This window comes from Blastomonas sp. AAP25 (assembly GCF_001295965.1).
In the GTDB taxonomy this organism is placed as follows: Bacteria; Pseudomonadota; Alphaproteobacteria; order Sphingomonadales; family Sphingomonadaceae; genus Blastomonas; species Blastomonas fulva.
The window spans coordinates 1-52,370 of the sequence record NZ_LJHP01000005.1 but is presented as its reverse complement, the minus strand read 5'-3'; the positions used below and the strand labels follow the sequence as shown (position 1 = coordinate 52,370).

The 52,370-nt window shown below is 62.7% G+C and carries 72 protein-coding genes (1 of these 72 running past the window's edge); 36 read left to right on the top strand and 36 right to left on the bottom strand.

The annotated features are described in order from the left end of the window. From IP68_RS04965 to IP68_RS04955, 3 genes are all read right to left on the bottom strand, one after another. Positions 1 to 553 carry the 5' portion of a TonB-dependent receptor domain-containing protein gene (locus tag IP68_RS04965; protein ID WP_054133877.1) on the bottom strand. It extends 1,583 nt beyond the left edge of the window, so only the first 553 of its 2,136 coding nucleotides appear in the window; the start codon lies at positions 551 to 553; its stop codon lies beyond the left edge, outside the window. 101 nt (positions 554 to 654) lie between these two features. After that, positions 655 to 1,083 (bottom strand): hypothetical protein, encoded by a 429-nt coding sequence (locus IP68_RS04960; protein ID WP_054133876.1) that lies wholly within the window; start codon positions 1,081 to 1,083, stop codon positions 655 to 657. Between the two features lie 55 nt (positions 1,084 to 1,138). Then, positions 1,139 to 1,474 carry a hypothetical protein gene (locus IP68_RS04955; protein ID WP_054133875.1) on the bottom strand — a complete coding sequence of 112 codons (336 nt, stop codon included), beginning with the start codon at positions 1,472 to 1,474 and terminating at the stop codon, positions 1,139 to 1,141. 191 nt (positions 1,475 to 1,665) lie between these two features. On the opposite strand from IP68_RS04955, the gene IP68_RS04950 reads away from it, so the two are divergent. Then, positions 1,666 to 2,160, top strand: a complete 495-nt coding sequence (locus IP68_RS04950; RefSeq protein ID WP_054133874.1) for a Dps family protein — start codon at positions 1,666 to 1,668, stop codon at positions 2,158 to 2,160. Positions 2,161 to 2,314: 154 nt separating this feature from the next. Here IP68_RS04950 and IP68_RS20135 read toward each other — a convergent pair whose 3' ends face one another. Beyond that, positions 2,315 to 2,476 carry a NepR family anti-sigma factor gene (locus IP68_RS20135; protein ID WP_156317951.1) on the bottom strand — a complete coding sequence of 54 codons (162 nt, stop codon included), beginning with the start codon at positions 2,474 to 2,476 and terminating at the stop codon, positions 2,315 to 2,317. Between the two features lie 169 nt (positions 2,477 to 2,645). After that, positions 2,646 to 3,308, bottom strand: coding sequence for a sigma-70 family RNA polymerase sigma factor (locus IP68_RS04945; RefSeq protein WP_069050828.1), 663 nt, complete (start codon positions 3,306 to 3,308; stop codon positions 2,646 to 2,648). 259 nt (positions 3,309 to 3,567) lie between these two features. Between IP68_RS04945 and IP68_RS04940 the strand changes: the two genes are divergently transcribed. Continuing rightward, entirely contained in the window at positions 3,568 to 3,681 is a 114-nt protein-coding gene (locus tag IP68_RS04940) for an entericidin A/B family lipoprotein (RefSeq protein ID WP_054134317.1), read from the top strand. 79 nt (positions 3,682 to 3,760) lie between these two features. On the opposite strand, the gene IP68_RS19690 is transcribed toward IP68_RS04940, so the two are convergent. The 3 genes from IP68_RS19690 to IP68_RS04930 all read right to left on the bottom strand — a co-directional run bounded on the left by IP68_RS19690 (position 3,761) and on the right by IP68_RS04930 (position 5,165). Then, complete coding sequence (locus IP68_RS19690) at positions 3,761 to 3,928, bottom strand: DUF1328 domain-containing protein (RefSeq protein WP_069050829.1); 168 nt, start codon at positions 3,926 to 3,928, stop codon at positions 3,761 to 3,763. A 92-nt stretch (positions 3,929 to 4,020) separates the two neighbouring features. Then, positions 4,021 to 4,848: an NUDIX domain-containing protein gene (locus tag IP68_RS04935; protein WP_156317950.1), complete on the bottom strand. Its 828-nt coding sequence runs from the start codon at positions 4,846 to 4,848 to the stop codon at positions 4,021 to 4,023. A 71-nt stretch (positions 4,849 to 4,919) separates the two neighbouring features. Next, positions 4,920 to 5,165, bottom strand: a complete 246-nt coding sequence (locus IP68_RS04930) for a hypothetical protein (RefSeq protein WP_054133873.1) — start codon at positions 5,163 to 5,165, stop codon at positions 4,920 to 4,922. 193 nt (positions 5,166 to 5,358) lie between these two features. On the opposite strand from IP68_RS04930, the gene IP68_RS20130 reads away from it, so the two are divergent. Next, entirely contained in the window at positions 5,359 to 5,595 is a 237-nt protein-coding gene (locus IP68_RS20130) for a hypothetical protein (protein WP_156317949.1), read from the top strand. On the opposite strand, the gene IP68_RS04925 is transcribed toward IP68_RS20130, so the two are convergent. The 18 genes from IP68_RS04925 to IP68_RS04840 form a co-directional block, all read right to left on the bottom strand. After that, on the bottom strand, positions 5,555 to 6,313 hold the full coding sequence (locus IP68_RS04925; protein WP_054133872.1) for an N-acetylmuramidase family protein: 759 nt from the start codon (positions 6,311 to 6,313) through the stop codon (positions 5,555 to 5,557). The genes IP68_RS20130 and IP68_RS04925 overlap by 41 nt on opposite strands. Further along, positions 6,310 to 6,642, bottom strand: coding sequence for a hypothetical protein (locus IP68_RS04920; RefSeq protein ID WP_054133871.1), 333 nt, complete (start codon positions 6,640 to 6,642; stop codon positions 6,310 to 6,312). Before IP68_RS04920 ends, IP68_RS04925 begins: the two co-directional genes overlap by 4 nt. After that, positions 6,642 to 7,400 (bottom strand): hypothetical protein, encoded by a 759-nt coding sequence (locus IP68_RS04915; protein WP_054133870.1) that lies wholly within the window; start codon positions 7,398 to 7,400, stop codon positions 6,642 to 6,644. The genes IP68_RS04920 and IP68_RS04915 overlap by 1 nt, the downstream gene beginning before the upstream one ends. After that, positions 7,397 to 7,768: a hypothetical protein gene (locus IP68_RS04910; RefSeq protein ID WP_054133869.1), complete on the bottom strand. Its 372-nt coding sequence runs from the start codon at positions 7,766 to 7,768 to the stop codon at positions 7,397 to 7,399. Before IP68_RS04910 ends, IP68_RS04915 begins: the two co-directional genes overlap by 4 nt. Then, the gene (locus IP68_RS04905) at positions 7,765 to 8,886 is read right to left on the bottom strand and encodes a tail fiber domain-containing protein (RefSeq protein ID WP_054133868.1); all 1,122 of its coding nucleotides are present in this window, start codon (positions 8,884 to 8,886) and stop codon (positions 7,765 to 7,767) included. The genes IP68_RS04910 and IP68_RS04905 overlap by 4 nt, the downstream gene beginning before the upstream one ends. A 12-nt stretch (positions 8,887 to 8,898) precedes the next feature. Further along, on the bottom strand, positions 8,899 to 13,122 hold the full coding sequence (locus IP68_RS04900) for a hypothetical protein (protein WP_054133867.1): 4,224 nt from the start codon (positions 13,120 to 13,122) through the stop codon (positions 8,899 to 8,901). Continuing rightward, entirely contained in the window at positions 13,119 to 16,496 is a 3,378-nt protein-coding gene (locus tag IP68_RS04895; protein WP_054133866.1) for a phage tail length tape measure family protein, read from the bottom strand. The genes IP68_RS04900 and IP68_RS04895 overlap by 4 nt, the downstream gene beginning before the upstream one ends. Beyond that, on the bottom strand, positions 16,493 to 16,744 hold the full coding sequence (locus IP68_RS04890; RefSeq protein WP_054133865.1) for a DUF1799 domain-containing protein: 252 nt from the start codon (positions 16,742 to 16,744) through the stop codon (positions 16,493 to 16,495). The genes IP68_RS04895 and IP68_RS04890 overlap by 4 nt, the downstream gene beginning before the upstream one ends. Positions 16,745 to 16,833: 89 nt before the next feature. Further along, positions 16,834 to 17,232: a hypothetical protein gene (locus tag IP68_RS04885; protein WP_156317948.1), complete on the bottom strand. Its 399-nt coding sequence runs from the start codon at positions 17,230 to 17,232 to the stop codon at positions 16,834 to 16,836. 82 nt (positions 17,233 to 17,314) lie between these two features. Then, complete coding sequence (locus IP68_RS04880) at positions 17,315 to 18,253, bottom strand: phage tail tube protein (RefSeq protein ID WP_054133863.1); 939 nt, start codon at positions 18,251 to 18,253, stop codon at positions 17,315 to 17,317. Continuing rightward, entirely contained in the window at positions 18,246 to 18,587 is a 342-nt protein-coding gene (locus IP68_RS04875; protein ID WP_054133862.1) for a hypothetical protein, read from the bottom strand. Before IP68_RS04875 ends, IP68_RS04880 begins: the two co-directional genes overlap by 8 nt. Further along, complete coding sequence (locus IP68_RS04870) at positions 18,587 to 19,003, bottom strand: hypothetical protein (RefSeq protein WP_054133861.1); 417 nt, start codon at positions 19,001 to 19,003, stop codon at positions 18,587 to 18,589. Before IP68_RS04870 ends, IP68_RS04875 begins: the two co-directional genes overlap by 1 nt. After that, entirely contained in the window at positions 19,000 to 19,503 is a 504-nt protein-coding gene (locus IP68_RS04865) for a phage virion morphogenesis protein (protein ID WP_054133860.1), read from the bottom strand. Before IP68_RS04865 ends, IP68_RS04870 begins: the two co-directional genes overlap by 4 nt. Further along, positions 19,500 to 20,204 carry a DUF1320 domain-containing protein gene (locus IP68_RS04860; RefSeq protein ID WP_054133859.1) on the bottom strand — a complete coding sequence of 235 codons (705 nt, stop codon included), beginning with the start codon at positions 20,202 to 20,204 and terminating at the stop codon, positions 19,500 to 19,502. Before IP68_RS04860 ends, IP68_RS04865 begins: the two co-directional genes overlap by 4 nt. Continuing rightward, positions 20,204 to 20,560: a hypothetical protein gene (locus IP68_RS04855; protein WP_054133858.1), complete on the bottom strand. Its 357-nt coding sequence runs from the start codon at positions 20,558 to 20,560 to the stop codon at positions 20,204 to 20,206. Before IP68_RS04855 ends, IP68_RS04860 begins: the two co-directional genes overlap by 1 nt. Before the next feature lie 88 nt (positions 20,561 to 20,648). After that, the gene (locus IP68_RS04850) at positions 20,649 to 21,590 is read right to left on the bottom strand and encodes a major capsid protein (protein WP_156317947.1); all 942 of its coding nucleotides are present in this window, start codon (positions 21,588 to 21,590) and stop codon (positions 20,649 to 20,651) included. An 88-nt stretch (positions 21,591 to 21,678) separates the two neighbouring features. Then, on the bottom strand, positions 21,679 to 22,011 hold the full coding sequence (locus tag IP68_RS04845) for a DUF2190 family protein (RefSeq protein WP_054133856.1): 333 nt from the start codon (positions 22,009 to 22,011) through the stop codon (positions 21,679 to 21,681). 66 nt (positions 22,012 to 22,077) lie between these two features. Beyond that, positions 22,078 to 23,106, bottom strand: coding sequence for a hypothetical protein (locus IP68_RS04840; RefSeq protein WP_054133855.1), 1,029 nt, complete (start codon positions 23,104 to 23,106; stop codon positions 22,078 to 22,080). Positions 23,107 to 23,265: 159 nt separating this feature from the next. Here IP68_RS04840 and IP68_RS04835 point away from each other — a divergent pair, with 159 nt between their 5' ends. Further along, complete coding sequence (locus IP68_RS04835) at positions 23,266 to 23,700, top strand: hypothetical protein (RefSeq protein ID WP_054133854.1); 435 nt, start codon at positions 23,266 to 23,268, stop codon at positions 23,698 to 23,700. Positions 23,701 to 24,208: 508 nt separating this feature from the next. Here the strand turns inward: IP68_RS04835 and IP68_RS04830 are convergent. From IP68_RS04830 to IP68_RS04815, 4 genes are all read right to left on the bottom strand, one after another. Then, complete coding sequence (locus IP68_RS04830) at positions 24,209 to 24,781, bottom strand: ImmA/IrrE family metallo-endopeptidase (RefSeq protein WP_054133853.1); 573 nt, start codon at positions 24,779 to 24,781, stop codon at positions 24,209 to 24,211. Further along, positions 24,782 to 25,135 (bottom strand): helix-turn-helix domain-containing protein, encoded by a 354-nt coding sequence (locus IP68_RS19685; RefSeq protein WP_197275735.1) that lies wholly within the window; start codon positions 25,133 to 25,135, stop codon positions 24,782 to 24,784. Positions 25,136 to 25,630: 495 nt separating this feature from the next. Next, a complete protein-coding gene (locus tag IP68_RS04820; RefSeq protein ID WP_054133851.1) occupies positions 25,631 to 26,401 on the bottom strand; it encodes a hypothetical protein in 771 nt (256 codons plus the stop codon). After that, a complete protein-coding gene (locus IP68_RS04815) occupies positions 26,398 to 27,078 on the bottom strand; it encodes a LexA family transcriptional regulator (RefSeq protein WP_197275734.1) in 681 nt (226 codons plus the stop codon). Before IP68_RS04815 ends, IP68_RS04820 begins: the two co-directional genes overlap by 4 nt. A gap of 45 nt (positions 27,079 to 27,123) precedes the next feature. Between IP68_RS04815 and IP68_RS20820 the strand changes: the two genes are divergently transcribed. The 28 genes from IP68_RS20820 (at position 27,124) to IP68_RS04690 (ending at position 43,538) form a co-directional block, all read left to right on the top strand. After that, positions 27,124 to 27,402 (top strand): helix-turn-helix domain-containing protein, encoded by a 279-nt coding sequence (locus tag IP68_RS20820; protein ID WP_082382136.1) that lies wholly within the window; start codon positions 27,124 to 27,126, stop codon positions 27,400 to 27,402. An 85-nt stretch (positions 27,403 to 27,487) separates the two neighbouring features. After that, complete coding sequence (locus IP68_RS04810) at positions 27,488 to 29,332, top strand: DDE-type integrase/transposase/recombinase (protein ID WP_156317946.1); 1,845 nt, start codon at positions 27,488 to 27,490, stop codon at positions 29,330 to 29,332. Positions 29,333 to 29,354: 22 nt separating this feature from the next. Continuing rightward, on the top strand, positions 29,355 to 30,155 hold the full coding sequence (locus tag IP68_RS04805; RefSeq protein WP_231683748.1) for an AAA family ATPase: 801 nt from the start codon (positions 29,355 to 29,357) through the stop codon (positions 30,153 to 30,155). 5 nt (positions 30,156 to 30,160) lie between these two features. Beyond that, positions 30,161 to 30,796 carry a MarR family transcriptional regulator gene (locus IP68_RS04800; protein WP_054133848.1) on the top strand — a complete coding sequence of 212 codons (636 nt, stop codon included), beginning with the start codon at positions 30,161 to 30,163 and terminating at the stop codon, positions 30,794 to 30,796. Positions 30,797 to 30,798: 2 nt separating this feature from the next. Continuing rightward, positions 30,799 to 31,215, top strand: a complete 417-nt coding sequence (locus tag IP68_RS04795; protein ID WP_082382135.1) for a helix-turn-helix transcriptional regulator — start codon at positions 30,799 to 30,801, stop codon at positions 31,213 to 31,215. Beyond that, complete coding sequence (locus tag IP68_RS20125) at positions 31,203 to 31,343, top strand: hypothetical protein (RefSeq protein ID WP_156317945.1); 141 nt, start codon at positions 31,203 to 31,205, stop codon at positions 31,341 to 31,343. The genes IP68_RS04795 and IP68_RS20125 overlap by 13 nt, the downstream gene beginning before the upstream one ends. After that, positions 31,340 to 31,552 carry a hypothetical protein gene (locus IP68_RS04790; protein WP_054133846.1) on the top strand — a complete coding sequence of 71 codons (213 nt, stop codon included), beginning with the start codon at positions 31,340 to 31,342 and terminating at the stop codon, positions 31,550 to 31,552. The genes IP68_RS20125 and IP68_RS04790 overlap by 4 nt, the downstream gene beginning before the upstream one ends. 2 nt (positions 31,553 to 31,554) lie before the next feature. Further along, entirely contained in the window at positions 31,555 to 32,142 is a 588-nt protein-coding gene (locus IP68_RS04785) for a host-nuclease inhibitor Gam family protein (RefSeq protein WP_054133845.1), read from the top strand. Next, positions 32,139 to 32,429, top strand: a complete 291-nt coding sequence (locus tag IP68_RS04780; RefSeq protein WP_054133844.1) for a hypothetical protein — start codon at positions 32,139 to 32,141, stop codon at positions 32,427 to 32,429. The genes IP68_RS04785 and IP68_RS04780 overlap by 4 nt, the downstream gene beginning before the upstream one ends. Continuing rightward, positions 32,429 to 32,668: a hypothetical protein gene (locus IP68_RS04775; protein WP_054133843.1), complete on the top strand. Its 240-nt coding sequence runs from the start codon at positions 32,429 to 32,431 to the stop codon at positions 32,666 to 32,668. The genes IP68_RS04780 and IP68_RS04775 overlap by 1 nt, the downstream gene beginning before the upstream one ends. Further along, a complete protein-coding gene (locus tag IP68_RS04770; protein WP_082382134.1) occupies positions 32,665 to 32,976 on the top strand; it encodes a hypothetical protein in 312 nt (103 codons plus the stop codon). The genes IP68_RS04775 and IP68_RS04770 overlap by 4 nt, the downstream gene beginning before the upstream one ends. Continuing rightward, positions 32,973 to 33,686 (top strand): regulatory protein GemA, encoded by a 714-nt coding sequence (locus IP68_RS04765; RefSeq protein WP_054133841.1) that lies wholly within the window; start codon positions 32,973 to 32,975, stop codon positions 33,684 to 33,686. The genes IP68_RS04770 and IP68_RS04765 overlap by 4 nt, the downstream gene beginning before the upstream one ends. 4 nt (positions 33,687 to 33,690) lie before the next feature. Next, complete coding sequence (locus IP68_RS04760) at positions 33,691 to 34,191, top strand: hypothetical protein (protein WP_156317944.1); 501 nt, start codon at positions 33,691 to 33,693, stop codon at positions 34,189 to 34,191. A 124-nt stretch (positions 34,192 to 34,315) separates the two neighbouring features. Continuing rightward, complete coding sequence (locus IP68_RS04755; protein ID WP_054133839.1) at positions 34,316 to 34,696, top strand: hypothetical protein; 381 nt, start codon at positions 34,316 to 34,318, stop codon at positions 34,694 to 34,696. Continuing rightward, positions 34,693 to 34,983: a hypothetical protein gene (locus IP68_RS04750; protein ID WP_054133838.1), complete on the top strand. Its 291-nt coding sequence runs from the start codon at positions 34,693 to 34,695 to the stop codon at positions 34,981 to 34,983. The genes IP68_RS04755 and IP68_RS04750 overlap by 4 nt, the downstream gene beginning before the upstream one ends. 1 nt (position 34,984) lies before the next feature. Continuing rightward, positions 34,985 to 35,518, top strand: coding sequence for a phage protein Gp27 family protein (locus tag IP68_RS04745; protein ID WP_054133837.1), 534 nt, complete (start codon positions 34,985 to 34,987; stop codon positions 35,516 to 35,518). 17 nt (positions 35,519 to 35,535) lie between these two features. Continuing rightward, positions 35,536 to 35,778 carry a DUF2312 domain-containing protein gene (locus IP68_RS04740; protein WP_054133836.1) on the top strand — a complete coding sequence of 81 codons (243 nt, stop codon included), beginning with the start codon at positions 35,536 to 35,538 and terminating at the stop codon, positions 35,776 to 35,778. Continuing rightward, positions 35,775 to 36,116, top strand: coding sequence for a DUF6527 family protein (locus tag IP68_RS04735; protein ID WP_054133835.1), 342 nt, complete (start codon positions 35,775 to 35,777; stop codon positions 36,114 to 36,116). The genes IP68_RS04740 and IP68_RS04735 overlap by 4 nt, the downstream gene beginning before the upstream one ends. Then, positions 36,113 to 36,532: a hypothetical protein gene (locus IP68_RS04730; RefSeq protein ID WP_054133834.1), complete on the top strand. Its 420-nt coding sequence runs from the start codon at positions 36,113 to 36,115 to the stop codon at positions 36,530 to 36,532. The genes IP68_RS04735 and IP68_RS04730 overlap by 4 nt, the downstream gene beginning before the upstream one ends. Beyond that, complete coding sequence (locus IP68_RS04725) at positions 36,463 to 38,088, top strand: terminase large subunit domain-containing protein (protein ID WP_082382133.1); 1,626 nt, start codon at positions 36,463 to 36,465, stop codon at positions 38,086 to 38,088. Before IP68_RS04730 ends, IP68_RS04725 begins: the two co-directional genes overlap by 70 nt. Positions 38,089 to 38,092: 4 nt before the next feature. Then, the gene (locus IP68_RS04720; protein WP_054133832.1) at positions 38,093 to 40,162 is read left to right on the top strand and encodes a DUF935 family protein; all 2,070 of its coding nucleotides are present in this window, start codon (positions 38,093 to 38,095) and stop codon (positions 40,160 to 40,162) included. After that, positions 40,159 to 40,320 (top strand): hypothetical protein, encoded by a 162-nt coding sequence (locus IP68_RS20120; protein WP_156317943.1) that lies wholly within the window; start codon positions 40,159 to 40,161, stop codon positions 40,318 to 40,320. The genes IP68_RS04720 and IP68_RS20120 overlap by 4 nt, the downstream gene beginning before the upstream one ends. Further along, positions 40,317 to 40,550: a hypothetical protein gene (locus IP68_RS04715; RefSeq protein WP_054133831.1), complete on the top strand. Its 234-nt coding sequence runs from the start codon at positions 40,317 to 40,319 to the stop codon at positions 40,548 to 40,550. The genes IP68_RS20120 and IP68_RS04715 overlap by 4 nt, the downstream gene beginning before the upstream one ends. Further along, complete coding sequence (locus IP68_RS04710; RefSeq protein ID WP_054133830.1) at positions 40,547 to 40,813, top strand: hypothetical protein; 267 nt, start codon at positions 40,547 to 40,549, stop codon at positions 40,811 to 40,813. Before IP68_RS04715 ends, IP68_RS04710 begins: the two co-directional genes overlap by 4 nt. Then, complete coding sequence (locus IP68_RS04705; RefSeq protein WP_054133829.1) at positions 40,810 to 41,487, top strand: DUF2786 domain-containing protein; 678 nt, start codon at positions 40,810 to 40,812, stop codon at positions 41,485 to 41,487. Before IP68_RS04710 ends, IP68_RS04705 begins: the two co-directional genes overlap by 4 nt. Next, positions 41,484 to 42,056: an MT-A70 family methyltransferase gene (locus IP68_RS04700; protein ID WP_197275733.1), complete on the top strand. Its 573-nt coding sequence runs from the start codon at positions 41,484 to 41,486 to the stop codon at positions 42,054 to 42,056. Before IP68_RS04705 ends, IP68_RS04700 begins: the two co-directional genes overlap by 4 nt. Then, positions 42,053 to 42,331 carry a hypothetical protein gene (locus IP68_RS04695; RefSeq protein ID WP_054133828.1) on the top strand — a complete coding sequence of 93 codons (279 nt, stop codon included), beginning with the start codon at positions 42,053 to 42,055 and terminating at the stop codon, positions 42,329 to 42,331. The genes IP68_RS04700 and IP68_RS04695 overlap by 4 nt, the downstream gene beginning before the upstream one ends. Further along, positions 42,324 to 43,538 (top strand): phage minor head protein, encoded by a 1,215-nt coding sequence (locus IP68_RS04690; protein WP_197275732.1) that lies wholly within the window; start codon positions 42,324 to 42,326, stop codon positions 43,536 to 43,538. The genes IP68_RS04695 and IP68_RS04690 overlap by 8 nt, the downstream gene beginning before the upstream one ends. Positions 43,539 to 43,758: 220 nt before the next feature. On the opposite strand, the gene IP68_RS04685 is transcribed toward IP68_RS04690, so the two are convergent. Further along, positions 43,759 to 44,073, bottom strand: coding sequence for a hypothetical protein (locus tag IP68_RS04685; RefSeq protein ID WP_054133826.1), 315 nt, complete (start codon positions 44,071 to 44,073; stop codon positions 43,759 to 43,761). A gap of 229 nt (positions 44,074 to 44,302) precedes the next feature. Between IP68_RS04685 and IP68_RS04680 the strand changes: the two genes are divergently transcribed. Beyond that, the gene (locus IP68_RS04680) at positions 44,303 to 45,148 is read left to right on the top strand and encodes a DNA adenine methylase (protein ID WP_054133825.1); all 846 of its coding nucleotides are present in this window, start codon (positions 44,303 to 44,305) and stop codon (positions 45,146 to 45,148) included. Between the two features lie 521 nt (positions 45,149 to 45,669). Here the strand turns inward: IP68_RS04680 and IP68_RS04675 are convergent. The 5 genes from IP68_RS04675 to IP68_RS19675 all read right to left on the bottom strand — a co-directional run bounded on the left by IP68_RS04675 (position 45,670) and on the right by IP68_RS19675 (position 49,049). Next, a complete protein-coding gene (locus IP68_RS04675) occupies positions 45,670 to 46,467 on the bottom strand; it encodes a helix-turn-helix domain-containing protein (RefSeq protein ID WP_054133824.1) in 798 nt (265 codons plus the stop codon). A 56-nt stretch (positions 46,468 to 46,523) separates the two neighbouring features. Beyond that, the gene (gene ubiA, locus IP68_RS04670) at positions 46,524 to 47,432 is read right to left on the bottom strand and encodes a 4-hydroxybenzoate octaprenyltransferase (protein WP_054133823.1); all 909 of its coding nucleotides are present in this window, start codon (positions 47,430 to 47,432) and stop codon (positions 46,524 to 46,526) included. A gap of 173 nt (positions 47,433 to 47,605) precedes the next feature. Further along, positions 47,606 to 48,406, bottom strand: coding sequence for a tryptophan 2,3-dioxygenase (locus IP68_RS04665; RefSeq protein WP_054133822.1), 801 nt, complete (start codon positions 48,404 to 48,406; stop codon positions 47,606 to 47,608). 40 nt (positions 48,407 to 48,446) lie between these two features. Continuing rightward, positions 48,447 to 48,671 (bottom strand): hypothetical protein, encoded by a 225-nt coding sequence (locus tag IP68_RS04660; RefSeq protein ID WP_054133821.1) that lies wholly within the window; start codon positions 48,669 to 48,671, stop codon positions 48,447 to 48,449. Between the two features lie 3 nt (positions 48,672 to 48,674). Further along, positions 48,675 to 49,049 (bottom strand): hypothetical protein, encoded by a 375-nt coding sequence (locus IP68_RS19675; RefSeq protein ID WP_197275731.1) that lies wholly within the window; start codon positions 49,047 to 49,049, stop codon positions 48,675 to 48,677. 217 nt (positions 49,050 to 49,266) lie between these two features. Here IP68_RS19675 and IP68_RS04650 point away from each other — a divergent pair, with 217 nt between their 5' ends. From IP68_RS04650 to IP68_RS04640, 3 genes are read left to right on the top strand one after another with little or no spacing between them, the layout of a single operon-like run. Next, positions 49,267 to 50,274, top strand: a complete 1,008-nt coding sequence (locus IP68_RS04650; protein WP_054133819.1) for a metalloregulator ArsR/SmtB family transcription factor — start codon at positions 49,267 to 49,269, stop codon at positions 50,272 to 50,274. Continuing rightward, positions 50,271 to 51,230, top strand: coding sequence for a methylenetetrahydrofolate reductase (gene metF, locus IP68_RS04645; protein WP_054133818.1), 960 nt, complete (start codon positions 50,271 to 50,273; stop codon positions 51,228 to 51,230). The genes IP68_RS04650 and metF overlap by 4 nt, the downstream gene beginning before the upstream one ends. Further along, complete coding sequence (locus IP68_RS04640) at positions 51,227 to 52,273, top strand: homocysteine S-methyltransferase family protein (protein WP_054133817.1); 1,047 nt, start codon at positions 51,227 to 51,229, stop codon at positions 52,271 to 52,273. The genes metF and IP68_RS04640 overlap by 4 nt, the downstream gene beginning before the upstream one ends. Positions 52,274 to 52,370 lie beyond the last annotated feature (97 nt).

Here is a 52,370-nt window from a genome sequence, read left to right as displayed (position 1 = left end):
GCCCTGCAAAGTTCGATCGTGCGGTGCGCCCGGTGGGCGAGACGATGTTGACCGCGCCGCCCAGCGAGGCCGCGCCGAACTGCAGGCCGTTGGCGCCCTTGAACACCTCGAGATAGCGGATGGTGAGCGGATCGATCTCCTGGAACTCCGTCGCGCCGCTCGCGCGGCTGATCGGCACGCCATCGCGCAGCACGGTAAGCCCGCGCCGCTCGAAGCCCGAGTTGAGCCCCGATCCGCGGATCGAGATGCGCGATTCGCGCTGCGCGCTGGTATCGGCGAACACGCCGGGGGTGAAGATCAGCACATCGCCGATGCTTTGCGCGAAATCCTCGGCGAACACGTTGTCCTCGACCAGCCCGACGCCGCCGGGGATGCGCTCCAGCCTTTGCCGCACCTCCTCGACCGAGGGCGATGTCGGCGTGCCGGTGGCGCTGGCAGTGACGACGATGACGGGATCGGTGCGCTGGCCGACCCCCTGCGCGAGGGCGGGAGACACGATGGCGAGTGCGGCGCCGCCCAACAGGGCAGCGCGCAGAATTGCAGTGTTTTTCATGGATATGATCGTCCCTGAACGGGGAAAGGATGAGCCGCAGCGCCATCGGCACGCCGGGTCATCCGGCGCGCTGGCTCAGCGCTGCAGCAGATTTGCGAGGTTCAGGTGAGCGAAGGAGGCCCGGTGGCAGGCGGCGTGCCGGCATGGTGCCGAGCGCGCAGCAGGCTGTGGTGCAGCGCGGGCGGAACATCTCGGGTCGCGAGCATCAGCGGCAGCGCCGCCGCTTCGGCAGGAACCGCCAGCATCGCGATGCCGGCAAAGGCGCAGGGCGGCATCGGATTGTCGCCTTCGTCGCCCTGATCGTGGACCGGCTCTGCGCTGCTTGCTGCATGCAGCTTCAGATAATCCTGATAGCGCGGATCATCGCGGGCAATGGTCGCAGCCTTGTTGCCAAGGCCCGAGCACAGTTCGATCGTCAGCCCGTCCGGCCCGAAGCGCGGCATGAACCCCTGCGGCGCGAGCGCGCCGAACAGCATCGCCAGCAGCAGGGCCGGCATGATGCGGTTCACAAGGATACGCAGATGTCCCATGGCTGTGCCCGGTAGATCGGTGTTGGGGGCAATTCAAGCGCGAACGGTGTGGGCCTCAGGATGCCCAGTGGCGCGGCGTGCCGCGTACCGGCGCCTTTGCCGGGGTGAGCACCGACTTGACCCGCGCCCAGAAGGTCGGCCTGGCCTCTTCGGGCAGCGTCTGGCCGGTGACCTTGAGCAGATAGCGCGCCAGCAGCAACGCCTGGTTGCGTGTCATCACGATATCCTGCTGCTCGATCAGATCATTGTCGAGCGCGATGCGCGACCTGGCGCACTCCACCCTCAGATCAATTCCGTTCGGCATGTCCAGATGCGTCCAGCCAACCAATGCAAGCGGCGGCGCCTGATCGGATTTCTGTTTCACGCCAGTTGGTTGCAGTTCATCGTTCATGGCCCCACTCCTGCGCTATCTAGCTTCTATTTGTAACCTTCTGTCAAGAGTCCGCGTGATCACCTGCCTGCAGGCGGCAGATCCCGGCAAAGCATGCGGAACCGGGGGTCGGGCAGTGCGTAGGCACTCAGGAAAGGTCACGTCTTTGTGCGCGACCGCCCTTTGCTGCATCCACAACAGGAGGACATGACATGGCGACCAAAGCCAAGACCAAGACTGACACCGTCAACACCGGCATCGAAGCCAACGACCGCAAGGAAGTCGCCAAGGCGCTCCAGCACGGCCTGGCCGATACCTATTCGCTCTATCTCAAGACGCTGGGCGTTCACTGGAACATCGTCGGCCCGGCGTTCTACAGCGTGCACAAGCTGACCGAAGAGCAGTATGAAGACCTGCACGCCGCTGCCGACGTGATCGCAGAGCGCGTCCGCGCGCTGGGCGAGATCGCTCCTGCTTCGTTCGGCGATTACACGAAGCTCTCGATCGTCGATTCGAGCGAAACCCCGCACCAGGCGGACGCCATGCTCAAGGGTCTGATCGCCGACAATGAAGCGATCGCCAAGCGGATGCGCGACTTTGTGGAAGTCGCCGAAGACGCAGACGACGTGTTCACCGCCGATTTGCTGACCGCACGCATAGGTAAGCACGAAGAAAACGCCTGGATGCTGCGTGCGCTGATCAGCTGATCAGCCTGCACAGAGCCACGCAAAACAGGGCCGCGATCCACACCGGATCGCGGCCCTTTTTTTGCGCACGAAATTCGCTGCGAGAGATCACGAAAAACCGCCCGACCTCAGGCGAGGACGGGCGGTCGTGATTTCTTCAGATGGCACGCTGGGTTCAGCGTGATCCGCCGCCCAGGTTTATCTTGTCGAGCTGGGCGAGCAACGCATCGAACTGGTCGGGCAGCGGAGTGTCGGTGACGCAGTCATAGACCTCGCGCAGGCTGCGACCGATCCGCGCCTGGCGCATCACGAGCGGATCAAAACCAGATGTATGCATGGCGGGTTCCTCCAGACGTTCCAGGGAATTGACACCGCGCACTTTCTTCACTTCCCGTTCCGGCCGGTATGGCCGCTTTGTAAAAAGAGGACGTCTGTCGGCGTCCTTGGTTGCAGCCTCCCACCGCCGCCGCGACGATGGGTTCCGGCACTGCGCCGGATCGAGAGGGTCAAGCTGCAAGCGCCGTAACGCCCTCGCTCAACCGGTCGAGAGTGCCCAGGATGTCGCTCATCGCTTCATCAGCCGAATTGCGCTGGCGACGCGTGCCGATGGGTGAATCGCCATCGAGCATCGCAACCAGGGCGGCGCGCGCACGCGATACCCGGCTCTTCATCGTGCCGACCGCGCAATCGCAGATTTCTGCCGCTTCCTCATAGGAGAAGCCGCCGGCGCCCACGAGAATGATCGCCTCGCGCTGGTCGGCACCCAGCTGCATCAGTGCCATGCGCACGTCTTCGAGGTGGAGCGGCGCCTGCTGATCCGAGTTGGACGTCAGGGTGCGCTCGGCAACACCTTCATCATAAGGCGCGGTGAACTTGTTGCGGCGCATCTGCGAGATATAGCAGTTGCGCAGGATCACGAAGGTCCAGGCACGCATCGAGGTATCGGGACGAAACCTCGCACGCGCTGCCCATGCCTTCAGCATCGTGTCCTGAACCAGATCGTCGGCCAGATCCATCTTGCCGCACAGGCTGTAACCGAACGCGCGAAGATGCGGAATGGTGGCAGCAAGGCGCTGCTTGAAGGTTGCATCGTCCAACGGCACGATGGCCTCCGGAGCAACCTGCTCGGCGGTTTCGTCAGTCGTGCTGTGGTCCGGTTTGATTGTCATCGCTTGCGCCTCTCGATAGCTGCCCCCAAAGCAGCGTGATTGGTCCGTGGAAAAAGGGTGTCGGGCAGCGCATTGTCTCAGCGCGCCTGTCCGGATCCCACTCTTCCAACAACTCGCCGCCTGCGGGATGGTTCCGTTTTATTTGTGCGCAACCTTCCGGCCGCCACAGCGTAGGTGGCCGGGTCATGCCGCCCGCAAACGGCATCAGGTTATTGAAAACGAAGGATTATCGACCATGAATCGCACCCGTTCCTATCGCATGATCGTCGCCGCCGGACTCGTCGTGACGCTGCTGTCTGCCTGCAACACCGTCAAGGGTGCCGGCCGTGACGTCGAATCCGTCGGCAAGGCTGCCGAGCGCGCCATCGACTGATTGCGCATCGCAGGCATTCGATACGAAAAAGGCCCGGATCGCTCCGGGCCTTTTTTGTGTCTGCCTTGCGTCTGCGGCGTTACGCTCGACCGCGCACCAGATGCATGACCAGGCTGATCACCAGGAAAAGCAGGAACAGGAAGAACAGGATCTTGGCAATCCCGGCAGACGCGCCGGCAATTCCGCCAAAACCCAGAACGCCCGCGACAATCGCGACGATCAGGAAGATAAGGGCATATTGCAACATTGTTCATCTCCGGTTGGGATGAACGGGTTACGCGGCCGGCCGCGCCGGGGTTCCCCTTGCGCGCGGCTTTTTGCGGGCACGCCGGAAAAGGATCAGCCGCGCATCGCGCTGGTGATCGGCTCGCTGGTCACCGGATAGCCCAGATCCTCGTCGATGCACAGATGCGGCTGGCCGTCGCGATCCTCTATATAGGGCATGATCATTTGCGATGGGTAACGGGCGATATGGTCCAGCGCCTCGCCTATGCTGCCGAACTGCGCCAGCCGTTCCAGATTGCGCCGCGTCGGGAAGATGAGCTTGACCTTGCCCTCTTGCGCCATGGCCAGCGCCTCGGCTGCAGTTGCCCAGAACAGGTGCCGGTTCTCGGTCTCGTCTACTTCGATGATGTGATCATGCCCATCGCACTGCGCGATGAAGAATCGCGTGTCGAAAACGCGGTGCCTGTTGAACGGCGGCCGCCAGCGGGTGAACGGGGTAAGCGCGGACAGATCGAACTGCCATCCGGCGGTGCGCACCACGTCCGAGAACACGGCGCCGCCGTGCATCGCCGCGCGCGCGCTGGCCAGCGCATCGCGCTCGGGCGGATCTATGAAGCCCAGGCCCAGCCCGGTTTCCTCGATCGTCTCGCGAATGGCCGCGATCCGTGCGGCGGCATCGTCGGGCTCGAGCGCATGGTCCATCGTGGCGGCGAGCGCGTGGTCGTCGGGATCAACCCGGCCGCCGGGAAACACCACGGCCCCTCCTGCGAACACCATCTGCGCCGAGCGTTCGACCATCAGCAGTTCAGGCGCCCCGCCCCCGGGCAATTGCCGGAACACGATGATGGTTGCTGCAGGCGTCGCCTCGGGCAGGGGTTCGCCGGTGCGCGGATCGATGGTCGGGGTTTCGCGTTCGGACGCCGGAGATATCTGGTCAGCCATGGCCCCTGTCATCGCCGATCAAACCGGTGCTGCCAAGCGCGAAAACGATAGCCTGGGCAAGCGGCCTGCGCTCAGTGGCGCAGCAGGCGTTCGGCAATGCGCTCGGGCTCGATCCGGTAATGCCCCTGCACGGCGGCGCGGGCTACCGAGTAATAGCGATCGGGCAGCAGCGTCGCATCGTCGATCAGGTCGGCCTCGCGGTCGCATTGATCGACCAGCATGTCGAGCAGTCCGATCAGCCGGTCACGGTCCGGCGAAGGCTGCGCGGCGCTGCGTGTGAACAGGCCAAGTCCCTTTTGCGCCAGTAATCCGATCATTGCTGCAACTCCTTCGCTGGAATATCGTGGTCCAGACCATGAACGGCAGCGGTCGGCGCAGATTTAGGGTTTTGCTAACCATGATCGCTGTAGCTGGCCAAAAATTCTGGCCAAAAATAGCGGGGCGAATTTTGGCCAATTCGAGTGCCAGTTGCCGTTGACGATATGCGGAACAAAATGCGAACACCGCAGGATGACCCGTCGCCGATTCGCCATCATCACCTATGACCCGGATCGGATCGAGCAACTCAGCTATCAGGCCGAGGGGCTCTCCATCTCCTGGACGATCATCCAGGCGCTCCAGGGATATGACTACCCGAAGGAGCGCGGCATCATAAACATCACCTTATTGGATAAGCTGCCGATCCGCCCACCCAATACCAAACTGGTCACGAACGACTCCACTTCGCGTGCGCAGCGGCGATCTTGACGTGGTAATTGTTGGCAGCAAAACCCTTGCCATTATACCCACGAGCAAAGGGCACACAGTCGGCAGAACGGTTGCTGATCTGCCTCAATGCAACGGTCAGGGAAGAGGCTTGAATGAACGATGCAAAGGCGTCCAGGTGCGCACGTTCGCTGGTCTTCATCGCATCCCAGAATGCCTCGACCGTCTCGAAGCCGGCAGCCTTGTGGTTGAAGCCCATGATCTGAGCGCCGCCGACGGAAGCCGAACGGAGTGCTGCCCGGCGATCGAGTTGCATGGCGCGGTGCAGGCGCAGCCACTCGGCCTGGCCGCCGACATAGAGCGCGCGGTTCCAGCGTGCCGATGACAGGTTGGGATGCGAGGCCCGGAATCGTCCGTCTGTCTCGCGGTCGAAGATATGGGCTTCGAAAAGGATCTTCGGCAGGTCAGGTCCGTCGATGAAACCGCCAGGACCATCGGCGGCGAGGATATCGGCGCGGACATCCTGAAACCACCCGCCGTTGCTTTCCACCTCCCACACCGCACGGACCTGCGCCACGGTGCATTGAAGTCTGGCGGCAGCTCGTGCGAAGTCCACGGAGGTGAGGCCGATCTTTTCGATCTCCGCGCGGGCAACGCCAAGCCTATCGAGCAACTGGTCGACGGCGTTCACGTCGGCCGCGCTGAAGGCGGCTCCAGCGCGAGCCGCGCGGATCGCTGCAAAGATCGGTTCGCGGCTCACTGTATGGGCGGCCTGGGCGGAGCGGGCTGCCTCCAGTGCCGGGCGACAAGCGCAGCCAGCATCAGCGCAACGGTAATCAGGTCATCGAGCCAGGGCGGCAACATGCTGCGCAGACTCGGCGGAACCGACTGCCAGAATACCACCAGCGCTTCAGGGGAGGCCAGCTGCAGCGTCTGAAGCGCAAGCGCTACAGCGAGAAGACGGACGGACCACCACCGCCACCAGTCACGGACATCATCAACCATATGGTCGCGGGCGAACGAGAGGATACGATCAAACATGAACTGACCGTACGCCCATGGCACGGGATTTTGCCGGGTGAGCTGCATCACCCCCAATCCCTGATGCTCAGACCCCAGCGGGTATCTTCAGGCTCCTCGCGCTCGTAGGGCTCAAGGCGTTGGAACAGGCCGTAATGCAAATGCGAGAACCTGACAGCTATGTCATGGCCTTCCACAATCAACACGGGCGCGCTCTCGCCGATCGTCATCACGATCTGCCACAGCTCTTCGACCTGATTATCGGTCAGCCCAGATAGCGTGAAACGGTACGAGGAAACAACCGCCGCCTTGCTGATGCCAAATCCGCCATCGACCAGCTCCGTCCTTTTGGACAGGTCCAGTGCCACTCGGCCGGCGCGGTACTCATAGGGTCGTTCGATTGTCAGGCCAGCCATCAGAACACCAGCCTGCAGGGGCGCGCTACCACCGACCTGATTGAGGGTTATGCGCAAATAGCGCGTCGTGACAGGCACAGCCAGGCGCACATAAGCGTGGTGCCTGGCACCAGTCGAATAGGGCACCCTGAGAGTGGTTACGGGCCGTACAACGTTGAGCCCCGCGCCACCCGATCCGGTCATGGTCGCAACGCTCCACGTTGCAGCAGCCGTTGCATTCGTAAAGCCAAGGAACACAGTATCGACGAAGACAGGCGCGCTGAAATCAATGTCAATTGTTGAAGTTCCGACGGCCGCTGCCCGCCAGACTTCCCGCGTCGCCGGCGAAAGCAGGTTAGACCCGCCTGTGCCGTCGCTTACGGTGACCGCCGCCACCGGCAGCGGCGCGATGATGCCGATCCCCCGGCTCATGCGTTTACCCCCATTGGCCGCAGCACGGTGAGACGGGTTGTGCCGCCGTCCTGCTCTTCTGCGCCAACGATGAGCACGGTCGGCCCGAGCGCATATCCCGCGCGGTCACACACGATCCGCTGGCAAGTGCCCAACAGACCGACCCTTTCACCATCAACTTCGACAACCTCTTCGGCCAATGGCTGGCCAAGAAATGCGAGTTGGCGATCAGCTTCAGCGGAAGCGTCGGCGGCCGCCGCGATAGGCGACAACACTTCGCTTTCGATTGCGACGTCGCCCCAACTCGCGCGCAACGAGCCATCTTCGGATTGGGCATAGATCGCTCGTCCAGTTAGCCATTCTGCAACTGTAGTTGGGACCAGGCTCATGCTGCCTCCAGCGTCGCCAACCTGGTCTCAAGATCAGCCTGTACCGCCGCCTGCGCGGCGATCAGCCAAAACGCCAGCTGGTCGGGCCGGACGCCATAGCGTTCGCCCCCCTCCCATTCATCGAAGCAACACCATGCATAACGGGTCCAGTCCAGCCCCTCGTCTTCCATGATAGAAAAGGCCTGCTGTGCGCGGATACCAAAGTGCAGACGAGCATTGTCCTCGCCCTTCTGGGCCACGGCATCGTTCCACTGGTACATGCCGAGTTCGGCGATGATGCGCCTGGCCGCGCGCAGCTCGGCCGTATTCAATGCCCCCCGCCAATGCTTGTTGCGTTCGTCGGACGTGTTGATGGAACCAGTTGCCGCATAGAGAACAGAAAAACGGTTGCCCGCCTTGCCCAGCGTATATCCGTTGTCAAATGACGGAAACATCTCGGAAGCAGTCAGGTCCAGCCTTGCCGTCAGAGTGGCAGATCCGAACCCGATGCGCAGTGTTGCGCCGGAGTCCTGTGCCCAAAAACCTGAGTATCCGGTATTATCCCGCAGCAGTATACCCCCGCCATAGCCGCCGCTAGCGAGAATGGCAGATCGATTGTTTGCGCTTGGATCAAATACGGTCGACTCCGCGCGCAACGATTGGCCGGTCGCTGGCGTCTTCACCTCAAACTGGCCATCAGCCCCAATCAACGCGCGAAGCACCCCGCCTGAAGCAAAGCCGAAGCTGTTGCTGCCGATGCGATAGACTCCGGTGTCCTGGTCGCTTGCAAAACGAAATGCCGGTGCCGCCGATGATCCATCGGGGAACAAGCCAGCGCCAACACCATCACGAACGTTGGCAAATGAAGCCAGCAAGCTGCTCGATTCTGCGATCAATTCGGCGATTCGGCCGCGCAGCGGTGCGATGGCATATCCTTGGCCGCCTGCAGTGCTGCCCTGATAGTTCGGGCTGATTGACATAGATGTGTCGGATGCGATGTTGGTGATTTCATAGGTTCGGCCATCGGGCCCCAGAAATCCTTCACCGATCGATGCGTTGGCGATGAACGCCGTGCCACTGCCGGTAATGGTGGCGCTGCCGTTCGTGACGGTGACTGTGCCGGTGCGATACCAAGCCATGTAAAGACTCCCTTATGTGATCTGTTCGGTGCTGATGAGGGTGAACGTCTGGTTGAGGGCGTCCTCAAGGCTAACCGTCGAGGTGAGGCCATCAACCGAACGGCTGATGATGGTGGCGCGATAGCTGAATGTGCCCGTGCCGCTGGTGGTGTCGGTGAAGCTTGCAGCCTGGTTGATCTGGATCGTCGCGCTGCCCGGCTCTGATGGGCCGAAGCCATCAAAGCCCGTCGCTGTGCCGTTGAAGGTGTAATCGCCCACCGTTGCCCAGGTGCCGCTGTTGACGCTGCGCTCGACGCGGAGCACGGCCTGCACCGCTCCCGTGTAGACGAACGCATCGGTGATCTGAACATTGCGGAAATAGGTGTAGCCGATGCTCACCTGCTTGGACCCGCCATCGGTGACGAAAGGCCCGACGATTATCTGGGCGTTGCTGGCCAGCGACGTGCCGGTGCCACTGTTCTTGTAGAAGTTGCTGCCCAGGCGCAGACCATATTCGCCGTCGCCGGTCACATCGAGGAAGAACAGCGCGTCCGCCTCGTTGCAGGCGCTGATCGCGCGGCTCGGGCCGAACCACATCACGAACTGATTATCGACGCCGAACCCCGCCCCCATCACGAGCATGTTCGTGCCGTTGTTCATGATGATCTTGCCATTCTGCAGGCGCAGGCCATCAGCATCGGCGTCGAGGAAGGCGGTGCCTGTATCGGGATCGACCACCTTGAAGTTATCGACCACGAAGATTGCGTCGATGTCGTCGGAGGTGCCATTGAGAACGAAGCCGCCAACCCGACCATTCACATCGACCTTGGCACCCCAGCGCGCTTTCAGGCCGTTTATACTTTCGCCGAACGTGGTCAGCGTTGCACTCTGCGCGCCGACTGTGGTGTTCAGCGTTGTGATTTGGCCTGCTAATGCACCATCTGCGCTGGCTCGCGCCGTCGCCTCGCTGCTGATGGATGCTGTCAGCGTGGTCACGGCTGCGGACCGCGCAGCCGCCTCGGCATTGATCGCAGCGATGCGGGCACTTTCCTCTGCAGTAATCGCCGTGCCGCGCGCAGCCGCTTCCGCATTAATGGCGGCAATACGAGCGGCTTCCTCCTCGCCGATCTGGATGATTGCGCTGCCGATGTCGCTCTCGAGGCCGCTGATCAATGTCGCACGGGTGGTCGCTTCTTCACCGATGGCCGTGGCGCGGGCGGCCGCCTCATTGCTGATTGCCGTTGCCCGTGTGGTTGCTTCGGCGGCGATGGCACTCGTCCGCGCCGTGGCTTCTGCGCTGAGCGCACCGGTGAAACTGGCGTTGAGCGTGGTGATCGTGGACGCCAGCGATTCCACGGCGGTGACGCGCGCGATGCTTTCCTCAACGATGCTGGCCTCGTTGCCCGCCACCCGTGCCACCAGCGCCAGAATGCGGGTGGACAGCGCCTCGACCTCGCTCACGATCTGGGCGGTAATTTCCTGTCGCGCGCCCGCCACCGCGCCATTGACCTCGCGACGGTTGCGGTCGTTGTTCAGCAGAGAGCCGAGCAGGAGATCAGCAAGCTCGCTCGCCTCGCCCAGCAGAACCCGGGCCGCTGTCACTTGCTGGGCAAGCCCTGCCGCGATCAGGCCATCGCCATCAATGCGAGCCTGCGCTTCGTCGCTTACCGCCGCGGCACGGTTGCTGACCTCGGTGTCGAGTTCGGCGTTCAGCGTCGTGATCGACGATGCCAGCGCGGCGTCGCCATCGATGCGCGCCTGGTTGGCATCGTTGATGTTCGTCTGCAGTGTCCCAGCAGCCGTGGTCAGGCTGGCGCTGAGATCGGAGATATCCGACGCCAGCGCGCTGTCCGCATCGGTTCTGGCGCTCTGCTCAGTGGTAATCGAGGCTGTCAGAGTGGCGACATCACCCTCTCGGGCATCTATCTCGGCATCGAGTGCAGCGGTCAGCGCGCCAAGGCTCGTTGTCGTGCTCGCGCTCAGCGTTGTGATCTGGTTGGCAAGGGCGCTGTCGGCCGTCGCCCGCGTCAGGCTCTCGGTTGCGAGCGACGCCTCAGCAGCACCGACCCGCACCTGCAGCGCCAGCCGGAACGCTGCCTCTGCCATGTCGCCGTCGATGATGCGCGCAGTCAGTTCCTGCCGCGCCGCCGCGATGGCCGCGACCTGCTCGCGCTTCGTTCGGTCGCCCTGCAGCAACGCCCACAGATCCTGCTCGGCATTGGCCTCCTGCGCTTTCTCGACCAGACGGACCGCCGACACCGAACTGAGGATCGAGGCCGTGTCGCCGATTGCGGTCAGCACCGTCTCCGCATTGGTCACGCGCGTTGCCAGCGCGTCAAATGTGGTGGTGTCGACCTTGGAGGTGATCGTGCCCTCAAGCGCGTCGATCGCTTCCTCGGCGGTGGAGACCCGGCCCTGCACCAGGCTCAGTTCGGTGACCGTGGCGAGCGTGGTGACCGTTGCATTGAGGCCGTCGATATCGACCTCGGCGGCTCCAAGGCGCAGGAAGATGTCGGTCAGTTCGGCGATCTGGCTGGGATCAAAAGCCGCCAGCGCGATCTGCTCATTCACATAGCTGTTCGTGGCGCGAATGTTGATATTGGCTTCTGCCGCGTTCAGCCTGATTTCCGCCGTGCTGACCCGCTCACGCGTCTGCTCGATCGCATGAATGCGGACCTGGCCGGTGGCGGCGTCGACATAGAACCCGGCATCGGTGAATGTCGCGCGCGTCCGCGATGCCTCATCGAGCGCGACCGCGAGCGCAGTTGCCATTTGGTCGATATCATCTTCGGCGCGGCGAAACGCATCCTGGCTCACCGCATTGAGATCGGGCAAGCGAATCTGCCCCAGCGACACCGGCGCGACATCGGGCAACGGGCGATATTGCAGGCGACCCGCCGCAGTCAGTTCGATCTCGCTGTTCAGCAACTCGCCGGGGTCACGGACGTTTCCGGTGCTATCCCTGACATAGCCTGGGTAGGTGTCCCCAGGTACGTAGGTCTGTGGGTCGGGGATGACTGCGCCAGCGGTGGCGTCCGCCTCGTAAGGCCGCAGCGAGTCGAATAGCACTCCATCATCGAGCCGGATGCTTTCGGCGATCTCGCTTTCGCTGTGCCGACGGTTGTTGGCTTGGAATCCCACGCGCCTGCGATAATGGGGCGCATGAGCCCGTTCACGGCCGATGAACTGGCCCTGCAACACTTCTGCACCGCCGTTGTCGAACGTCCATGGCAGCAGGCGGATAACCCCTTCGGGTGCCGCAACCCAGATCAGCGAAGATCCCAGCGCCAGGCGATCGATCACCTGCGCGCCCGTGGTGTTTTCATCACCAACATGAATGCCGGCAGCAGCTGGGCGCAATGCATTGCCAGCCGTGCGGTTGGTGACCGCTGGGCCACTGAACCGCGCTGACACCGCATCGATTAGCGACGCCACAGCCATTGAACCACCGGTGCCTGGCGTACCGATAAAATCCGCCGTCAGCGGCCCGCTGGGCTGCGTCCACCACTTTGCGCACGCGATCGAGGGGGCAACGACGCCTCCGCCTTGGGCCGGAGAACTGGCTTGGAGCGCCGCGAAGGTGGCGGCGATGCTGCCCTGCCAGGCAAGGACGGTAAACGGTCCCGTGCGGCCCTTGTCCCGCAGAGCGGAGAAGCCGGACAGCGGAAACGCCGGGTCGCCGAACTCATAGATGCTGTTGGCAGGATCGAGCAGCCGCCCTTCGACGTTGAACACATAGCCCCAGCTGCGGCGCTTGGTGCGGCCTTCAGCCTCCTCGCCACCCTCAATCCCGCCATTGCCGGCGAAGCGCTTGTCGCACACCGGCTTGTCCAGGCGAGTCGACAGGTCGGCGATCGTGAGGGTAAAAACGCCATCAGCGATGGAGTCGCCTACAACGGTGCCGGTGAACAGGCGCGGGAAGGTCGCGGCGTCCTCCGGACCGGCGTCGATCGAGATCTCCGCATCCTTCCAGAAGTAGCCTGCCAGGCTCTCGAAAACTGCAGGCTCTGCCGGAGCGATCTGGATGCGGCTGGCTTGGGGAACGGTCTGGCCGGTAAAGCCGTCGCGGCCGAACCCGATTCGCGCAGCGAAACGAGGGGCGGACACGACTCCCGCCTTGTAATGCTGGTTATTCTCCTCGCGGAAATAGCTGCGCTCGACCGCGCCGCCTGCAAAACGCAGCGTCGCCAGCCCGGCGGTGGCCGGATCTCGGGGGCGCAGCTCGATCCACTGCACTTGGCCGGTTCGCGCGCTCATCTGAGGCTGACCTCACGCCCGATCGCGCCCAGATCGATGCTGGCGTTGCCGCCGCCGCTGATTTGCACGCCATCCAGTGATATCAGATTGCGGATGCCGGTATTGATCTGCGCCAGAATGTCGTTCTGCTCGTTGCTGAGCTGGTTGGCAGTGGCAAGCTGGCGGTTGGTTTCCGCAGCCGCCTCCTGGGTGCCGCGGATACGGTCATTCTCGATCTGGATGATGCGCTCGGCGCTGGCGATCGCCTGGGCGCGGTCAGATGCATATTCGTTGCCAGCGGTGCCATAGGCATCGCGCGAAAGCTGGATCAGTCGGCGGTTGAGGTCAGCCAGGCGATCGGCAGCACCGTCGATGCCCTTGGCCGCATCAGCCTCAGCCTTGCCGATTTCCTCGAGCAGCCGCTGCCGGCGTTCCGACAGCGTGCCTTCGGCCAGGTCGCCGAACACCAGGTCATTGAGCAGATCCTGCAGAGCGCCCACGCGGTCTTCCAGGATGCTCTCGATCAGCTTGGACCGTTCCTCGGCATTGATGCGCTCGATCTCGATGATGTCGAAGCCATAGTCGCGGGCGATCCGCAGGCGTTCGTCGGCCTGACGGTCGAAGTCGCGGACTTCCTTTCGGATCTTGCCACCAATGCCCTCGAGCAGATCCTCGACATCGCGGACCTTAAGCGCCTCCTTGATCGCGCGGTCGACGTCTGGATTGGAGTTGAGCGCTTTCTGTATTGCAGCCGACAGGCCCTTGATGGCTCCGTCGCTAAGAGCATCACGAAGCGCAAAGGCAACTGCGGCCTCTTCATCCTGACCGAAATCGATCGCGCCGCGCTTGGTCTTGGTGCGGCCTTTGCCGCTGGTATCAACGCGGAAATCCTTCCCTCGCTGGCCGATACTCACGGCAAAACTGCCGATTTCTGCGTCGAATTCCTGAGCAATCTGGCGCAGCTGTTCCTGGACGCCGCCGGCCAAACCGAGCGATGCCTGGATACGCTCCTGGCTGTTACCGCGAGAGGTCGCGTTCCCATCAACGCTGGTAATGGTTGCAGATCCGCGCTTGGTCGATTTGAGCAGCCCGGTGAAGATACCGAGCGGCCCTCCCTCAAACCCAAAGATGTCGCCGATGATTTTGTTGGCTTCACTCGCAATGGCAAAAGGACCGGATATCGCCGCCATCAATTCGGGACCGGCAACCGCGCCGACAGCGGCCCCGACTGCTTGCCCCGTCTTTCCGCCGCCGATGATATTGCCGATGACTGCCCTGCCAGCCATGGCGCCGCCGATAATGTCGCCTAAACCATTGAACAACTTGGTCCCGATGATGTCTTCGAGCGGCTTGAGGCCATTTTTGAAGCCCTCCGAGTACAGGCGTTTGATGAAATCGAAGGTGGTAGGATCGGCCCTCACAAGAACAGCGCGGTCATTAACTTTTTTGGCGACAGCTACGATCTCGCCCGTGATCGGATCGACCTTGCCCAACGTTCCGTCTCCCGTCGGAACTGAATTGGGCATGGTGCTGATCGTGCTAGGATTTGCAATCTTCTGCGCGGCCTGATTGATCTTGTCGGCCGCCTCATTCATCGCGTCGGCAAGCTTGTTGGCGACCGGCCCAGGCTTCGCCAGATCCTCGACCAGCTGTTCCGTCTGCGTTTTCAAGCTGGTGCGGCCTGAGGCAAAATCTTCGAGCTCGCGTAGTGCATCGCCGAACAGCTGCTCAGTCAGCAGGCGCCCCTGCAACTGCCTGAAGTTCTGGTCCATGGACTTCAGGAAGTCTTTGGGGCTTCCACCCGACAGAATATCTTCCAGCGCGGCACGCGTATCGTCGATCGAAGCGTTGTAGATCGATAGCTTGCGGCCGCGATCCTCGATCAGCCGGCCAAGCTCGCGCTCGGCCTCGACCTGCGCCAGGACACCGAGGCGCTGTTCTTCGGTCAGCTCACCGTTGCGCTCTTCGTACTGCTGGATACGTTGCAGGGCTTCCGCTTCGGATTCGCGCCCCTGCAGCACAAGCATCATCTGCTCGAGCTGGCGATCCCCGGCCTCCTCCATCTCGCGGAAAGGTCGCAGCAAAGAGTCCTCGACCGGACCGCGCGCCGCTTCGATCGCGGCGGTGAGCTCCTTCATCTTCTCCGGTTGACCGGCGAGGCGTTTTTCGACTTCGGCCTGGATGCTGTCCAGCTCGCGACTCGCCTTCGCCACCTGATCCACCAGGCGCGGCTGTTCGTCGAACTGTTCGGTGATCCGCCGAACGCGCTCTTCGGTGCTGGCGGTGAAATCCAGTAGCTGCGCAGCTTCTCGCGTAGCCCGGGCTGCGCCACCATCCCGTCGCGTGCGCCCAGCAGGCTTAGAGCGGTCTTTATCTGTGCGGAGTTCTTCAGCTAGCCGACCTGTACGGAGCGAGTCTTCTTCCAGATTAAGGCGGGCAAGCTCCTGGGCGTCGTTTGCCGCCTCTGCGCGAAGACGGGCAATTTCCCGCGCACGCTGGGCATTGGCGCTATCGCTGCGACCGATAGCAACCAGCGCATCTTCTATTTCCTTACCGCCTCTTGCGCCGTTGAGCGCGCGCACGAGGTCAGACGGGCCACTTCGGCGGATTGCAACGCGACCAGTTTCATTGCCGAACGTCCCGCCGAAGCTGACATCGCCAGGCATGCTGCCCCGAACAAGCGAGCGAATTTCACTGCCACGGGCCTGCTGCGCTGCCCTGATAGCATCGATCTCATCCAGGCGCTTCAACCGAGCATTGGCGATCAGCGCCTCGTTCTGGCGCAAAATTGCACCAGTGCCAAGGTCGAAGAATGTGGCCATGTCATCGACGCGCTTTGCGAGCTTTTCTGATGCTGCATTTGCCGCGTCAGCTGCATCGGCATTGTCGAGCAAGGACTGGATGAGAAACCCGCCGATGGTAACCGCACCAAAAACCGCCGCGCCATACGGCCCGGAGAGGAAGGTCATGAAGCGAGTGAACTTGCTCTGTGTGCCTTCCTGGGTATCGCCCATCATCGCAAAGGCGCTAGTCACCTGGCCACCCTGCTGGGCGAGGATCACCAGCGGATTGATGCCCAGCGCAAACTGCTGGAATACGTCCTGAACCTGAAAACCCAGCTGCTGATAGGCTGCGCGCTGGCGGCCTGCAGCGGCAGTATTGGCGACCTTGGCGCGCGTAGCTTCGTCCTGGGCGGCAGCCTCGCCGCGCACGGCCTGCGCCGCCTCGCGCTGGGCGGTCGACATGGTGTTGGTCGCAGTGGTCAGCGCGGACGCGCCAGTTGCGGCCTCACGGTTGGCATCGCCGACCTGCTTTACCGCATCGGCCGCCTGGCGCAGATCGGCCTGCGCGCTGCCTTTGTCGACCTCGATCCTGGCACGAACGACAAGCGTCATCGCGCGGCCTTTCTTGCGATCTGGTCGAGGGCGGCTTGCTCCATCATGCGCAGATCGAGGAACCGGGCAGGGCTCAGCTCGATCGCCAGCATCTGCGCAGTCGGCGGGATCACGCCATAATCAAGGCCCAAGCACATGCCGGTCATCGCGTGCCGCCGCCATTGTGTGCCGAGCGCGAGGAAGAGCTGCGCGGTGTCCGCTTCATCTGGCAGGAGCTGGATTTCATCGGTCTCTTCCTTGCGCTTCATCCAGGCGGGCAATTTCGCGCCCGCTGTTGCGGCGTCATCCGCCAGTACCGCGCCGCCGCGACCCCCTGCCCATCGGGCCGCCAGCGCCTTCAGTTTCCCGTCCGGGTCGCCTTTTCGCCCAGCGAGCAGCTGCGATAGGCCTCGAGTACAGCCATGAACGCGCCCGGCACCTTCATGACCTGGACAAGGTTGCTGCGGTTGAAGGCGAGAGTGCCTCGCCCGCCGCCGATGTCGTCATGGTCGCTCTCGACATCCTTCCAGTCAGTGGCGAGCTGCTCTACGAACTCGGCGTAGGATTCGGACAGCGGCTTTTCGCCAGCATCGCTTGGGCCAATCGCGGGTGCGTTGGCGAGAAGATCGCGGTTGCCATCGACATCACGGACACGGAACCGGAGGCTGAAGCCCTGCTCCTCGACGTTGCCGTCATCCGTCGGCACGGCCACATTGACCGGCCACCAGACCAGACGCTCCTTCACTACTTTGAACATGACCATTCTCCTGATAGATGGCGTTTGATCGGCTGCCTGAATGCTCGTATCCTCGACCCGTGCGAGCATTCAGGTCAGCCGGTTACTTCGCGATAATGACCAAGTCGTCGGCGCCACCATCGGTGGTGAACAGCAGATCCATGCTGAACATCAGCAGATCGTCTTCGGCGGACTCGGTGATGTTGGTGACCTGGACCTTGGTGGCGCTCAGCTCGAGGATGTTGCCGGCAACGGTCCCGTGGGTCAGTGTGATCGGGATCAGCGCGCCGTTGTCGAGCGTTGCCAGATAATCCTTCGTTGCCGAAGACGGTGCCTCGATCATGAGGCGTCCTGTCACGTTGTGGTTGCCGCGCCGCACATAGCGCGCGCCGATCAGGTTGCGCAGGTTGATGGCAACGCCGGCATCGATCGTCAGCGAACGGGTCACAGCGGCGAACCCATCAAGCAACAGGATGGTGTTGGCGTTGTTGACCTCGAGCGGCTCCTGCCAGTCGGTGAAATCAGCTCCGGTCGGCGTTGCAACGATGCGCGGGCTTGCGGCAGGGACGAGGCCGGTGAACTGCAGGCTGGCAAACGGTACCTGGCCCGCCGTAAAATCAAGCGAATAGGTGCCGCGCGCGCCGATCATCTTGCGCTGCTGGTTATCGACCCAACTGTATTCGCTGAGCGATCCTGGCGCAGCACCAGCTGCGGCGAACTTCTGGGTGGCCGAGGTGGTAGCAATGATCGTCGGCGCAGCCATGCCGCATGCGGCAAGCAGCTTCATCCAGGGGGCTTCGGTGCCAGCGGTGCCGGAGCCGGCCAGCTCCACCTCATAGGATGAGCGCATGCGCTTGTTGGTCGGCTTCCCCTTCGTCGCACCATAGGCACGGTTGTCCAGGTTGCGCTGCAGCTGATCGACCTCGAGCGGAACGATTGAATAGTTGCGCGTCATGATCGCATCGTCGGCAAGCGTCGGGATGCTGTCGGTGCTGTATACGCTTTCGGGCTTGGCCGCGACGACGCGCCGGACATCAACCATAGATCTTCTCCATCACTTCGGCGGCACGATCGCCGTCGCGGAAATCCCATTCACCCGGATCGAGCGCAGGATCAGAAACCTCCAACCTGGCCAGAACCGCCGCTCGCGCCGGACCGTTGACAGGCAGGCCGAACCGGTCCAGTTCCAGGCCATATGCATTGCGGACTGGGTCTTTGGTGGGGGTGAGCCCGCTTACCGGCTGTGCGGCTTCGGGCACGCCGTCATCGGCTTTCTTGATTCCTTCATCGGCGGCGGTCGCCGAGGGCGCAGGCTTTGCGGTAGCATCGGCAATGGGCGCAACGGCATCAGCAGCGGCCTTTCTGGTCGGCTTCATCAGATTTTCCTTTCGGTGCGGGATGTTCGGAACTGGACCGCCCAGGCGATGACCTGGCCGTCGGAGACCAGCAGCGCGCCGCCGTCGTAATGGCACTCGCCATTGGCCTCGGGATGTTGCCAGCCCAACAGCGCGCGGGTGATCGCATCGACATGGGTTTTCAGATCTTCGCGGACCTTGTCCTGGTTGCGAGCCTGGGCCGAGAGAACGACAACGACCTGGAAACGGACATCGACCCGCTGGTGGATCGTGCTCGTCCGCTCGTTCTGACTGGCGGTCTCTCGGGTCGGGATGACATACCAGGCGGGCAACGCAGTTGGGGCGCTGCGCAGCGAGGCGAACTCGATAGCGCCGTCGACATGCTTGGCCAGGCGCAATAGCTTGAGCTGGTCGGCGATGGGCTGCAGCGCGATCATTGCGCGCCACCTGCATCGGCGTTGAAGGCCTGTTGCAGATGCTCGGTCAGGATCTGGACAGCATTGGCCTGGTCGCCGTCGGACGCGCCGATAAACTGGCGCTTGGGGATCACGATCTGAGCGAAAACCCCAAAGGGAGTCCGCAGTGCGCGACCGGACTTTGGCCGGATGGTCGCTCCCTCGTTGTGCACGTGCGCATAGATTGCGGGGCCACCGGTCGCCTGGACGCCAACCTCTGCGAAATCCGGACCGGACTCGTTGTCGAGCTGGTTGCGCAGATCGCCGCGATCAACGAGCAGAGGTTTGGTGTTTTCAGTGTCGCGGCGAGGCTTCCAGGGCACACCCAGCGGATCAACCTGTTGATTGAACCGGCTGCGGGTAGACTCCAGCCAGTCGACCGAGATCTCGGCCATCGGCGCGCTGAGATCACCGACGGCGTCGATCGCGCGCTGCAGCGCCGGGGTGAGCTGGTCGAACAGGTTGATGGAGACGCTGCTCATCGCACATAGCCCTTCAGGCGATCGGGATACACGGGCCTGCCGGGGGCGATCAGAACAGGGTCGGCGCTGGTCGAAGGAGCCATGGCAATGCCCAGCTTGATCTTGCCGCTGCCGATTGCCTCGAGATTGCGCATCGCGATCTTCTGGGCGTCCTCGACGTTCTTTGGCAGCTCGCGGCGATACAGGCGGGCATGGGCGATGTCGGCGATCGCCATTTCCACGAGCTGCGGCGCGCTGCCGAGCGGAAGGGTGTAGCGGTCGGCCAGATAGGCTTCTGCCTGGGCCTGGGCATCTGCCAGCGCACCGATCAGCATCTTGCGATCGATGCGCCCGTCACCTGCATCGGTGAGCAGGATGATCTCTTCCAGGCCGAACCGGTCGACAAAGGCCTCGATCGACAGCATCGGCGCGCCGCCGCCCGGCATTGTCCAGCTGCCATCCAACACGACGAGTTCGATCTGGGTGTCGCGATCGCCGGCAATGGTGCTGATCAGGGCCGTGATCAGATACAGCTCGCCATCGGTGCCGCCGCCGATCGTCAGGCTGGCGCGATCATTGGCGATCGCGTCGTCCAGTTCGACTGCGGCCGATCCGCTGACCAGGCCACGCGCCTCGCTGGAGACGCTGACGATCGCCAGAGCAGGCCCCAGATCCTCGACCAGCGTTTCCTGCGGGCTCTTGAGGCGGCGGATTACCGACATCAGCTGGCCTTTGCGGTTTCAGCCATGACGATAAAGGCGGCGACCTGGTCGGCGTCGTCGCGATCAACGGTGAGGGCCAGCAGCTGCTGGATCTCGGCTTTCTTGGCTACGGAGCCCAGATCGACCTGAGCTGCAGCGGCGAACGCCTTTAGCTGCTTCAGGTTGAGGGAGCCTAGGGCAGCCTCGATCGGATCAGAGCCGTCCGTGGCCACAGCATCGTCGGGCGCAGGCTCGAGCACGCCAAGATCGACGAGCTCGCGCGCCTCGTCTTCATCCATGGGAATGACGGAGCCGGGCATATCTTCGCTGTTGGGTTCGCGGCCCAGCAGGCGGGTCATGACGGTATAAAGCGGCATAGGTACCTCCGGAGAAATCAGGGATAGAAACGTGGGGGGCGGGACGGGGGGTGTTGCCCCGCCCCTCACGCCAGGCTGCACCAAAGGATCAGAATGCGGCCTGGAACAGATAACCGGCGTCGGCGCCGACCAGCTCTGCCGAAAACTCGTCGAGCACGGCATTCTTCCAGCTGCGGATGTCACCATCCCACTCGACAGCCTCGACCAGCGGGTGGTTGGCGAGCTGATAGGTGTAGCCGTAGCTGGGCAGCGGCATGGCGCGCATTCCCTCGGGCGGAACCCATGCGAGGATCGCGTCAGCGCCCCAGACATCGACAGTGGTGCTGTCGTCGGTGTCGTAGATCGCATCGCCGACCACGACGTTCTGGATGTCGAAGTACGACTGCAGCATCGGTACGCTGACGGCGGAGGCGTTGGTGTACTTGAAGTGATCCTTGATCTTCGGGTGCTTCTGCAGCGCGCTGTATCCCTTGCCGGGAAGCACGAGCGTATTGGGACGACGACCGATACGACCGCGGATCACTTCCTTGGAATCCGAAACCTGGACCAGCGGATCACTGTCCGGATCGGACCATTTGTTGTCGCCGGTCAGCGCGATCTTGTTGGACGAGGCATAGCTGGCAGCGTTGCGGGCCACGCTCGCCTGCTGGATTTCCTTTTCCAGCGCGATCACCGCCAGCACAGTGTCAACGCCGACCTGCTGCATGTTGATGCCGGGGATTGCACCGGCCTCTTCCTGGTGCTCGATCGGCACGACACTGGCCAGCGCCTCCTGGTGGAGGTTGACCGCCTTGCCTTCGAAGCCGAATTCGAGTCGGGCGATCTGCGAACCAGGCGCGCGGCGCGTGCGGCGACGGCGGAAGCTGTCGCGGTTGAACTCGATCCGCTTTGCCGCTCGCGTCGGCATGGTCACCGTGGGGAAAAGGAAGCGACCGATCATCTCGGCGTTGCTGTAGCCGCGAGCGTGATTGGTCAGGATAGGATCGACAACGCGCGCCTGGGCAGCGTTCATCTGTTGGCCGACAGTCATGAAATGGGTCTCCGATAAGTTGGAATTGCGCCTGATGTGAAAGGGTCAGCAGGCAGGCAGCGCGCGCCTGCCCGCTGGGTTTCGGGGATTACGGGGTGAGCAGCATCTCGATAATCTTGCCGTCACCGGACGCCGCCTCGATCGCGTAGCCGAGGATCTCTCCGGTGCCGCCCTGGGCGATAGCCTTGCCGTTGGCATCGGACTTGATCGGACCGCCGACCGCGACAGCGCCGCCAGCCTCGACCTTGGTGGTGCCAACGACATTGACGGCTACGGCATCGCCAGTGGCGGCGGCATATTGGGTGACGCCCGCCGCCTTTGCGCCCGCGCCGCAGACGGCACCTGCAAAGGTGGTGAAGCGATTGGCGGAAAGCGCGGCGGCTGCAATGAGCGACAGCGTCAGGATCGGGGTACTCTGCATCGGTGTTTCCTTGCGTTTGAAACGGGGTTGAAAGCGGGATGCGCGCCGGTCGTGGCACGCGGCCGATCAGCCTTCGGCCTGGCGAACGGCATCCATCCAGGGCAGGTCCGGCTTCTCCGCCTGGATCGCCTTGGCGCGCGCGAAGAGATCGGCCTTGCCGGGATCGACCGAATAGCCCGGAGGGGCAGCGAAATTGGCAACCTTGACCTTGGGGTCGCCGCCCTTGGGTGCCAGCTCGGCAAAGCTGACCAGGGGAACCGCGCCGCCGAGAAGCTTCTTGAGCGCGGCGGCAGGCGGCATCTTGTCGGCTTCGGCCTCGCCAAAGCTCACCGGCTCAACCGTCTCGCCCAGCTGATCGAGCACACCGACCAGCAGGCCCTTGCCGGCAGGGGCGAGTGTACCCTTCGACACCATGTCTTCGGCAAAGCTGACGTGCTCAGTATGGCGGGCATCGCGCGCCGCCTTCATGGCCGCTTCCTCGCGGGCCACTGCAGCTGCTTCACGGGCCTTTACGGAGGCTTCGCGCTCATCCAGTGCGCGCAGGCGCTCGGCGAAATCGGCGGTTTTGTCTTCGGTCTTGGTCGTCACGGTGGACTTCTCCTGGCTTGGTTCGTGTTCGGGGGCGGCGTGCAGGGCAAAGCTGACTAGGCCGGCGCTATCGCCTTCGGCGAGCGAGACGGTGCCAAGGCCCTTGAGCGCAGGCGCGGCGGCACCCAGGAAGCCGATATGCTTCAGGTACCAGCTGCCAGGCTTGGGATTGCCGTGATGGGTGGGCGGGTAGAACGAGGCGCTGACCTTGCGGTAACGGCCTGCGTTGACGGTCTCGGCAAAGCCGGGTTCGACCTGGTCAACATCGGCGATCAGTTCGTCGCCTTCCAGGCGCAGGCCGGTGGCCCAGCCATAGGCGGGATGGTCAATTGCGGGATGGCCGATCACCAGCGGCGCGGGATCGCCTGCCGGGTCATAGGCAGCTGCAGCCTGCACCAGGTCGTCACGCGAGAAGCTGTGACGACTGCCATCGACAGACGTAAAGCTGCCCGGCTTGAAGATGCGGATGGTGCCCGCGCTGCTGCTGAAGGAAATTGCCTGATCCATGGACCACGGCATAAGCGCGAGAATTGAGGGCTGTCTGGGTAAGCTGGCTTACCCCCCCCGAAACATCGGGCGCAGCTATCGTCTGGCCCGGATCAGGCGAAAAGGCAAGCAGGTTGCTCGGGCAAATCTCTCCTGGTCAGAAACCACAGGAGACGAAAAATGGCTTTTGACACCATAGCTTACGTCGGACCGGTCAAGTCCGGGGTCACGCTGCCGATCGACGGCGTGAAGATCTATGCCCGCCAGCTCACCAGCAGGAAAGGCGTGGTAGTCCGCTACATCAACATGCAGATCGGGGCAGGCTTGGCGAAGAAGCTGGCCATGCACCGCGATACCCATCCGATGAATATCCAGCTCGGGCGCGACAATGACGCTGGCAAGATCGCGCTTTCGCTAGAAATGCAGGGTGGCTTCGTTGCGCGCAAGAACAAAGCAGGCGCCTACACCGTCACCGTCAATGCAGCCAGCGCGGCAGGCAAGTTCGCGCTGCAGTTCGACGCGTTTAGCCGCGACAATGTTGAAGTCCTGAAGATGCAGAGCGGCGCACACTTTTGCGCGTTCCTAGCGACCGCCAGTATGCTGGCGGCGGAGTAAAAAAGAAGGGCCGCCTTTCGGCGACCCTCCCTCATCAATCGAAGCGGCCCACTAGTCGCGCCGAATGCGTTCCCGCTCGGTGGTATCTGGGTTGCGCTTTGCATGGCGCTCCGTGACAAATTGCCCAGACTTGGAGTCGCGGTGGACTGTCTGGCGAGGCGGTGTCTTTTTACTCATTTCGACTTCTCCTAGGCGAAAGAACGAACCCTTGGTGCTTGATGCCCCCGGCCCCCTGGGGGGCCGGGGTGATCAAATCAGTCGTCAATCACGATGGGAAACGCGCGCTTGCCCACAGACTTTGCGTACAAGCGATTGCCATTCTTTAACGTGATATATGGACGGTAAATGATCCGCTTGCCCGGAGGCGGTACCAAGGAAGTCATTCAAAAATGCCTTGTTTTGTGTGGTCCAAAACAAGTTGCCCCAGCCTGGAAACGTGCTTATGTTGCACGCGCTAACTTCTGGTCAGGACAAACCCTTTGCAGGGACCACGTTCTGCGCAGGATATCTAGGGGGTGCGGCTCATGCCATGCCCCCTTTTTTTCGGTAATCTACGGAATTTGTGGCCCAAGCTTTTGGCGCGGGCGTTCGCTGCACGGTAGCCGACCCCAAACTTTACCATGGCCTCTTCGACCGTGGCGCACTTTCTGAAGCCTGCTTCTGGCATCAGGAAGCAGGCCGCAAACTGGTTGGCTTGCCATTCTGGGTCAGTTGTCTCGTCGGCTTGCTTGGTTCTGGCGTAGTGGACGCTATCGCCAGAGTGCATGAAGAGGTGACCAAGCTCATGCGCAGCAGTAAACCTGGCGTGTGTGCAAGAGTTCCGCAGCCGGTTGTATACCTGTTCCGGCAAGCGGATTATTGGCCTAGTGAGATCGGTCAGTCCTTCGTAACCCTGGAGCTCAGCATCCGGCAATATCTCGAGCTGAAAATCATCGAGTATCGCGTCAATGCCGAACTCCAGTAGTGGAATCAAGGCAACCCGATCGTCATCGCCTAGGCCGAAGATGACCCGAACCGCCCGGCTGAGCGCATCGATATTTTGTCTGGACCGTCGCCGGACGTGTTTAAACGGGTCATCCATTCATTTATCCTTCAAAACCTCGAACAGTGCTTTCTTTTCACCGTCGCTCAGCCTGGCAAAGCTATTTGCAAAAGTGCTGGCAAGCTTTCTGTCAAACTCTGCCGCATTTACCGCCAATTTAATTTCGACTTTGGGCTGAGAGATCGCAGCCGCAGCTAAGATATCTGACCTCTCCTGCTCATTCAGCTGAAGCACATCCGCTATGCGGTCTACCATCCCGTCAGGAATTCTCTTGGTCCCAGTCTCGACTTGACTGAGAAAGGATACCGAAACAGAAATTTTATCAGCTAGATCTCCTAGAATTAGATTGCGCGCCTTGCGGTGAGCCTTCAGTTTATTGCCAAATGGGGTCACGACCATCTCCTTAGCTCGAGTTGTGCGCCCCCGAAGGTATTTTTCAGCTCCACTTTTTATCCCCTTCAGTGTGGTAACGCTTTTTTAACCGAAATCGGTTCAAAATGCAATGGGGATTGATGGGCCGCTTCTCAGCTTGCCGACCGCTTGAAACGTTCCATCTCTTGCGGCGCCTGAAACTGCCTACCGCTCGCTTCAATGATCCAACAGCTAGTGTGATGACTGACCACGGTATCCAATGACCCGCATGCCGGCTGCCTGTAGACTATGTGAACCCTGGCACCTGAGTCGCGCAAGCGAAACCCGTTCCGGTTTCGTTTCTGGTGGATAACTTTTCGCAGAGCGTTCTCTGCCTCGGGATTGCTTCCTCCGTAGATGACGCAACCGAATGCCCAGAATTCCCGCTGGGCAACGTGTCCATGGGTATCGCTAAGATTTTAGGTGGTTGGGGTGCGGACCGGAGGGTGACGGCGCTGTATGGGCCTTAAATCGGCTTCACATTGAAACGAGGCCAGGCTCGATAACATTGGGCCACAGAGCTGCGAAATTTCGATCGAACCCTGTCGGTATGAGCGATCGCCATTCATCGGGAAGGTGTTGGGTAACCGTCCACCCCTTCTGTCGCATGATGCGCTCCGTGACCTGACCCACCATCCCGACATGCCAGACATGGTTCGGTGGAAAACAGGCGCCCCAAAACTCATGGTCAATGGGCAGGAGCACGCCATGGAGCTTTGCCACGCCCGTCTGAGCGGACAAATGGTCGTCCGCCATCAACCGGAGCATAGGGAACTGTTCTGCCTGTCGCTGATACTTCCGCCAGCGACTGGCCGCTAACCACAATCTGTTGGCTGTCGCAGCCAGGTAGCCAATCGGACCAGCCCGATGATTCTTCGAGAACGCATATTCGACGCTGGCTACGACCGCGGGGTCATTGAACTCCACGCCATAGAAGCGTGCGAAGCGCCAAGTTAGTGCGGCTCGAAGGCTGGGAAGCTGGCCAGAAGGAGCTGGCGGGATTACGATCTCCATCCACTCTTCCGGCATTGTGAAAGCTTCACAGGACTCGCTCCATTCCTGCGGATCGCGGCTGTAGAACAGCCACATGAAGGCTATGAACCATTCATTGATCGTGGTTTTGGCGTAATCGCGGTCCCGTACGGCGACAAGTGCAGGATCATAGCCGCCTTCCCAGAGCAGCCGCCGATTTGCCAGAGCCGCGCGCCAGTCGTCGGGGAGATCGTCTAGCGACCCAGGGAAGATCATAGCATCTTGCCGGTCCAGACAACACGGCCAATTACCTGGAACGCATCGCGGTCGGCTCTGTCCTTCAGGTTGATGACAAACACTTCATGCGAGGGATTGTCGCTTATTGCTAGGACGCGGCTCGACTGAAACTGAAGCCTCTTGATGTATACCTGGTCATGAAGCCGAAGGGCAAAAATGCCAGGTCCGCTGGTCCGATCCAGATCAATGATGACCCATTCACCATCCGCGATCGTCGGGTGCATGCTGTCCCCGGCGACCCTGACCATACGCAAATTGTCGATCTTCCCGAATTGCTGGCGCAGCCAGGATAACGGAAACATCGCTCTCTGATCTGATTCCCCAGCCAGGATGATCTCAGCTCCGCCGCCAGCTGAAAATGAAACATCATGAATTGGAATGCCGCCTTCTGGGGCCGGCAGTGATCCATCAAGGCTAAACACCTTCTCCAAGGGCACGCCAAGGCCATCAGCAAGTCGTAGCAGTTTGCCAATCGTGATCGGAGAATTGCCGCTCACCATACGCTGAACCGTAGGCACCGAGACGTCCATTAGCCCCGCAATTTCAGCCTGAGACCGGGAACTCAGCATATCTCGCAGTTTTGCGCTCAACGATGCAGGCAGCGCCTCACGCCGACCATCATCGTTTTTAGACTTGACATCATTTTTGATGGCCATCATACCGCTTTCAACTTCAATAACGCTATCAAGGCATCAACAGTGATGGATTGGCATCCCGAGGAAATCAAAGCTGCTGTGCGCGCCAAAGGCGTCACGCTTGCCAGCCTCGGCCAGCGAGCTGGGATCAGCCGACAGACCATGTCGCTGGCCCTCGACCGCCCACACAAAGGTGCCGAAGCGGTCATTGCCGCATTCCTACAGACGCCTGCCCATCAAATCTGGCCATCACGCTATCACTCCAACGGTGCCCGGAAGCGTCCCCAGCCGAGCACAAACTACGCGCGCGCCCGTCGATTCCACTCTGCCGAGTGCGCAGCATGATGGTGCCTTATCACAGTGCGTACCGCAATCGCACCGTTTTTGTTCCATCTCGGAATGAAACACCCTTCTTTTTTTGGGGGTTCGCGTGAAGCTGCAAACTCACCTCACTGCGCAGCAGATTGCAGACCTCAAATTAGAGGGCTTGCCGCGTTCCGCTTATCGCGTCCGCGAGCGTGCCCTAGCCGAAAACTGGGACTGCGTTGAGCGGCCTGACACCCTCGGCGGACGGCATTTCTCCGTAGCGTCACTGCCAGACGCTGCGCGCGCCGATTTGTTAGCCCGTCAAGCTAGCAAGCGTGCCGGCACACCACGAGCTGCTAACGAGAACCGGAGAGGGCGCGGGCGCCCCAGTTGGTGGGATGAGCACACAGCAGTAGCAGAAGCGGTTGAGGCCTATCTTGCCCAGCGCAAGGTCTCGTCGACCATCATCATGGATCTGCTGCGCGACGAGTTCGACGATCTGCCGACGGGGCGGACGCTGCGCCGGTTCATCAAGGAATTCGAAGAGCGCCAGGCCGCGCTGTTGGCGTCGTTCCGTAACCCCGATCAGTACAAGGGCAAGTACCGCGTTGCGCTGGGCCGGATGGATGGCTCGGTCGACGCCGTCCACCAGATATGGGAGATTGACACCACCCCTGCTGACGTGATGACCGTCGAAGGCCGAAAGGCTGTCCTCGGCCTGATCGATCGCTACTCGCGACGGGTTCGCTTCCTGGTGTGCGAGTCGGAAAGCGCACAGAGCGTCCGGCAGCTGCTGATCGGCACGATCCGCGCCTGGGGCGTGATGCCCCAGACCATCATCACCGACCAGGGCAGTGGCTTCATCAACCGCTCGATCGTAAGCGCGCTCGAGATCCTGGGCATCGAGCACCGCCCGTGCCCGCCCGGTAGCCCGGAGCGCAAACCGTTCATCGAACGAGTCTTCGGCACGTTCACCCGCCAGCGCGCGGAGATCTTCCCCGGCTACCTCGGCCACAACGTTGCCGAGGCGCAGGCGCTGCGCGCGCGCGCCCGCAAGGAAACCGGCAGGCCAGTAATTGAGGCCAGCATGACAGCCGTGGAGCTGCAGGCCGCAATCAACGCCTGGACCGATGGCGTCTACCACCTTTCCGTTCACAGCTCGCTCAAGTGCTCCCCCATGGCGAAGTGGCAGAGCTCGCCGCGATCGGCGGCAGCTGCGCCCGGCGAGGATGTCCTGCTGATCGCTCTTTCCGCACTGGTCGGACCGCGCACGGTCGGCAAGCGTGGCATCATGTGGAAGGGTGGCCGTTACTGGTGCGCGCCGCTTGCCGAATACATCGGACGCAGCGTCATGGTCCGCCGCGACGAGGACGACCTGGGCGCGCTGTTCATCTTCACGGACGACGGCCGCTTCATCGACACGGCGGTCAATGCCGAGCGGTCAGGTCTCAGCGAGGAAGCCTTCGCGCGCCAAGCGCGGCGGCACCAAGAAGAGCACATGAAGACGCAGCGCGCCGAGCTGCGCAGCCGCATGAAGCGCTATAGCTTTGAGCACGCCGCTCAGGCTGTCATGCGCGCGGACGCAGAAGCTGCAGGCAAGGTCACGTCCCTGCCGATCGCAACCCATCACCACACCAACCCCGCGATCGACAGTATCGCCAATGCTCCGGATCCGCAGATCCCCAGCCCCGAGCGTGTCCAGCAGGCAATCGACTCCACAGCGCCCAAGCTCGCCACCCTGACGCCAGCCCAGAAGATGGCGCAGACAGACTCCATCCTGGCGGCAGCGGCACGCGGCGAGCAGGTGGGTGCCGAAGCTCTGCGCGTCGCCCAGGCGTATGCCGCTTCTACCGAGTACCGCGCCGAGAAGGTGATGAGCGCATATTTCGCTCCGCCGCCGCCGCGCGACCCCAATCCCACCGACATCCACAACGCCGACCCCGGACGCATGTCCGGGCAGGCCAGCTGATATCCAACGAAGGAGCCAAGCGATGAACCAGAGCACATTGTTCCAGATGCCAACAGGTGGGGCGCGCGCAACCGCGCCACGCCCCGCTGCAGAGCTTTCAGGGCTAGGCCAGGCGCAACTCACCAACATGGGCTTGGCACTCCGGACCCTGATGGATTGCATGGACGCCGGTAGCCAGTCGCCGCGCCTTGGGGTGCTGTACGGATATTCGGGGTACGGCAAATCGGTGGGCGCGGCCTTTGCCGCCGCTCGGACCAACGCCGCCTATGTTTGCGCGCGCTCGGTCTGGAGCCAGCGTACCTTGCTGGAGCAGATCGCCCAGGCCCTCGGCATCGTGAAGCTGGCGAAGACCGCGCCTGCGATCCTCGAGCAGATCATCGATCAGCTGACCTATTTCGCTCGACCTCTCGTGATCGATGAAATGGACTTCCTGGTGAAGCGCCAGTCGGTCGAGATTATCCGCGACATCCACGATGCCACCTCGATCGCCATCATGATGATCGGCGAAGAGGCGCTCCCGGCCAAGCTCAAGGAATGGGAGCGGTTCGACAACCGCATCCGCATCGCCACCGCCGCCCAGCCCGCCAGTGACGAAGACACCCTGAAGCTGCGCGACCATTACTGCCTGCGCGTCCGCATCGCCGACGATCTGGCGCTTCGGTTCAAACAGGCCTGCAAGGGCTGCACCCGCCGCATCGTGAACAACCTGATGGAAGCGCAGACGATCGCTCTGGCATCCGGGCGCGATCAGATCGACCTCGCATGGTGGGGTTCTAAGCCGATCATGACCGGAGATCTGCAAACGCGTCGGTTTCAGGGGTGAAAACGATGAACTTCGTCACGCCCCGCGCGCTCACCGCCGCTCGCCCGCCCGCCCCGGAAAACTGCATCTGGAGCCATCTGCGCCACGCAGGTGAGCCACTGTCCATCTCTGACATCGTCCGCCGCACAGGTGCCGACCCGGTGGTGGTCACCCGCTGGCTGCGGCGTTGGAAGGACGCCGGCTTGGTGGTGGCGGTGGGGCGTCAATGCCTCCTCAAACTCAGCGAGATTGCCATGCGCCATATCACCCCACCTGCAAACGTCGCGGTCAGGAAGCTCGACCGTCGGTTCACGCCCGCATCGATGCGGCAGCGGATCTGGACCGCGATCCGGGTGCTGAAGGTGTTTGACTTGCCGATGCTCCTGATCGCCGCGGAATCGGCCAAGAGCAACACCATGGAATATCTCAACAACCTGGTGCGCGCAGGCTTCTTGGAGCGGATCGACCATCCTGGTGATGAGCACCGCAAATATCGGATCATCCTCGATACGGGGCCGCACCATCCCTCGATCACCCGCGTGGTGATCGAGAACCGGCCATACAACCGCCTCATCGACCCGAACAGCGGCGCGCAGGTTCACCTGCCGTTGGAAGCGCGCACGCGCGCCGCCCGCGCCCCTTTTTTTGACCGGGAGCGTTAACCATGTCTGTTAAGAACTCCCTCACCAATATGGACCGCGCCACAGTTGCATGGGGCCAGGACATGCCCGCATGGGTCCGGTTGCTGGCAGGCGCTGCAGACTCCACCAATCAGCGCCAGGCAGCCGAGAAAATAGGCCGCAACGCCAGCTACGTCAGCCGGATCATCAACCGTGATTATGCCGGCAGCTACGAAGAGGCCGAGCGCTTGGTGCGCGCTGCATGGGGAAACGAAGATGTCGTCTGCCCGGTCTGGCACGAGTCCATCCCACTTCGCAGCTGCATGAATCTGCGCCGTCGCAAGGGATTGCCCCGCAACCTGGCCGAGCAGCTTTACTACAAGGCCTGCCCCAGCTGCCCGAACAACACCGACGTCGCAACCGACGGACAGGCGACGGAGGCAGCGTCATGCGCCGCATAAGTGCCTGCCTGCAAGCAGCAGGTGTGACCTGGGCGCATCTCGCCCGCGATGTCGCGCTGATCGGCGCGGCGATCGTGCTGGGCACCGCCATCATCCTCGCAACCGCACCAGCAGGAGCAGGCTCATGACAGTCTGCACCGACTATCGCGCCATCCAGAGCGAGCGAGGCTACCTCGTTCTCTATCGCAGCACCGGCGACAACGTCTGCCCCGGCTGCGGTGGCCGCCAATGGGATGTCGGTCGCGTCATGGCGGAATGCGCCCTGTGCAGCACGGCGATCCCGCTGGTCTCGCCCGACATTCCCACCCCCACCGATTTTGAGCCTGAAAGGAACTGACCATGGCTGCTGCCCGCCGCAAGGCACCGACACAAGTCGCCCCGCAAACCATCCAGGAAGCCACCGCCACGATCGACAAGTACATGGCGATGCAGTCCACCGTCGACCAGCTGAAGGCCGATGCCGATGCATCGATCCAGCAGATCGAGGGCGCGCGCGATGCCATGGTAGCACCGCTCGAGCAGGCCCAGAAGGAACTGTTCAAGCAGCTGCGCGCCTGGTGGGCTGTCGCCAAGGATCAGCTGACCGAGGGCAAACGCAAGTCGATCGAGCTGGCAGGCGCGATCATCGGCGAGCGGACCAACACTCCGTCGCTCAAGCTACCGAAGGGCTTGAAGCAGGACGATTTCATCGAGAAGATCCGCGCAGCTCTGGAGGCGGCGGACGCTGCGCCCTACATCCGAACCAAACTCGAGCTCGACAAGCAGGCGATCATCAAGACCCTTCGCAAGGGCGAGGATGATCCGAAGGCCAAGCAACTCGCTGACCTCGGCGCGGGCATTTCCCAGGCCAACCAGTTCTTCATCGATCGCGCCGGCAAGCGCGAAGCCGATCCCGAGCTGGTCGATGTCGAGGGAGACGCAGCATGAAGGGCGTCACTGTCAGCGTTGCCTGCCGTTTCATGGCTGTTGGCGTTTGTTCTGGTCCTGCGGCCACCATCCAGGATGCCAATGGCGATGCAGTAGGGCGCGCAGCAGGTGTTGCGACCGAGTTCGTCAATGGCGTTCCGCTTATCATCGTGACGCTTGTTGAGGATGGCCGACAGACCACGATGGCGATGGATTTGGACCAGTCCAATCACTTCTGCGACATGCTGGCCGATGCCGTCTATTGGCAGACTGCGGCGCTTGCCCCTGCCAGCGGGAAGCCAAACTGATGGCCCACGGCATGCTCAGGCCGCAGGAACGGCAGATCATGGATCTGCACGATCGCGGCTTCCGCAATGGTGAGATCGCAGCCGTGCTTGGCATCAAGCCCGTCCAGGTAAAGCGGGTCACAAGCCGCTTCTCCGATGAGGACGGCGGGTTCGAAGCCATGATCGTCAGGGGCACCATCGCACTCAGGCGAGCCATCGAGAGCCGCCATCCCGACAAGAAAAAGGAGCTGGGCTCATGACACACGGTCAGCGTGACACGTTGGACAACATACGCGCCTTCATCGCAGCGCATGGGCGCAGCCCGACGATCCGCGAGCTTATGGCGATCGAGGGTGTCAGGTCCACCGCCGGCATTTACGAGCGGCTGCAGGCGCTCGTCCGCGACGGCTATCTGCGGAAGCTCGACGATCGCCATGGGCGCTATGTGCCAGTCGATCATGGCGGCGGCGCGGATCTGCGCGCCTGCTCAACCGAGGCGCTGCAGGCCGAGCTGAGCCGCCGTGGCGAACTGGTCGCCGGCATGGCTTCAATGGGCCGCTCTTCATGAACGCCAAGGTCCAGCCAAATCCTGCCAGGCGCTCGACAGGCAGCGACCCACGCACGCGCAAGATCCGTGCGATCATGGCCGCGTGCAACAGGCTGGGGCTGGATGAGGATGCACGCCGCGATCGCATCGAGCAGGTTAGCGGCCAGCGCTCGCTGTCGAAGCTCAGCGATGGCCAGCTCGGGAAGCTGCTCGATGCGCTTAACGGCGACTGGAAACCGGGCCGTGCCGACAGGCCGCACCTCGGCAAGATCAGGGCGCTGTGGTGGAGCCTATATTGGCTGGGCGAGATTGACGAGCCGGGTGACGGAGCGCTGGACGCGTTCGTCAAACGGCAGACCGGCATCGCCTCCCTGCGCTTTGTCGATCACCGCACGGCACCATCAATTATCGAGGCGCTCAAGGCGTGGGCAACTCGGGTTGGTGTCGAATGGCCCGGCGACGCGGACATCGATGCGCTCGCTACCAGGTTCGACGGCTATAGCCATGCGCATGGCGATCGCGTTGCCGTACTGCAGCGCCTGGATCGTCTGTGCGCTGGCCAGGCCATGAAGTTTCCGCTCACGATCGCGGGCATGAACATGGGTACTGGCCTCACCACCAATGCCTGGTCACTCGCCCAGATGGATGACGCCATCCGGTTCCTGGGCAAGCACTGGCGTGCTGAAAAGGCGCGCCGCGCCCGTGCAAGCGCCAGCCAGGTGGAAGGCTGAGCCGATGTCCGTGGCCTATTTCCCCGGCATGCGGCTCGAGGATCTTCCGATTCCTCGCGATGTGGCTGTCACCCGCCGCTGGCCCGAGCAGCTGGTCGAAATGGCAGACCATATCGGCGCGTTTCACGCGCTGCGCGTCGTGGAGAGGTTTGGCGGCCAGAAGATCTACGTTGCTGCCGACGCCGAGCGCAACTGCCTGCGCGAGATCCTGGACGCCAGGCTCACCAGGATCATGAGCCACGTTTACGGCCGCCAGGAGATCGATCTGCCCGTTGCGCGAGCCGCGCTAACCGAAGCTCGCCGCGCGCCTGTCATTGCATCTGTGCGAAACGGCGATATGACTGTCGCCGAAGCAGCCCGCATTCTGGGCACCGCGCGCACCTATGTGTCCCAGCTGGTCAACCGCAGCCGGGAAGCCGAAGACGCAGCTCCCCTGCGTCGGCCTACCCTGCGCGATCCACGCCAGATCGAGATGTTCGAACCCTACGACGGAAATTCAGGGTAAGTCCACTCACCCCCATACCGACAATCTGCCAAGCATAGCGTCGCCCCATCGTTTTTGATGAGGCTCGCTTCCCCATGTATTTCGTCATCCCCGCCGCCTCGGCCAGAACCCTGGTGGCTCCCCTGTGAATTGGTGGCAGGTTTTCCAGTCGATCTGGCAGATCGCTTCCACGGTCACGCCGTTTTTGGTCCTGGGCGGATTCGCTTGGCTGCAGACCAAATTCCCGTCTCGCGCCGACCTGAAGGAGCATGAGGGCAAGCTGAGCTCGTTGACAGCTGACGTCGGCGGCCTTGTTACTCGCATGGCGACCAATGAGAGCCGCATCGATAACATCGTTCGCGACCTGGAGCGGGAACCAACCCGCGCCGGCCTCGCCAATTCCATCGCAGACATTCGCGATCGCCTCGGCCAGGTCGAATCTTCGGTCAAAGCAGTGCAGCACCAGCTCGAAACGCAGAACGATTACCTGCACGCGCTAGTTCAGCAGGGAATGGCCAAGAAATGATCGCGCCCGCCATTCGACCTTTGGTCCGCCGCGCGATCATCGACTTGCTGGCCGAGATCGGCGGCGAGCATAACGATCATCACTTGGCCACGCTGCTGGCCGAGGTTGGGCACCGCGTTGCCCGCCGCGATGTTGCCGAAGAGCTGCGCTGGCTGGCCCAGCAAAGGCTGATCCGGGTGGAAGCTGTCGATCCGTATGTGCTCGCCGAGATCCTGCCCGACGGCGAGGACGTCGCCGCCAGCCGTCTGATCGTCGAGGGCATCTACCGCCACAAAACGGGGCGCTGACATGGCCCGCTGGTCTTCCGTCGAAGAGCTGCCGGCTGACGTCCAGGACGAACTGGACGAGGCTGTGAAGCGCAAGTTCACGACCGATGCACTGGTCGAGCTGGCCGCAACCCATGGTCATACGATCACACGGTCCGCCATGGGCCGCTGGGCAAAGCGTCGACGTGACTGGCACCGCGTGGTGGAGCGTGAAAAGGCCGTGCGCGGCATGTCCGAGGCTGTCGATACCGACTTCGGCGGCGAGAACGAGAAGCGCAACCGGATGCTGCTGCACCTGGCACGCAACAACCTGTCGATCATCGCTGCCCGCATGGGTGGCGAGGAGAAGCTCGAGCTCGGCGACGCCATGGGACTGATCAAGGCCCTCAAGGATCTGGTCGTCGCCGACAAGGTCGATGCCGAGCGCGAGCGCGCCATCCGCCTCGAGCAGAACCAGCGCGCGGCGAAGGAAGCCGAAGGCGAGCTGCGCAGCCGTGGTGCCACCGAAGAAACAATCCTGGCCGTGAAGACCAAGCTGCTCGGCCTCAAAGCCTGACCTGAAGGAGACTACTCGTGAGTGAAGCCATCACCGCCGACGATCAGCTGCGCTTGTTCCTCGAGCGGATCGAGCGCCTGGAGGAAGAGAAGAAGGGCGTCAGCGATGACATCCGCGACACATACGCCGAGGCGAAGTCTCAGGGGTATGACCCCAAGGTCATGCGCGAGTGCGTGCGCCTGCGGAGGATGGAGCCCCACGATCGCCAGGAAATGGAGATCATCCTCGACACCTACAAGGCGGCACTGGGGCTGGGATGACCGTCCTGTTTGGCCCCTTCCTTAACGTGCTCGAAGGTGGATACATGGCTCGTTGCCCTGGGTGCGACGAGGTCCATTTCATCCCGACGAACCCGTTCCGGTATGCCGAACGGCCGTGCTGGGATTTCAATGGAAATCCCGATGCTCCGACCTTCTCGCCAAGCCTGCTGATCCGCACCGGTCGCGCGGTAGACCCAAATTTCGTTCGCGAAGAGGGCGATCCACCGGACGTCTGCCACAGCTTCATCCGCGACGGTCAATGGCAGTTCTGCAGCGACAGCACCCATCACCTTGCCGGCCAGACTGTGCCCATGCTTCCATGGAGTGACGATGAATGACCGAGCCGCGCCGCCTTGTCATCGGTGATAGCGTCAACGGGCCCGGCGATATTGCATCGCTGGCCTACGCGATCGCGCAGGCTGCCAAGTCGCTCGGGTTCCGAGTGCTTGGGATCAAGGCATCGCGCGCAACGAAAGCGTCGCTGGCCGCTCATGGTTCGCGCACCAAATACGTGCACCTCGCCGATCGACAGGATCGAACTTGGCTCGTGCGGGTCTCAGACCACTATCGCCCCCGCCGCGTGGCACATATCCCGCTGCATTTTGACCTGGTCTCGCTCGACGGCTTGTCAGGCCAGGCAGATGTACGCGACTGGCTGATGTCCGTCGCACGCGGTGAGATTGCATGGGTGCAGCCAATGACATCACCGCGCCGCCGCCCATCTCGTCAGCGCTGGAAGGGTGGGCGGTCATGAGCGCCAAAGTCGGCTCCCTGTCACCGATGGACGATCTGCCGTCGCTGCTGATGCCCTACCAGATCGAGGCCATCCAGCTCAGCGACCAGCACCAGTTATTCGTGAGTGAAAAATCGCGCCGTACTGGTCTGACCTATGCGTTCGGCGCAGATGCGGTGTTGACCGCCGCCCCCGCCCAGGGCGGCCAGGACTTCTTCTACATCGCCTACAACAAGGACATGACGCGCGAGTTCATTGGATATTGCGCGGACTTCCTCCAGGCCTTCGACCAGCTGGCGACCGAGCCCAAAGAGTTCCTGCACAATGATGGATCTGATGAGGGCATCAACGCCTTCCGCATCGATCTGCCATCGGGTCACAAGATCGTGGCGCTGTCCTCCAAGCCGCGCTCGCTGCGCGGTATGCAGGGCAAGGTTCTGATCGATGAAGCCGCGTTCCATGACCAGTTCAGTGATCTGCTTGACGCGGCGATGGCGCTCACCATGTGGGGCGGCAGGGTCGTCGTAATCTCGACGCACAATGGCGCGGACAACGCCTACAACGAGCTGATCGAGGATATCCGCAGCGGTAAGCGCGAAGGTGTGGTGCAGCGCGTCACTTTGAAGGACGCGCTACGCCAGGGCCTCTACCAGCGGATATGCCTGCGTACAAGGGAGCCATGGTCGCCCGAAGCCGAGGCCAAATGGGAAGCATCGCTGCGTAAGCGCTACGGCACCGCTGCCGAGCAGGAGCTGGACGTCGTCCCTTCGCGTGGGTCGGGCATATACCTAGCGCGCGCGACGATCGAGCAGGCAATGTCACACGAGCTGCCGGTCATCCGCCTGGCGTGTCCGGATGGATTCGAGCGGCACGGCGAGGAATACCGCACTAGCTGGATCAAGGAGTTTCTGGAAACCGAGGTCGCCCCTTACCTGGCCGATTTTGATCCCAACCGCCCCACCTATTTCGGCCAGGACTTTGCGCGCAACGGCGACGTCTCGCCTGTTGTGTTCGGCCAGCGCGATGAGAGCATGCGCCGCGTCGCACGCTTCCTGCTCGAGATGCGCAACGTGCCCTTCAAGGATCAGGAGATGATCCTCAACTGGATCATCTCACGCGTGCCCATGTTCGCGTGCGGCAAGATGGACGCGCGCGGCAATGGTTCGGCGCTGGCCGAGGCTATGCAGCAAGAATGGGGCTTTGACCGCGTCGAGGCCGTCCAGACCTCGGAAAAGACATATCTCGCCTTCATGCCGAAGCTTCGCTCCGCGATCGAGGATCAGATGCTTCTGATCCCGTGGGACGAGGGCGTCATGGATGATCTGCGCATGATCAAGCTTGTGCGCGGCATCCCGATGATCCCGGACCGCGGCAAGGTCAGCAAGGCCGACGGCGACAGCGGCAAACGTCACGGCGACGACGCGATCGCGCTCATGCATTTCGTGGCGGCATCCGACGAAGACATTGGCCCGATCGAGTTCTTCTCGGCGGGCCAGCGCAGCACGCATCTGGCCTCCGGGCCTGTCTCGACGCGCGGGTTCGGCTCTGCCGGTGCCCGCGCCGGATTTGTGAGGTAACACCATGGCCCAGCGGCCCCGACCCTTTTCCGCCAGCACCACCCGCGCCATCGCGCGTCGTACCAGCGAGACATCGGGCAATATGCAGGCGCTGATGCGCCCGATCGCGACAACGTCCGACGGTCGCGACATCACCAGGCCGTTCGTCTCCGGCCTCCAGCAGCCGCGCGACCCGCGCATCAGCATGGCGATCGACTGGGGCGTCTACGACGTCATCCTTGAAGACGACCAGGTCTTCTCGACGCTGCAGCAGCGCATTGGCGGCGTTGTCTCGCGCAACTGGAATGTGGTGCCGGGCGATGAAAACGACCCGCGCTCGGTCGAGGCGGCTGAGAAGCTGAGCGACAATCTGCTGCGCCTGGGCTGGGACCGGGTCACCCGCAAAATGCTGTTTGCCACCTTCTACGGTTACTCGGTGGCCGAATGCATGTGGGAGGTCCGCGACGGACTGTTCCAGTTCAAGGATCTGAAAGTCCGCCATGCGCGCCGATTCCGTTACGACGATGCCGGCAACCTCCGGCTGATCACCCGCGTGAATTGGAATGGGGAGCTGCTGCCCGATCGCAAGTTCTGGGTAGCGACTGCTGGTGCCAGCGACGATGACGAGATCTACGGGCGCGGCTTGGCCGAATGGCTTTACTGGCCGACACTGTTCAAGCGGAATGGCCTGCGCTTCTGGAATAACTTCCTCGACAAGTTTGGCGCACCGACCGCCGTTGGCAAGTATCCATCTGGCACGCCACAGGACCAGGTCAACAACCTGCTGTCCGCGCTGCAGGCCATCCAGACCGATACCGGCATCGCGATCCCCGAGCGGATGGTCATCGAGCTCCTGCAGGTCGCCAAGAGCGGCGTGGCGGATTACGAGCAGCTTTGCCGCTACATGGACGAGTGCATCGCCAAGGTGGTGCTCAGCCAGACCATGACCACTCAGGACGGCTCATCGCTCAGCCAGGCGCAGGTGCATGCAGGCGTAAAGCTCGAGGTGGTTAAGTCCGACGCGGATCTGCTGTCCGACAGCTTCAACGCAGGCCCAGCGCGGTGGTGGACCGATTTCAACTACGGTCCGGATGTCGCCAGCCCGCGCGTCATGCGCGATGTCGAGGAAGAGACCGATACCAAGCTGGCCGCAGAAACCGACAACCAGCTGAAAGGGCTGGGCTGGGAGCGGACCGAGGAAAGCTTCCAGGACACCTATGGCGACGGCTATGTCCGTGTCCAGAAAGCGGATACGCAGACGCCCGATTCCGCGCAGCTTGATCCGGTAGCCGACCAGAAGCTGCTGGAGGACAACCGGCGCGAGCCGCTCCAGCCGGTAACGGAATTTGCCGCGGATGATCCGCGCCCGCTCTACGTCCACCGCAAGCTAGTGAATGCCGAAAAGCTGGTCGCCTGGGCGCGCAAGCAGGGCTTCAAGACGGTGGTCGATCCTGCCGACATGCATGTCACCGTGGCTTATTCCAAAAAGGCGGTGAACTGGTTCGGCATGGGCGATGACTATGGCTTCTACCGCGAGCCGCTGCGCGTCATGCCAGGCGGCCCGCGCGTGGTTGACCGTCTCGGCGACCAGGGCGCTGTGGTCCTGCACTTCTGGGACGGATATCTGGCAAACCGGCACCGCACCATGCGCGAGGCCGGCGCGAGCTGGGATTTCCCGACCTACCTCCCGCACGTCACCTTCACCTATGAACCAGGCGAGGTCGATCTGGCCGCAGTCGAGCCGTTCACTGGCGAACTGCTGTTCGGCCCGGAAATCTTCGAGCCGATCGATGACGACTGGGCCAGCGGCGTCCGCAGCGTCGACCTGGCCGAGGGCGACCCGGATTATGTCGAGCAGTCGCTGGAAAACACCCTGATCGACGAGCTGATCGCCGCCGAAGATGAACGCGTCACCGCAGCGATGACCGGCTCGATCTTCGACCGCATCTCCGCAGCAGCGACCTCGGCCGAGCTGCTCAAGCTGCTCGACACCGAGGCGACCGCGCTGATGAACGATGCCCCCTTGCGCGACAGCATCGAGCGCGCGGCTTTCGCCATGCGCCTGGCGGAAGAGAACCGGGAGGGCGGGGCGTGAGCAGCTTCCTGACTGCCTTCTTACGCGCGCTGTGCCACAAGCCGGAACCCGCCTGCAGGAAGCGCCGGCCACGCGATATCGTCCATGTCACCGGGCCCGAGCAGCTCGGCAAGCGGGCAAAGCGCCGCGCGCGCGGCAAGCGGAAGGGCGCCGCATGAACCTTTCAGCCGCCCAAAACGATGCACTGAAGTGGCTGCGGGAGCGCGGCGGCGATGGCTGTTTCGACAACAACGGTATCGTCCTGGCTGGCGGTGAGACCGCACCCATCATGCGGGCGACCTGGAATGCACTGCGCGATCTCGGCCTGATTGAATTCTACAATCCGCGCCCTGACCGCAAAGGTAGGGGGCGCATCCGGATTGCGCAGTCGCAGGCCGCAGGCGTATGACCCGCGCGACGCTCCCCCAGCTGGCCTATGCGCTCGGTATGGTCGAAGGGCTCCTTCGCCAGCTGCCCGCGATCAGCGTGATCTATTCGGTGCAGATGCAGCTTGGTGATGGCTGGACCAGGCACCGCAACGATACCTTCAGCCTCCGCTTGGCAGGCATCTCCGCTACCTGTGACGCAGCCGACCCGGATTGCATCGCCATCACCCTGAGAAACTGGCTCACCGCCGCACGTGAGCGGCTTGGATGGGAGATGTCATCATGATCGACAAACAATTGCTGCTCAAGATCAGGAAGTGCCTGCAATTGGCCAGATCGGCCAATGAACACGAGGCCGCAACTGCGCTCGCCAAGGCCCGCGAGCTGATGGAAGCGCATGGCATCACCGATGACGATCTGGCCATGGCAGAGATTGATGAGGCAACCGCACGCTCCACGCGCAACATGCGGCCACCCGTATGGGAATGCCATTTGAATGCAGCGGTTAACCGCGCGTTGGGGACCATCTCGTTTCTGGATGCTGTCGGAGACCGGTGCTTCGTTGGCCGCGGCCCAACCCCGACGATCGCGTCCTACGCCTTTGCAATGCTGTTCCGGCAGCTCAAGATCGCGCGCAGCGAATATATTCGCACCCAGCTGAAACGGTGCAAGCCGGGCCGCAAGCGCCAGCGCGCGGACGTCTTCTCGCAAGGCTGGGCATATGGCGTTGTGCAAAAGGTCAGGGACATCGCGCCTGAGCGCAGGGAAGACCCGGCAATCGAGCGGTGGCTGGCTGTTCAGCATCCGGGCTTGGCACACGTCGATGCACGCCGTGCTGATGTGAAGGGCCAAGCCATGACCAATGATTTCTGGCGCGGCCATGAGAGCGCAGGCGACGTCGATCTCAACCACGGGGTAGCAGGCTCCGCAGGCTCGGCGCTTTTGGCGCACGTGTTATGAGCCCCTTCGCCAATCTCCCGATGTTCGGCTTCGACATCATCCATGCGGACCCGCCCTGGGGCTTCGACAACTGGTCGGAGAAGGGGGAGGATCGCAACCCAAACCAGCATTATGACACGATGCCCTGGGACCAGATCGCGGCGCTGCCAGTGGGCGAGCTGGCGAGCGGCAACTGCGCGCTGTTCCTTTGGGCAATCGATCCTCTGCTAGACCGGGCGTTCGATGTCATGCGCGCCTGGGGCTTTCGCTACGTGACGGTGGCGTTCACCTGGGCCAAGCTCAACCCGTCGGGTGAGGGCTATGCGATGGGCACCGGCTACTACACGCGCGCCAATCCTGAAATCTGCCTCCTCGGCGTGACTGGCAAGATGCCGCGTATGGATGCCGGCGTGCGCCAGCTGGTCGTCGAGCCGCGCCGCGAGCATAGCCGCAAGCCCGATCGCATCGCCGATGACATCGTCCGCCTCTTTGGCGATCGCCCGCGCATCGAACTGTTCGCCAGGACCGCGCGGCCAGGCTGGGCAGCGTGGGGCAACCAGGTCGACAAGTTCGAAGGGGCTAGCTCATGAGCTTTTTGCATTGGGACGAAGAGACCACGCGCCTCAAGAAATACAGCGCCAGCACGACAAGCGGGCCACGTGGGAGGACTGTCATTCGGATCGAGATCGAGACGTCTGATACCTATGATCTGGCGCAGCTGCTCAAAACGCTCTCGGAGATTGATCAGAAACAACGTCAGCCCAAGTCACGTCCTGCTGCGGCCGCCAAGAAACGCGACGACCTGTTGGCATTGCCAGCGCCTCAGTTGCAACTAACGGATGGGCGGAACCCGTTCGATGCCTGAGCTGCGCCCCACCATGTATCTCAGCCCGGAAAATACCGTCCGGGTCTGGCAGGAGCGGCAGGAGCTGCGCCCGACCGTGCGCTGGTCGGAGATGATGCACGAGGAGCACTCTCGCGCCTTCACCGTGGCCAAGATCGCCAAGCTTGATCTGCTCGCAGCGGTCCAGAAGTCCCTGGACAAGGTTGTTCGGGATGGCGGCACCTTCGAGACCTGGAAGGCCAACATCCTGCCCGAGCTGAGGCGCGCTGGGTGGTGGGGTGAAGTGTCCGATCGCGCGCTGACCGGTACCGACCAGACCATCATCGTCAACGATCGCCGGCTGCGGAACATCTATCGCACCAACATCCGAATGAGCATAGCGGCGGGCCGCTGGCGGCGTTTCCAGGCGCAGAAAGAGCTGTTTCCCTACCTGCGGTACCGTTCGGACCATCCCCGCCGTAAGCCGCGCGAGGATCATCTGAGTTGGCATGGCATCATCCTTCCGGTCGACCACCCTTGGTGGCAGGAGCATTTCCCGCCAAATGGCTGGGGGTGCAATTGCCTGCCCGAGCAAGTGTCTGAAGGGATGCTGAAGCGGCGTGGCTGGAAGGTGACGACGGATCTGCCGCTGGCTGCAAGCCAGCCATTCTATCCGGCAGGCCGCACCGATCCGATCATGGTGCCCAGAGGCATTGATCCTGGCTTCAGCTACAATCCCGGCACCGCGCACCTGCGCGTCATCGCCGAGAAGGCGCTCGACTCGGTCGAGGATGCCGCACAGGCGGGCCTGACGAACGCAGCTCGGCAGACGATTCGAGAGATCGCGGCAGACCCGGCGTTCGACCAGTTCGTCGCGCTGCCCAACCAGCCGTTCCCGATCGCGGCGCTTTCGGTCGACCAAGCCGCTGCTCTGGGCGCGACCGCGCGCACCGTTCGCTTTTCGCCCCAGACGTTGGAAAAGCAGAAGGGACGCCACCCCGAGCTGACCATCGCTGACTACCGGCTGCTGCCGGAGATCGTCTCCAACCCCGCGCACGCCTTGCGCGAGGATGATCGCAAGGTGCGGCTCCTGTGGGAATCAGATGGCCAGTGGTGGCGCGCCACCGTCAAGTCGACCGAGCAGGGCAACGAGCTTTACGTGCTCAGCCTCCATCGCCTGCGGGCAGACGATGTCTCGTCTCTCGTGAGCCGTTTTGCAGCGATATTGGAGTGGTTCGGTGCGCGGTAAGGACTGCCGATTCCCTTACACGCGCTCCGGGCTTTTGGCCCGTGCTACGGCAGGCAGGATCACCGTGTTTCGCGCACCGAGCTCGGGACATACAATAATGCAGGGTTCCAATCAATGAACGTCGACCACGAGCCAACTCCAGCGGCCAGCGCTGAGGCTGACAAAGTCAGGGCAATCGGCGCGTTGCGCGATGACCTGCAGCGTATCCATCGAGCCGAAGCTAATCGGATTGGCGCATTACAGCGATCAATTTCACCCATTTCCTGGCCAGCGCAAAAAGCTCTTCCTCTTTTTGGTCTAGCTCTTTGTGCAATTGCTGCATGCCAAGTCGCTGTAAGTCGCTCTGTGCGATCGCATCAAACTGCAACGACTCGTACATCGCTATCATCTCTTCTGCCCGCAGCTGGGGATCGGTTGCAGACCGGCATATCTCTGCAATCAGCATGGCGCATATTTTGCGCGTGATAAGGTTTTCGGCCCGCAGGTTTGCGATCTCCGCCAGGAACGCTTGGTTGATGGCGTGCTGGTCTTTCAAATTTTCCTCCTGCCTTCGGTCGAATCGCCACCATCGGAAACGATGGTCTCGACCGGCTGGCTATCAGATGCACCTGCCGTGCAACACAGTTTCCAGCGCCCTGCATGGGCGGGGGAAAAGGCGCGCCAACGCCTCTTGCCGACGGATCAGACCCGCCATGACCGACCTGGTCCATAACCCGGTCATCCCGCCACCCGCACGCGAGTTGGTGGAACATAGTAGGAACATCATGCAAGAGTCGAGTCCCCATTCTGCGCAGGCTGTCGGCCTGGCGCAGGTCCAGCCCGTCCATCCACCGGCCGCATATATTGGCGGCAAGCGCCTGCTGGCCAAACGCATTGTGGCGCGGATAAGCGCCACGCGGCACACAGGTTATGCAGAGCCCTTTGTCGGCATGGGCGGCATCTTTCTCCGCCGCGACATGCGCCCCAGCGCCGAGTTCATCAACGACTGGTCGATGGACGTCGCCACCTTCTTTCGCATCCTGCAGCGCCACTACATCGCCTTCATGGATATGCTTCGTTTCCAGCTCACAACCCGTGCCGGGTTCGAACGGCTGGCAGCGACTGATCCTGCCACGTTGACCGATCTCGAGCGGGCGGCGCGCTTCCTCTATCTCCAGCGGCTGACCTTTGGCGGCAAGGTGGCGAGCCGCACCTTCGGCGTCGATCGGAACACCCCGGCCAGGTTCGATGTCACCAAGCTCGGGAGCATCCTGGAGGCGATCCATGAGCGCCTCTCCTCGGTCGTCATCGAGCGGCTGCCTTGGGCAGACTTCATCGCCCGCTACGACCGTCCCGGCATGCTCTTCTATCTCGATCCGCCCTACTTCGGATGCGAGCAGGATTATGGGCGCGATGCAGCAGGCGCACCTCTGTTCGACCGCTCACAATTCGCAAAAATGAATGATCTGTTGGGCCACCTCAAAGGCCGGTTCATCCTGAGCATCAACGACACGCCGGAGGTTCGCGCGATCTTTTCCGGGTTTTCGATCGAGGCCGTCCCAACCTCATATTCGGTCGGGGGAGGCGACCGCCAGAAGGCGGTTAGCGAGCTGATAATTTCAGGGCCATAAATGGTTTCCAGGCGTGCGACAGAGCGTGCGAGAGAGCGTGCGAGAGAACTGATGCCAAAAAATGGCCAAACCTCGGAAACGTGGGGCTCTCATCACAGTGCGTGCCCGAATCCCTTTATCTCGCACGTTCGAGGGGCTTTTGACGCATTTCTGCGGGTTTCACGCGGGCACCGAGGCCGCTTGCTCCCAGCGGTGGCCAAAAATGCCCGAAGGCCCTCCAGGCGCAGTTATCTGCCGAGATGCCCGGATTTCTGCGGTCCCACGTCCCGCCAAGGCCCAAAATTTCCCGCTGATCCCGCCACCCGTATTAATGGCCAGTCACAATCGCCTTGTCGGGATATTTTACACCCGATTACAACTCGAAGCTTTCGTTAACCATCTAACCCTATGACAGCGCTTGTAATGATCGGACTGGCACACGGTCTGCATCGGCAAGAGCACAGTCGTCTTCAAAGATAGGCAGGGCGGTCGCTTCACAGGTCTCGCACCGCCCTGCCGTTCCCCCTTAAAAACCGCTGATCTCAGGCTACACCCAGCGAGCGCAGCGCCTGCATGGTGTGCGCGTCGGCGGGAAAGAACGTCTCAAGCGCGAGTTCCGACAGCGTGATGTCGCGCGGCGTGCCGAAGATCGTCACCGTGGTCATGAAGGACAGCCTGCCCGCCACCGTATCGATCACCAGCGGCAGCGCGATCGGCGCGCGCCCGGCAGGGGCATTGTCGTTTGCCGACCCCGGATAGCCCGCCAGCTCATCGCGCAGCAGGCTGAGCGCTGCATCGGCGGTTAGCTCGATATCGCGGTCGAGCCGGTGGAGGATGTAGCTGCGCCATTGCTCGTAATTGACGATCTGCGGCGCCAGACCATCGGGGTGGAGCGCCAGCCGCAGCACGTTGACCGGCGGCACCAGAAGGTGCGGCGCGATCTGCTCGGTCAGCAGCGCCAGCGCGCCATTGGCGGCCACCATGTTCCAGTGCCGATCCACCGCCAGCGCGGGAAACGGCTCGTGCGCCTTGAGCAGATGCTCGACCGCCGCCAGTGCCTCGGCCATTTCGGGCGCGGAAAGGCCTGTCTCCTCGAACTCGGGCGCCAGCCCTGCTGACAGCAGGATCTGGTTGCGCGCGCGCAGCGGGATATCGAGATAGTCGGCGAGACGGATGATCATGTCGCGGCTGGGCTGGGCACGCCCGGTTTCGACGAAACTGAGATGCCGGGTGGACATCTCCACCTCCAGCGCCAGTTGCAACTGGCTGAGGCGGCGGCGCTCGCGCCATTGGCGCAGCTGTTGCCCGGCGGGCTCGGATGTGCGGGTATCCTGTGGCATGGCCGCGATCCTAGCGGGGAGAGATAGGCTAAACCATTACCTTGCAGGTCATGATGCTACCCCGCCAGCCCCACCGTCGCAAAGGCCAGAAAGGCCAGCAGCCCGGCATCGCGGTTGCTGCGGAACTTGGTCAGCGGGTCCTGCGGATCGGCGGGCTTGAGCGCGACGACCTGCCAGCAAAGGTGCAGCGCGACGGGCGCCAGCGCGGCGAGCGCCAGCACATCGGGGCGGACCTGCCAGATCGCCGCTGCCCACAGGCCCAGGGTCAGCGCATAGAACAGCGCGACGCCAGGCCTGACGGCAGCGCCCATTGCGCGCGCGCTCGAACGGATGCCGGCCAGTGCATCGTCCTCGACATCCTGCAGCGCGTAGATGGTATCATAGCCGATGACCCAGGCAACGCAGCCGAAATAGAGCAGGAACGCAGGCAGCGGCAGCGCATCGTCCACCGCCGCCCAGGCGACGAGCGCGCCCCAGCTGAACACCAGCCCGAGCCAGGCCTGCGGCCACCACGTGATCCGCTTCATGAACGGATAGGCCGCGACCAGCGCCAGCGAGCCGATCGCGATCAGCGCCGAAAGCAGGTTGAGCTGGACCAGCACCACCAGCCCGATCGCGCACAGCGCCAGCAGCCAGCCCCAGGCGGCCTTGAGGCTCACCGCGCCGCTCGCCAGCGGGCGCCCGCGGGTACGTGCCACCTGCGCGTCGAGATCGCGGTCGACGATATCGTTGTACACGCAGCCCGCGCCGCGCATCGCGATCGCGCCGAGCAGCATCCACAGCACCAGTGGCCAATGCGTGCGCAGCCCGCCCGACAGCGCCAGCGCGAACGGGCAAGGCCAATAGAGCAGCCACCAGCCGATCGGCCGGTCGAACCGCGCCAGCAGCGCATAGGGTCGCGCCGCAGCGGGCAGCAGCGCCAGCAGGCCGCGTGTTTCGGTATCGGGGAGGGGTGCGGTGGTCATGAGCGTGGCTTAGCGGGGAATGGTCTGGCAAGAAACCTGCCGATCGTACGAAACCTCAATTCTATCCGTCACCCCCGCGCACGCGGGGGTCCCGCTTCTGCGTCGACCTCAGCCAAGAAAGCGTCGTGCCCGCTTTCGCGGGAATGCCGAGGGATAAGTTCGAAGCCGCAGGGCTATAGCCGCGTGCGCAGCGACCACAGTTCCGGAAACGCCTTCTTGCCCAGCGTCGTGTGCAGATAGGCTGCCCCCGCGGTGCCGCCGGTGCCGCGCTTCATGCCGATGATCCGCTCGACGGTCAGCACGTGCTTGTGCCGCCAGGCGGCCATCGCATCGTCGAGATCGACCAGCTTCTCGGCAAGCTGGTACAGGTCCCAGTGGCGCTCGGGATCGGCATAGACCTGGACGAAGGCGTCCTCGACTGCGGTATGCGGCGCATAGGCCTGGCTGAAATCGCGCTCCAGCACCTCTGCCGGGATGGCAAAGCCGGCGCGCGCGGCGGCCGCGATCGCGTTGTCCCACAGGCTGGGGCTCGCCAGCGCCTCGGCCATCGCCGCCTGCGCCTCGGGCCGGTCGTCCTGAAACTTGAGGAACGCCTTGTCCTTGAGGCCGAGCAGATATTCGACCGTGCGGAACTGGTCCGACTGGAAGCCCGAGCTGGGCCCCAGCACGTTGCGGAAGCGGGTATAGTCGCTTGGCGTCATCGTCGAGAGGATATCCCAGCTCAACGTCATCACCGCCTGGATGCGGCTGACCCGGGCCAGCCCCTTGTACGCGGGGATCAGCGCGTCCGAAGCCACCTGGGCGTTGGCCATCCGCAGCTCGCGGATGATCTGCTTGAGCCACAGTTCCTTGGTCTGGTGGATGATGATGAACAGCATCTCGTCGTCCTCGGACGACTGGGGCTGCTGGCAATCGAGCAGCGAATCGAGCGCGAGATAGCGCGCATAGGTCATGGGGGAGGATGTGTCGGTCATGCCCGGCTTGATAGCGGCAGGGCGACCGAGGCGAAACCTGCTATTGCGCGGGCGCGTCCTGCGCTGCGCCTTGCTGCGCGGAGGCAGCAGCGGGATCGGCATTGCGCTCGTCGAGCATTTCGGCGGCTTCGTCCAGTGCGCGGGCCTCGCCCACCGTGACACCGCCGGGGCCCGGATCATTGTCCGCTGCCCCACAAGACATGGCCGCCAGCGCGCTAACGCTGGCGGCCAGTATCTTCAGCATGCTTCCGAAGAAGCGATGCATGGCTTATTCAGCAGCCTTCTTGGCAGCTTCACCAGCGGCCGCAGCAGCGTCCTTGGCTTCGCCAGCAGCAGCAGCAGCTTCGTCAGCGCCAGCTTCAGCAGCGTTCACAGCGCCTTCAGCAGCAGCTTCGGTGGCTTCACCAGCAGCTTCGGTTGCTTCAGCAGCGGCGTCGCCAGCAGCTTCAGCAGCTTCCATGCCGGCATCAGCAGCTTCTTCAGCGGTTGCTTCTGCGGTGGCAGCTTCTTCGGTGTTTTCTGCGCCGCAAGCAGCCAGGGCCAGCGAGAGAGCGGCAACCGATGCGATCGAAAAAATGGTCTTCATCTTGAACTTCCGTCCTGTTCTAATTGGCTGATCACCAGCCCAAAAGGAGTTAAACACGTCACAATTGTGCCGACAAGCTTCAGACAAGCCCCCACTGTCGGACCGGCGCATCTAGCGCCAGTTTTTCGCCTTTGCAATCACTTTGGTTGGGAAAGTCGCCAAACAGAGACACAAGCTTACAAATCGCATGGGCCACGCGGCTTTTCCGGCAGCTTCCCGCGCCGGGCAATATGCCGCATTGACCACATATAAAGAATTCTTTATATGCCCTTTCATGGATATGACGCTGCTCTTCAAGGCCCTGGCCGACGACAGCCGTTTGCGCATCATGCTGCTGCTGCAGCTGATGGAGCTTTCGGTTGGGGAGCTCGCGGCGGTGCTGGACCAGAGCCAGCCGCGCGTTTCGCGCCATGTGCGCATTCTGGCAGAGGCTGGGCTTGCCGAGCGGCACAAGGAAGGCAGCTGGGTGTTCCTGCGCCCCGCGCTGCCGCGGCTGAACCACAAGGCTGCCAGCCTGCTCGATGCCTTCCTGCGCCACGACGATGCCGTCGGTCCGGTGCTGAGCGCGCAACACGCCGCCGACCGGGCGCAGCTGGATGCGATTCGCGCCATCCGCGAGCAGCGTGCGGCCGATTTCTTCGCGCAGCATGCCGGGCAATGGGATGCCATCCGGTCGCTGCACCTGCCCGAGGCCGACGTCGAAGCCGCGCTGGCGGATATGATTCGCGACCAGCCGTTGGGGCGTCTGCTCGATATCGGCACCGGCACCGGGCGGATGATCGAGCTGTTCGCCAACAGCGCCGAACACAGCACCGCGCTCGATCGCAGCCCTGAAATGCTGCGGCTGGCACGCGCCAAGCTGCAGCATCACGCCACCGAACAGGTCGATCTGGTGCAGGCGGATTTCTACGCGCTGCCGCTGATCGACCAGGGCTTCGACACGATCCTGCTGCACCAGGTGCTGCATTATGCGCAGAACCCGCAAGGGGTGATCGACGAGGCAGGCCGGGTGGCAGCACCCGGCGCGCGCATCGCCATCGTCGATTTTGCCCCGCATGCGCTGGAGGAGCTGCGCGAACGCGACGCGCATGCGCGGCTCGGGTTCGGCGATGACCAGATCGCCACGATGCTCGCCGGTGCCGGGATCGACCTTATCGAGACGCGCAGCCTTTCGGGCGGCGCGCTCACCGTGAAAATCTGGCTGGGGGTGCGGCATGGCAAGGCGCCGCCCGCCTCCCTCCACCCGCAAAGACAACAAACGCCCAGAAAGGCTGCTGCATGACCCTGTCGCTCAAACAATTGGCTGAAGCGCGCGAGGCGCTTGGTACCCCGCTGTTCGCAGGGCTGGCCGGCGATGTCGAGGTGAGCTTCGAGTTCTTCCCGCCCAAGACCGAGAAGATGGAAGAGACCTTGTGGGACACGCTGACCACGCTGGCGCCGCTCAAGCCCAAGTTCGTCTCGGTGACCTATGGCGCGGGCGGGTCGACCCGCGAGCGCACCCACGCCACCGTCGCGCGGATTGCGGCCGAAACCGCGATTCCCGCCGCAGCGCATCTGACCTGCGTCGATGCCACTCGAGACGAGATCGACGAGATCGCGCAGAACTACTGGAACGCGGGCGTGCGCCACATCGTCGCGCTGCGCGGTGATCCGCCGCGTGCGGGCGAGAAGTTCAGCCCCCATCCGGGCGGCTATGCCAATGCCGCAGAGCTGGTCACCGGCCTCAAGAAAGTCGCGCCGTTCGAGATTTCGGTCGCGGCTTACCCTGAAACCCATCCCGATGCCGATTGTGCCGACAGCGACATCGACAATCTCAAGCGCAAGATCGATGCGGGCGCGGACCAGGCGATCAGCCAGTTCTTCTTCTCGCCCGAAGCGTTCTTCCGCTTTCGCGATGCCTATACCAAGGCCGGCATCACCAAGCCGATCCTGCCGGGCATCCTGCCGGTCAGCAATGTCGCCACCACCCGCAAGATCGCGGGAATGTGCGGCACCGCCATCCCGCAATGGATGAACGACCTGTTCGAAGGGCTGGACGATCACCCCACCACCCGCCAGCTGGTTGCTGCCACGGTGGCCGCCGAACTGTGCCGCCGGCTCTATTCGGGCGGTGTGCGCCACTTCCATTTCTACACCCTCAACCGGGCCGAGCTCAGCTTTGCGATCTGCCACCTGCTTGGCCTGCGCGCCAACCGGCACGCACAGGCGGCTCCGGTTCTCCAGGAGAATGCCGCGTGACCCCCGCCGAACACCTCAAGTCGATCGCCGCCACCCGCATCATGATGCTCGATGGCGGCTATGGCACCGCAATCCAGGCGGCCAAGCTGACCGAGCAGGATTTCCGGGGCAATCTGGAGTTCACGCACGACCAGAAGGGCAACAACGATATCCTCGCGCTCACCTGTCCTCCGGTGATCGCGGGAATCCACCGCGCCTATCTGGATGCAGGATCGGATATCATCGAGACCAACACCTTCAGCGCCAACCGCATCAGCCAGGCCGATTATGGCGCGGAACATCTGGTGCGCGAGATCAATCTGGAATCCGCCCGTGTCGCGCGCGAGGAAGCCAATGCGGCGCATGCCCGTGACGGCAAGCCCCGCTTTGTGGCAGGTGCGATCGGCCCGACCAACAAGACGCTGTCGCTGTCGCCGGATGTCAACGATCCGGGCTATCGCGAGGTCGATTTCGATACCATGCGCGATGTCTATCGCGAACAGTGCGACGCGCTGGTCGAAGGCGGGGTAGACTTCATTCTGATCGAGACGATCTTCGACACGCTGAACGCCAAGGCCGCCGCGATGGCCGCTCGTGATGCGGCGCAGGCTGCCGGGCGCGAAGTGCCGATCATGATCTCGATGACGATCACCGACATGGCCGGACGCAATCTGTCAGGCCACACCGTCGAGGCGTTCTGGCACGCGGTGCGGCACATCAAGCCGCTAACCATCGGGCTCAACTGCTCGTTCGGCGCCGACCTTCTGCGCCCGCATCTGGCGGCGCTGGCGCGGCAGGCCGATACTTTGGTGATGGCCTATCCCAATGCCGGGCTGCCCAATGATCTTGGCCAGTATGACGAGCTGCCCGAACAGACCGCAGAGCTGATCAAGCAGTGGCTCGACGACGGCCTGATCAACATCGTCGGCGGCTGCTGCGGCACCACCCCTGCGCATATCGGCGCAATCGCGCGCGCGGTTGCCGATGCCCAGCCCCGCGCCATCCCCACCCCGCCGGTGCAGACGCGCCTCGCCGGGCTGGAGCCGTTCACGATGGCGGCTTGATCCAGACTTCTCCCCTCCCGCCTGCGGGAGGGGCAGGCCGCGCCGCAGGCGTGGCCGGGGTGGGCCTGAACCTGCCCGAAGTTTTGTAGCCGCCCCC

Bases quoted from the DNA above. Each gene is read 5' to 3' on its own strand.
- IP68_RS04960 (WP_054133876.1), bottom strand. From the start codon at position 1,083: ATGGGACATCTGCGTATCCTTGTGAACCGCATCATGCCGGCCCTGCTG.
- IP68_RS04955 (WP_054133875.1), bottom strand. From the start codon at position 1,474: ATGAACGATGAACTGCAACCAACTGGCGTGAAACAGAAATCCGATCAG.
- IP68_RS04950 (WP_054133874.1), top strand. From the start codon at position 1,666: ATGGCGACCAAAGCCAAGACCAAGACTGACACCGTCAACACCGGCATC.
- IP68_RS20135 (WP_156317951.1), bottom strand. From the start codon at position 2,476: ATGCATACATCTGGTTTTGATCCGCTCGTGATGCGCCAGGCGCGGATC.
- IP68_RS04945 (WP_069050828.1), bottom strand. From the start codon at position 3,308: ATGACAATCAAACCGGACCACAGCACGACTGACGAAACCGCCGAGCAG.
- IP68_RS04940 (WP_054134317.1), top strand. From the start codon at position 3,568: ATGATCGTCGCCGCCGGACTCGTCGTGACGCTGCTGTCTGCCTGCAAC.
- IP68_RS19690 (WP_069050829.1), bottom strand. From the start codon at position 3,928: ATGTTGCAATATGCCCTTATCTTCCTGATCGTCGCGATTGTCGCGGGC.
- IP68_RS04935 (WP_156317950.1), bottom strand. From the start codon at position 4,848: ATGGCTGACCAGATATCTCCGGCGTCCGAACGCGAAACCCCGACCATC.
- IP68_RS04930 (WP_054133873.1), bottom strand. From the start codon at position 5,165: ATGATCGGATTACTGGCGCAAAAGGGACTTGGCCTGTTCACACGCAGC.
- IP68_RS20130 (WP_156317949.1), top strand. From the start codon at position 5,359: ATGACCCGTCGCCGATTCGCCATCATCACCTATGACCCGGATCGGATC.
- IP68_RS04920 (WP_054133871.1), bottom strand. From the start codon at position 6,642: ATGCAGCTCACCCGGCAAAATCCCGTGCCATGGGCGTACGGTCAGTTC.
- IP68_RS04915 (WP_054133870.1), bottom strand. From the start codon at position 7,400: ATGAGCCGGGGGATCGGCATCATCGCGCCGCTGCCGGTGGCGGCGGTC.
- IP68_RS04910 (WP_054133869.1), bottom strand. From the start codon at position 7,768: ATGAGCCTGGTCCCAACTACAGTTGCAGAATGGCTAACTGGACGAGCG.
- IP68_RS04905 (WP_054133868.1), bottom strand. From the start codon at position 8,886: ATGGCTTGGTATCGCACCGGCACAGTCACCGTCACGAACGGCAGCGCC.
- IP68_RS04900 (WP_054133867.1), bottom strand. From the start codon at position 13,122: ATGAGCGCGCGAACCGGCCAAGTGCAGTGGATCGAGCTGCGCCCCCGA.
- IP68_RS04895 (WP_054133866.1), bottom strand. From the start codon at position 16,496: ATGACGCTTGTCGTTCGTGCCAGGATCGAGGTCGACAAAGGCAGCGCG.
- IP68_RS04890 (WP_054133865.1), bottom strand. From the start codon at position 16,744: ATGAAGCGCAAGGAAGAGACCGATGAAATCCAGCTCCTGCCAGATGAA.
- IP68_RS04885 (WP_156317948.1), bottom strand. From the start codon at position 17,232: ATGTTCAAAGTAGTGAAGGAGCGTCTGGTCTGGTGGCCGGTCAATGTG.
- IP68_RS04880 (WP_054133863.1), bottom strand. From the start codon at position 18,253: ATGGTTGATGTCCGGCGCGTCGTCGCGGCCAAGCCCGAAAGCGTATAC.
- IP68_RS04875 (WP_054133862.1), bottom strand. From the start codon at position 18,587: ATGAAGCCGACCAGAAAGGCCGCTGCTGATGCCGTTGCGCCCATTGCC.
- IP68_RS04870 (WP_054133861.1), bottom strand. From the start codon at position 19,003: ATGATCGCGCTGCAGCCCATCGCCGACCAGCTCAAGCTATTGCGCCTG.
- IP68_RS04865 (WP_054133860.1), bottom strand. From the start codon at position 19,503: ATGAGCAGCGTCTCCATCAACCTGTTCGACCAGCTCACCCCGGCGCTG.
- IP68_RS04860 (WP_054133859.1), bottom strand. From the start codon at position 20,204: ATGTCGGTAATCCGCCGCCTCAAGAGCCCGCAGGAAACGCTGGTCGAG.
- IP68_RS04855 (WP_054133858.1), bottom strand. From the start codon at position 20,560: ATGCCGCTTTATACCGTCATGACCCGCCTGCTGGGCCGCGAACCCAAC.
- IP68_RS04850 (WP_156317947.1), bottom strand. From the start codon at position 21,590: ATGACTGTCGGCCAACAGATGAACGCTGCCCAGGCGCGCGTTGTCGAT.
- IP68_RS04845 (WP_054133856.1), bottom strand. From the start codon at position 22,011: ATGCAGAGTACCCCGATCCTGACGCTGTCGCTCATTGCAGCCGCCGCG.
- IP68_RS04840 (WP_054133855.1), bottom strand. From the start codon at position 23,106: ATGGATCAGGCAATTTCCTTCAGCAGCAGCGCGGGCACCATCCGCATC.
- IP68_RS04835 (WP_054133854.1), top strand. From the start codon at position 23,266: ATGGCTTTTGACACCATAGCTTACGTCGGACCGGTCAAGTCCGGGGTC.
- IP68_RS04830 (WP_054133853.1), bottom strand. From the start codon at position 24,781: ATGGATGACCCGTTTAAACACGTCCGGCGACGGTCCAGACAAAATATC.
- IP68_RS04820 (WP_054133851.1), bottom strand. From the start codon at position 26,401: ATGATCTTCCCTGGGTCGCTAGACGATCTCCCCGACGACTGGCGCGCG.
- IP68_RS04815 (WP_197275734.1), bottom strand. From the start codon at position 27,078: ATGGCCATCAAAAATGATGTCAAGTCTAAAAACGATGATGGTCGGCGT.
- IP68_RS20820 (WP_082382136.1), top strand. From the start codon at position 27,124: ATGGATTGGCATCCCGAGGAAATCAAAGCTGCTGTGCGCGCCAAAGGC.
- IP68_RS04805 (WP_231683748.1), top strand. From the start codon at position 29,355: ATGAACCAGAGCACATTGTTCCAGATGCCAACAGGTGGGGCGCGCGCA.
- IP68_RS04800 (WP_054133848.1), top strand. From the start codon at position 30,161: ATGAACTTCGTCACGCCCCGCGCGCTCACCGCCGCTCGCCCGCCCGCC.
- IP68_RS04795 (WP_082382135.1), top strand. From the start codon at position 30,799: ATGTCTGTTAAGAACTCCCTCACCAATATGGACCGCGCCACAGTTGCA.
- IP68_RS20125 (WP_156317945.1), top strand. From the start codon at position 31,203: ATGCGCCGCATAAGTGCCTGCCTGCAAGCAGCAGGTGTGACCTGGGCG.
- IP68_RS04790 (WP_054133846.1), top strand. From the start codon at position 31,340: ATGACAGTCTGCACCGACTATCGCGCCATCCAGAGCGAGCGAGGCTAC.
- IP68_RS04785 (WP_054133845.1), top strand. From the start codon at position 31,555: ATGGCTGCTGCCCGCCGCAAGGCACCGACACAAGTCGCCCCGCAAACC.
- IP68_RS04780 (WP_054133844.1), top strand. From the start codon at position 32,139: ATGAAGGGCGTCACTGTCAGCGTTGCCTGCCGTTTCATGGCTGTTGGC.
- IP68_RS04775 (WP_054133843.1), top strand. From the start codon at position 32,429: ATGGCCCACGGCATGCTCAGGCCGCAGGAACGGCAGATCATGGATCTG.
- IP68_RS04770 (WP_082382134.1), top strand. From the start codon at position 32,665: ATGACACACGGTCAGCGTGACACGTTGGACAACATACGCGCCTTCATC.
- IP68_RS04765 (WP_054133841.1), top strand. From the start codon at position 32,973: ATGAACGCCAAGGTCCAGCCAAATCCTGCCAGGCGCTCGACAGGCAGC.
- IP68_RS04760 (WP_156317944.1), top strand. From the start codon at position 33,691: ATGTCCGTGGCCTATTTCCCCGGCATGCGGCTCGAGGATCTTCCGATT.
- IP68_RS04750 (WP_054133838.1), top strand. From the start codon at position 34,693: ATGATCGCGCCCGCCATTCGACCTTTGGTCCGCCGCGCGATCATCGAC.
- IP68_RS04745 (WP_054133837.1), top strand. From the start codon at position 34,985: ATGGCCCGCTGGTCTTCCGTCGAAGAGCTGCCGGCTGACGTCCAGGAC.
- IP68_RS04735 (WP_054133835.1), top strand. From the start codon at position 35,775: ATGACCGTCCTGTTTGGCCCCTTCCTTAACGTGCTCGAAGGTGGATAC.
- IP68_RS04730 (WP_054133834.1), top strand. From the start codon at position 36,113: ATGACCGAGCCGCGCCGCCTTGTCATCGGTGATAGCGTCAACGGGCCC.
- IP68_RS04725 (WP_082382133.1), top strand. From the start codon at position 36,463: ATGGGTGCAGCCAATGACATCACCGCGCCGCCGCCCATCTCGTCAGCG.
- IP68_RS04720 (WP_054133832.1), top strand. From the start codon at position 38,093: ATGGCCCAGCGGCCCCGACCCTTTTCCGCCAGCACCACCCGCGCCATC.
- IP68_RS04715 (WP_054133831.1), top strand. From the start codon at position 40,317: ATGAACCTTTCAGCCGCCCAAAACGATGCACTGAAGTGGCTGCGGGAG.
- IP68_RS04710 (WP_054133830.1), top strand. From the start codon at position 40,547: ATGACCCGCGCGACGCTCCCCCAGCTGGCCTATGCGCTCGGTATGGTC.
- IP68_RS04705 (WP_054133829.1), top strand. From the start codon at position 40,810: ATGATCGACAAACAATTGCTGCTCAAGATCAGGAAGTGCCTGCAATTG.
- IP68_RS04700 (WP_197275733.1), top strand. From the start codon at position 41,484: ATGAGCCCCTTCGCCAATCTCCCGATGTTCGGCTTCGACATCATCCAT.
- IP68_RS04695 (WP_054133828.1), top strand. From the start codon at position 42,053: ATGAGCTTTTTGCATTGGGACGAAGAGACCACGCGCCTCAAGAAATAC.
- IP68_RS04690 (WP_197275732.1), top strand. From the start codon at position 42,324: ATGCCTGAGCTGCGCCCCACCATGTATCTCAGCCCGGAAAATACCGTC.
- IP68_RS04680 (WP_054133825.1), top strand. From the start codon at position 44,303: ATGCAAGAGTCGAGTCCCCATTCTGCGCAGGCTGTCGGCCTGGCGCAG.
- IP68_RS04675 (WP_054133824.1), bottom strand. From the start codon at position 46,467: ATGCCACAGGATACCCGCACATCCGAGCCCGCCGGGCAACAGCTGCGC.
- ubiA (WP_054133823.1), bottom strand. From the start codon at position 47,432: ATGACCACCGCACCCCTCCCCGATACCGAAACACGCGGCCTGCTGGCG.
- IP68_RS04665 (WP_054133822.1), bottom strand. From the start codon at position 48,406: ATGACCGACACATCCTCCCCCATGACCTATGCGCGCTATCTCGCGCTC.
- IP68_RS04660 (WP_054133821.1), bottom strand. From the start codon at position 48,671: ATGCATCGCTTCTTCGGAAGCATGCTGAAGATACTGGCCGCCAGCGTT.
- IP68_RS04650 (WP_054133819.1), top strand. From the start codon at position 49,267: ATGGATATGACGCTGCTCTTCAAGGCCCTGGCCGACGACAGCCGTTTG.
- metF (WP_054133818.1), top strand. From the start codon at position 50,271: ATGACCCTGTCGCTCAAACAATTGGCTGAAGCGCGCGAGGCGCTTGGT.